Origin of the sequence: Streptomyces sp. NPDC046887 (assembly GCF_040644755.1) — a bacterium.
GTDB classification, from domain to species: domain Bacteria; phylum Actinomycetota; class Actinomycetes; order Streptomycetales; family Streptomycetaceae; genus Streptomyces; species Streptomyces lichenis.
This window is the reverse complement of sequence record NZ_JBEYXH010000045.1, coordinates 1-56,240: the sequence shown is the minus strand read 5'-3', so window position 1 is coordinate 56,240 and position 56,240 is coordinate 1. Positions and strand designations below refer to the sequence as shown.

51 protein-coding genes and 2 pseudogenes are annotated in these 56,240 nt (G+C 71.8%); 25 read left to right on the top strand and 28 right to left on the bottom strand.

Going from position 1 to position 56,240, the window contains the following annotated elements:
• Positions 1-817 (top strand): IS982 family transposase (locus ABZ945_RS29420; protein ID WP_361275613.1); only part of this gene is annotated, 817 nt, incomplete at its 5' end.
• Between the two features lie 18 nt (positions 818-835).
• Here the strand turns inward: ABZ945_RS29420 and ABZ945_RS29415 are convergent.
• Complete coding sequence (locus ABZ945_RS29415) at positions 836-1,384, bottom strand: ATP-binding protein (RefSeq protein ID WP_361275611.1); 549 nt, start codon at positions 1,382-1,384, stop codon at positions 836-838.
• A complete protein-coding gene (locus ABZ945_RS29410) occupies positions 1,381-1,695 on the bottom strand; it encodes a recombinase family protein (protein WP_361275609.1) in 315 nt (104 codons plus the stop codon). Before ABZ945_RS29410 ends, ABZ945_RS29415 begins: the two co-directional genes overlap by 4 nt.
• 220 nt (positions 1,696-1,915) lie before the next feature.
• Here ABZ945_RS29410 and ABZ945_RS29405 point away from each other — a divergent pair, with 220 nt between their 5' ends.
• Genes ABZ945_RS29405 through ABZ945_RS29395 form a run of 3 tightly spaced genes read left to right on the top strand, consistent with a single transcriptional unit; the run spans position 1,916 to position 3,266 of the window.
• Complete coding sequence (locus ABZ945_RS29405) at positions 1,916-2,776, top strand: helix-turn-helix transcriptional regulator (RefSeq protein WP_361275607.1); 861 nt, start codon at positions 1,916-1,918, stop codon at positions 2,774-2,776.
• A 17-nt stretch (positions 2,777-2,793) separates the two neighbouring features.
• Positions 2,794-3,003, top strand: coding sequence for a DUF397 domain-containing protein (locus ABZ945_RS29400; RefSeq protein WP_361275605.1), 210 nt, complete (start codon positions 2,794-2,796; stop codon positions 3,001-3,003).
• A gap of 59 nt (positions 3,004-3,062) precedes the next feature.
• On the top strand, positions 3,063-3,266 hold the full coding sequence (locus ABZ945_RS29395; RefSeq protein ID WP_361275603.1) for a DUF397 domain-containing protein: 204 nt from the start codon (positions 3,063-3,065) through the stop codon (positions 3,264-3,266).
• 87 nt (positions 3,267-3,353) lie between these two features.
• On the opposite strand, the gene ABZ945_RS29390 is transcribed toward ABZ945_RS29395, so the two are convergent.
• The 3 genes from ABZ945_RS29390 to ABZ945_RS29380 form a co-directional block, all read right to left on the bottom strand.
• Positions 3,354-4,256, bottom strand: a complete 903-nt coding sequence (locus tag ABZ945_RS29390) for a VCBS repeat-containing protein (RefSeq protein ID WP_361275601.1) — start codon at positions 4,254-4,256, stop codon at positions 3,354-3,356.
• A 243-nt stretch (positions 4,257-4,499) separates the two neighbouring features.
• Positions 4,500-5,753: a GNAT family N-acetyltransferase gene (locus tag ABZ945_RS29385; RefSeq protein ID WP_361275599.1), complete on the bottom strand. Its 1,254-nt coding sequence runs from the start codon at positions 5,751-5,753 to the stop codon at positions 4,500-4,502.
• A 47-nt stretch (positions 5,754-5,800) separates the two neighbouring features.
• Positions 5,801-6,352: a hypothetical protein gene (locus tag ABZ945_RS29380; RefSeq protein WP_361275597.1), complete on the bottom strand. Its 552-nt coding sequence runs from the start codon at positions 6,350-6,352 to the stop codon at positions 5,801-5,803.
• Positions 6,353-6,475: 123 nt separating this feature from the next.
• Between ABZ945_RS29380 and ABZ945_RS29375 the strand changes: the two genes are divergently transcribed.
• Positions 6,476-6,811, top strand: a complete 336-nt coding sequence (locus tag ABZ945_RS29375) for a CU044_2847 family protein (RefSeq protein WP_361275595.1) — start codon at positions 6,476-6,478, stop codon at positions 6,809-6,811.
• Positions 6,798-7,787 carry a serine protease gene (locus ABZ945_RS29370; RefSeq protein ID WP_361275592.1) on the top strand — a complete coding sequence of 330 codons (990 nt, stop codon included), beginning with the start codon at positions 6,798-6,800 and terminating at the stop codon, positions 7,785-7,787. Before ABZ945_RS29375 ends, ABZ945_RS29370 begins: the two co-directional genes overlap by 14 nt.
• A 212-nt stretch (positions 7,788-7,999) precedes the next feature.
• On the opposite strand, the gene ABZ945_RS29365 is transcribed toward ABZ945_RS29370, so the two are convergent.
• The 5 genes from ABZ945_RS29365 to ABZ945_RS29345 form a co-directional block, all read right to left on the bottom strand.
• On the bottom strand, positions 8,000-8,467 hold the full coding sequence (locus ABZ945_RS29365; RefSeq protein WP_361275590.1) for a hypothetical protein: 468 nt from the start codon (positions 8,465-8,467) through the stop codon (positions 8,000-8,002).
• 158 nt (positions 8,468-8,625) lie between these two features.
• A complete protein-coding gene (locus tag ABZ945_RS29360) occupies positions 8,626-9,075 on the bottom strand; it encodes a hypothetical protein (protein WP_361275588.1) in 450 nt (149 codons plus the stop codon).
• Positions 9,076-9,594: 519 nt separating this feature from the next.
• A complete protein-coding gene (locus ABZ945_RS29355) occupies positions 9,595-10,206 on the bottom strand; it encodes a TetR/AcrR family transcriptional regulator (protein WP_361275585.1) in 612 nt (203 codons plus the stop codon).
• 112 nt (positions 10,207-10,318) lie between these two features.
• Positions 10,319-10,489: a hypothetical protein gene (locus ABZ945_RS29350; protein WP_361275629.1), complete on the bottom strand. Its 171-nt coding sequence runs from the start codon at positions 10,487-10,489 to the stop codon at positions 10,319-10,321.
• Between the two features lie 9 nt (positions 10,490-10,498).
• Entirely contained in the window at positions 10,499-10,711 is a 213-nt protein-coding gene (locus ABZ945_RS29345) for a hypothetical protein (protein WP_361275582.1), read from the bottom strand.
• 504 nt (positions 10,712-11,215) lie between these two features.
• Between ABZ945_RS29345 and ABZ945_RS29340 the strand changes: the two are divergent.
• Positions 11,216-11,960 (top strand): annotated as a pseudogene (locus ABZ945_RS29340) (transposase family protein).
• A gap of 129 nt (positions 11,961-12,089) precedes the next feature.
• Here ABZ945_RS29340 and ABZ945_RS29335 read toward each other — a convergent pair.
• The gene (locus ABZ945_RS29335; protein ID WP_361275627.1) at positions 12,090-12,539 is read right to left on the bottom strand and encodes an Imm1 family immunity protein; all 450 of its coding nucleotides are present in this window, start codon (positions 12,537-12,539) and stop codon (positions 12,090-12,092) included.
• Positions 12,540-12,547: 8 nt separating this feature from the next.
• Entirely contained in the window at positions 12,548-16,600 is a 4,053-nt protein-coding gene (locus ABZ945_RS29330) for a DddA-like double-stranded DNA deaminase toxin (RefSeq protein WP_361275579.1), read from the bottom strand.
• A gap of 468 nt (positions 16,601-17,068) precedes the next feature.
• On the opposite strand from ABZ945_RS29330, the gene ABZ945_RS29325 reads away from it, so the two are divergent.
• On the top strand, positions 17,069-17,464 hold the full coding sequence (locus ABZ945_RS29325) for a hypothetical protein (RefSeq protein ID WP_361275576.1): 396 nt from the start codon (positions 17,069-17,071) through the stop codon (positions 17,462-17,464).
• A 77-nt stretch (positions 17,465-17,541) separates the two neighbouring features.
• Positions 17,542-19,449, top strand: a complete 1,908-nt coding sequence (locus ABZ945_RS29320; RefSeq protein ID WP_361275573.1) for an FG-GAP-like repeat-containing protein — start codon at positions 17,542-17,544, stop codon at positions 19,447-19,449.
• 575 nt (positions 19,450-20,024) lie between these two features.
• Here the strand turns inward: ABZ945_RS29320 and ABZ945_RS29315 are convergent.
• Positions 20,025-21,746: pseudogene (locus tag ABZ945_RS29315) on the bottom strand (NACHT domain-containing protein); the annotation flags it as partial.
• A 526-nt stretch (positions 21,747-22,272) separates the two neighbouring features.
• Between ABZ945_RS29315 and ABZ945_RS29310 the strand changes: the two are divergent.
• Positions 22,273-22,872, top strand: a complete 600-nt coding sequence (locus tag ABZ945_RS29310; protein WP_361275571.1) for a M23 family metallopeptidase — start codon at positions 22,273-22,275, stop codon at positions 22,870-22,872.
• 144 nt (positions 22,873-23,016) lie between these two features.
• Here the strand turns inward: ABZ945_RS29310 and ABZ945_RS29305 are convergent, their stop codons facing one another.
• Positions 23,017-23,580 (bottom strand): helix-turn-helix domain-containing protein, encoded by a 564-nt coding sequence (locus tag ABZ945_RS29305; protein WP_361275568.1) that lies wholly within the window; start codon positions 23,578-23,580, stop codon positions 23,017-23,019.
• Between the two features lie 131 nt (positions 23,581-23,711).
• Between ABZ945_RS29305 and ABZ945_RS29300 the strand changes: the two genes are divergently transcribed.
• Entirely contained in the window at positions 23,712-25,316 is a 1,605-nt protein-coding gene (locus ABZ945_RS29300; RefSeq protein ID WP_361275565.1) for an MDR family MFS transporter, read from the top strand.
• Positions 25,317-25,379: 63 nt separating this feature from the next.
• Here ABZ945_RS29300 and ABZ945_RS29295 read toward each other — a convergent pair whose 3' ends face one another.
• The 7 genes from ABZ945_RS29295 to ABZ945_RS29265 form a co-directional block, all read right to left on the bottom strand.
• Positions 25,380-26,762: a phytase gene (locus tag ABZ945_RS29295; RefSeq protein WP_361275563.1), complete on the bottom strand. Its 1,383-nt coding sequence runs from the start codon at positions 26,760-26,762 to the stop codon at positions 25,380-25,382.
• Between the two features lie 530 nt (positions 26,763-27,292).
• Positions 27,293-28,831: a two-component system sensor histidine kinase CseC gene (gene cseC, locus ABZ945_RS29290; RefSeq protein ID WP_361275624.1), complete on the bottom strand. Its 1,539-nt coding sequence runs from the start codon at positions 28,829-28,831 to the stop codon at positions 27,293-27,295.
• Between the two features lie 52 nt (positions 28,832-28,883).
• Complete coding sequence (gene cseB, locus ABZ945_RS29285) at positions 28,884-29,588, bottom strand: two-component system response regulator CseB (protein ID WP_361275560.1); 705 nt, start codon at positions 29,586-29,588, stop codon at positions 28,884-28,886.
• A gap of 265 nt (positions 29,589-29,853) precedes the next feature.
• Positions 29,854-30,486, bottom strand: a complete 633-nt coding sequence (locus ABZ945_RS29280) for a hypothetical protein (protein ID WP_361275621.1) — start codon at positions 30,484-30,486, stop codon at positions 29,854-29,856.
• A 92-nt stretch (positions 30,487-30,578) separates the two neighbouring features.
• A complete protein-coding gene (locus tag ABZ945_RS29275; RefSeq protein ID WP_361275557.1) occupies positions 30,579-31,190 on the bottom strand; it encodes a SigE family RNA polymerase sigma factor in 612 nt (203 codons plus the stop codon).
• Between the two features lie 236 nt (positions 31,191-31,426).
• Positions 31,427-32,458 (bottom strand): A/G-specific adenine glycosylase, encoded by a 1,032-nt coding sequence (locus tag ABZ945_RS29270; protein WP_361275554.1) that lies wholly within the window; start codon positions 32,456-32,458, stop codon positions 31,427-31,429.
• Positions 32,459-32,483: 25 nt separating this feature from the next.
• Positions 32,484-33,137 carry a phosphatase PAP2 family protein gene (locus tag ABZ945_RS29265; RefSeq protein ID WP_361275551.1) on the bottom strand — a complete coding sequence of 218 codons (654 nt, stop codon included), beginning with the start codon at positions 33,135-33,137 and terminating at the stop codon, positions 32,484-32,486.
• 254 nt (positions 33,138-33,391) lie between these two features.
• Between ABZ945_RS29265 and ABZ945_RS29260 the strand changes: the two genes are divergently transcribed.
• Complete coding sequence (locus tag ABZ945_RS29260; protein WP_361275548.1) at positions 33,392-34,255, top strand: hypothetical protein; 864 nt, start codon at positions 33,392-33,394, stop codon at positions 34,253-34,255.
• 82 nt (positions 34,256-34,337) lie between these two features.
• Here the strand turns inward: ABZ945_RS29260 and disA are convergent, their stop codons facing one another.
• The 4 genes from disA to ABZ945_RS29240 all read right to left on the bottom strand — a co-directional run bounded on the left by disA (position 34,338) and on the right by ABZ945_RS29240 (position 38,620).
• A complete protein-coding gene (gene disA / locus ABZ945_RS29255) occupies positions 34,338-35,462 on the bottom strand; it encodes a DNA integrity scanning diadenylate cyclase DisA (RefSeq protein ID WP_361275545.1) in 1,125 nt (374 codons plus the stop codon).
• Positions 35,463-35,799: 337 nt separating this feature from the next.
• The gene (gene radA, locus ABZ945_RS29250; protein WP_361275543.1) at positions 35,800-37,224 is read right to left on the bottom strand and encodes a DNA repair protein RadA; all 1,425 of its coding nucleotides are present in this window, start codon (positions 37,222-37,224) and stop codon (positions 35,800-35,802) included.
• A gap of 77 nt (positions 37,225-37,301) precedes the next feature.
• Positions 37,302-38,192 (bottom strand): RNA polymerase sigma factor SigJ, encoded by an 891-nt coding sequence (gene sigJ / locus ABZ945_RS29245; protein ID WP_361275540.1) that lies wholly within the window; start codon positions 38,190-38,192, stop codon positions 37,302-37,304.
• Between the two features lie 80 nt (positions 38,193-38,272).
• The gene (locus ABZ945_RS29240) at positions 38,273-38,620 is read right to left on the bottom strand and encodes a DoxX family protein (protein WP_361275537.1); all 348 of its coding nucleotides are present in this window, start codon (positions 38,618-38,620) and stop codon (positions 38,273-38,275) included.
• Between the two features lie 225 nt (positions 38,621-38,845).
• Between ABZ945_RS29240 and ABZ945_RS29235 the strand changes: the two genes are divergently transcribed.
• The 3 genes from ABZ945_RS29235 to ABZ945_RS29225 all read left to right on the top strand — a co-directional run bounded on the left by ABZ945_RS29235 (position 38,846) and on the right by ABZ945_RS29225 (position 42,176).
• Positions 38,846-39,412: a YciI family protein gene (locus ABZ945_RS29235; RefSeq protein WP_361275535.1), complete on the top strand. Its 567-nt coding sequence runs from the start codon at positions 38,846-38,848 to the stop codon at positions 39,410-39,412.
• 7 nt (positions 39,413-39,419) lie between these two features.
• Positions 39,420-40,226 carry a methyltransferase domain-containing protein gene (locus ABZ945_RS29230; RefSeq protein WP_361275619.1) on the top strand — a complete coding sequence of 269 codons (807 nt, stop codon included), beginning with the start codon at positions 39,420-39,422 and terminating at the stop codon, positions 40,224-40,226.
• A 159-nt stretch (positions 40,227-40,385) separates the two neighbouring features.
• Complete coding sequence (locus ABZ945_RS29225; RefSeq protein WP_361275532.1) at positions 40,386-42,176, top strand: hypothetical protein; 1,791 nt, start codon at positions 40,386-40,388, stop codon at positions 42,174-42,176.
• Positions 42,177-42,289: 113 nt separating this feature from the next.
• Here the strand turns inward: ABZ945_RS29225 and ABZ945_RS29220 are convergent, their stop codons facing one another.
• Positions 42,290-43,177, bottom strand: a complete 888-nt coding sequence (locus ABZ945_RS29220) for a hypothetical protein (protein ID WP_361275530.1) — start codon at positions 43,175-43,177, stop codon at positions 42,290-42,292.
• 39 nt (positions 43,178-43,216) lie between these two features.
• On the opposite strand from ABZ945_RS29220, the gene ABZ945_RS29215 reads away from it, so the two are divergent.
• From ABZ945_RS29215 to ilvD, 4 genes are all read left to right on the top strand, one after another.
• Complete coding sequence (locus ABZ945_RS29215; RefSeq protein WP_361275527.1) at positions 43,217-44,149, top strand: Ppx/GppA phosphatase family protein; 933 nt, start codon at positions 43,217-43,219, stop codon at positions 44,147-44,149.
• Between the two features lie 202 nt (positions 44,150-44,351).
• Entirely contained in the window at positions 44,352-45,179 is an 828-nt protein-coding gene (locus tag ABZ945_RS29210) for a sugar phosphate isomerase/epimerase (protein ID WP_361275526.1), read from the top strand.
• Positions 45,176-45,871 carry a TetR family transcriptional regulator gene (locus ABZ945_RS29205; protein ID WP_361275523.1) on the top strand — a complete coding sequence of 232 codons (696 nt, stop codon included), beginning with the start codon at positions 45,176-45,178 and terminating at the stop codon, positions 45,869-45,871. Before ABZ945_RS29210 ends, ABZ945_RS29205 begins: the two co-directional genes overlap by 4 nt.
• Before the next feature lie 204 nt (positions 45,872-46,075).
• The gene (ilvD, locus tag ABZ945_RS29200; RefSeq protein ID WP_361275520.1) at positions 46,076-47,929 is read left to right on the top strand and encodes a dihydroxy-acid dehydratase; all 1,854 of its coding nucleotides are present in this window, start codon (positions 46,076-46,078) and stop codon (positions 47,927-47,929) included.
• A 45-nt stretch (positions 47,930-47,974) separates the two neighbouring features.
• On the opposite strand, the gene ABZ945_RS29195 is transcribed toward ilvD, so the two are convergent.
• Positions 47,975-50,194: a serine/threonine-protein kinase gene (locus ABZ945_RS29195; RefSeq protein WP_361275517.1), complete on the bottom strand. Its 2,220-nt coding sequence runs from the start codon at positions 50,192-50,194 to the stop codon at positions 47,975-47,977.
• Positions 50,195-50,376: 182 nt separating this feature from the next.
• Here ABZ945_RS29195 and ABZ945_RS29190 point away from each other — a divergent pair, with 182 nt between their 5' ends.
• The 6 genes from ABZ945_RS29190 to proC all read left to right on the top strand — a co-directional run bounded on the left by ABZ945_RS29190 (position 50,377) and on the right by proC (position 54,593).
• On the top strand, positions 50,377-50,691 hold the full coding sequence (locus tag ABZ945_RS29190; RefSeq protein WP_361275515.1) for an SH3 domain-containing protein: 315 nt from the start codon (positions 50,377-50,379) through the stop codon (positions 50,689-50,691).
• Positions 50,692-50,769: 78 nt separating this feature from the next.
• Complete coding sequence (locus tag ABZ945_RS29185) at positions 50,770-51,312, top strand: hypothetical protein (RefSeq protein WP_361275512.1); 543 nt, start codon at positions 50,770-50,772, stop codon at positions 51,310-51,312.
• Between the two features lie 34 nt (positions 51,313-51,346).
• Positions 51,347-52,093 (top strand): class I SAM-dependent methyltransferase, encoded by a 747-nt coding sequence (locus ABZ945_RS29180; RefSeq protein WP_361275509.1) that lies wholly within the window; start codon positions 51,347-51,349, stop codon positions 52,091-52,093.
• A gap of 77 nt (positions 52,094-52,170) precedes the next feature.
• A complete protein-coding gene (locus ABZ945_RS29175) occupies positions 52,171-52,977 on the top strand; it encodes an ABC transporter ATP-binding protein (RefSeq protein ID WP_361275507.1) in 807 nt (268 codons plus the stop codon).
• Positions 52,974-53,711, top strand: coding sequence for an ABC transporter permease (locus tag ABZ945_RS29170; protein ID WP_361275504.1), 738 nt, complete (start codon positions 52,974-52,976; stop codon positions 53,709-53,711). Before ABZ945_RS29175 ends, ABZ945_RS29170 begins: the two co-directional genes overlap by 4 nt.
• Before the next feature lie 51 nt (positions 53,712-53,762).
• Entirely contained in the window at positions 53,763-54,593 is an 831-nt protein-coding gene (gene proC / locus ABZ945_RS29165) for a pyrroline-5-carboxylate reductase (protein WP_361275501.1), read from the top strand.
• Between the two features lie 74 nt (positions 54,594-54,667).
• On the opposite strand, the gene trpS is transcribed toward proC, so the two are convergent.
• A complete protein-coding gene (gene trpS, locus ABZ945_RS29160) occupies positions 54,668-55,723 on the bottom strand; it encodes a tryptophan--tRNA ligase (protein ID WP_361275616.1) in 1,056 nt (351 codons plus the stop codon).
• Positions 55,724-56,240 lie beyond the last annotated feature (517 nt).

The window sequence follows — 56,240 nt, the reverse complement described above, 5'->3', positions numbered from 1 at the left end:
GGGCAGGCCGCCACGGCTGACGGACTCTGAACTCATCTGTCTGGCGGTCGCACAGGCTCTGCTCGGCTTCAGCTCCGAGGCACGCTGGCTCCGCTATGCACAGGCACACCTGGCTTCGATGTTCCCGTATCTACCGCAGCAGTCCGGGTACAACAAGCGACTGCGGGCCGCATTGCCGATGGTCAAAAGGGTGATACGGATGCTGGCGGCGGACACGGACTTCTGGTTCGACAACCACTGGATCGTGGACTCCACCCCCGTGGAGTGCGGGCGTTCGCGGCCGACGGTGAAGCGTTCGGAGATGGCTGGCTGGGCCGGATACGGCTACTGCGCCTCCCACTCCCGGTTCTTCTGGGGCCTGCGTCTGTACCTGGTCTGCACGCCAACCGGGATGCCGATCCTGTGGGCGCTGGCGAATCCGAAGCTGGACGAGCGCGAGGTGCTCCAGGCCATGCTCGATGTCGAGGAGGGCCTGATAGACAGTCGGCCCGGCCTGCTGCTGATCGCCGACAAGGGCTTCGCCTCCAAGGAGTTCGAGAACGACCTGGCCATGCGCGGCATCGAACTGCTGCGGCCGTCGTTCAAGCGGGAAAAGAAGCGCAAGGGCGAGCCTCTTTTCAAGTCGGTGCGGCAACTGATCGAGTCTGTGAACGACACCCTCAAAGGGCAGCTGAACCTCGAACAGCACGGCGGACGCAGCTTCGAGGGCGTCGCCGTCCGCGTCGCTCAGAGAGTCCTCGCGATGGCCGCCGCGATCTGGCGAAACCACAAGATCGGCTCCCCGGTCATGCGGTCGCTGGTCACATTCGATCACTGACACATCGGACTTATTCGTCTAGAGGGTGGCCTGCAATCCGGCCAGTACGCGGTGGAGCAGGTCCAGGTCGTAGGGGGTGGCGGGACGTCGCCACGGCCTTGGCTGTGTGGTGCGATTGGTGGAGTGCGTTTGTACGAAAGGGAGTTCCGCCCAGACCGCCTTGCCGCCGCCCGCCCCGTACGAGCCCCAGCGGCTGGCGAGACCGCCGACGAGCAGCAGCCCGCGCCCGCCCTCGCTCTCCTCGTCCGGCTCCTTCGCGGCCGGCCGCGCGGTGGAGAGGTCCCACACCTCGATGACCACGCTGGCACGTAGCCCCAGCAGCCGCACGGTGACCAGGCTCAGCCCTTCCGGCTCGGCCAGGGCGCTCGTCGCCGTCACGGCGTTGGTCACCAGTTCCGAGACGACCAGCAGCGCGTCGTCGTGTACGGGCCCGGCTCCCCACTTGGCCAGCGCCAGTTCGGTGAACGCCCGGGCGCAGCCGGCAGCGGTGCGGGTGGCCACCAGGTCCAACTGGTCCCGTACGAGCAGCGGTTCGCCGTAGTAGAACGGCAGCCCGGGCCCGTTCACAGCTCGTCCAGGGAGACGACCTGGGCGTTGGCTTCGCACTCGATCTGGAGGACTAACGCGTCCTGGAGCCGGTCCGTCAGTGCGAGGTCGCGGAGGGACGGGACGACGACGTGGCGGGCCTCCGTCCGCTGGAGCGCCAGCAGCAGTTCCGCGAACGCCGAGCGCTGGACGGCCTCGAACTCGTGGAAGATCGTCGCCAGGGTGAGGCCCTCGGCTTGGGCGTAGGCATCCATCTCGCCTTCCCTGCGCCGGGCTTCCTCGTCGGGCATGTCCTTCGGCACTCGCATATACCCGAAGATCAACGGTTTCACGGTCGTTCTCCTTGGATGACCACCCGTAGGCGTGCCTGTTCAACGCTCCGCACCCAAGTGGTCGCTGAGCGCGCCATGCTTGCGCAGCAGTAGAGTGCTCCCAACCTCAAGAGAATGCAAGTCATGCATATGCAAGCATTGCATTATTGCGGGCTTGCTCGCGACAGGTGAAGTCGCGGAGACTCGTCTCTGCGAGCCGTGCAAACGAAGGGACGAACCAGTGCCCACCAAGCGGCAGTTGCCGACCGCTCGGCTTCGGAGGCTCGCGCGCGAGATGCGCCGTCTGCGCAGCGAGGCCGGTCTGACCCGGGAAGACATCGCGGCCAGCACGGCCATCAACCAGGCGACGCTGTACCGTCTGGAGTACGCAAAGGGACGCCCGCAGAGGCGCACGCTGCTGACCCTGCTCAAGGAGTACGGCGTCGAGGAGTCACAGCGCGAAGCGATCTTGGTCCTGGCGAGTCATGCCGAGGAGCAGGGCTGGCTGCGCCCGTACCACGCCGATCTGCCTGACGAGTTGGTCGGCTACATCAGCTTCGAGTCCGAGGCCCGGAGCGTGCGCAACTACGAATCGTCATGCGTTCCTGGACTGCTTCAGACAGAGGGCTACGCCCACGCCGTGATTCGCGGCATCCTGCCCACTGCCTCCTCCGAAGAGGTTGACCGCCGTGTCCGGGCACGCATGGAACGGCGGGCGGTGTTCGAGAAGGACCAGCCGCTGGAGCTGTGGGCCATCCTCGACGAGGCGGTCTTGCGTAGAACGGTCGGCGGAACCGACACCATGACGGTGCAGTTGAACCACCTGGCCAAGCTCGCGGGTGAACCTCATGTGACGCTGCAAGTCATCCCGTTTGGCGCCGGGGCTCACCCCGGGATGCCGGGTGGTTTCGTCCTGATGGACTTCCCGGACGCCGAGGATCCTGCTCTGGTCTACACGGAGACCATGAACGGTGATCTCTTTCTGGAGGCAGATGAGGACATCCGCCGGTGTGGGCAGATCTTCGACCATCTACGCGCTCTGGCTCTCAGCCCTGATGAGTCGGCGGCGCTCATCGCTTCCGTAGCACAGCAGAGCAAGTGAAAGGACGACAGCAGGCAATGGCAACGGCACACATCGACTTCACCCATGCTGGATGGCGCAAGAGCAGCTACTCGGGGGGCACCGGGCAGTGCGTAGAGGTGGCCCAGCTCACCAGTGTCGTAGCGCTGCGGGACAGTAAGGACCCGCAGGGCCCGGCGCTGGCGTTCGCGCCACAGGGCTTCGCGGCGTTCGTACGGGGCGTTGCTGACGGCGGACTCGACCGGTAGGGCAACACCGCAGCACTCAACAAGAAGGTGTCCCCCCCGACGGGTGAGGAGGCGAGCCGGTGCGCGACGACAGGTTGTCCACCGATTGGCGCAAGAGCAGCTACTCCGGCGGCACCGGCCAGTGCGTGGAGGTTGCCCGGTTCGCCGACGCCGTGGCCCTGCGGGACAGTAAGAACCCGCAGGGCCCGGCCCTGGCGTTCGCCCCGGCCGGGTTCAGTGCGTTCGTGCAGGGCGTCGCACGCGGCGGGTTCGAGCGGCGGTAGCCGGTGCTCGTACCGCCGCATCCGTGCGGCGCGCCCCGAGCGGCCATGCGGCGGCTCGGGGCGTCCGCGCGAGGTCACCCCAAGGGCTCAGAACAGGTCGCGGTACTGGTTGAAGCCGGTGCCGACCTTGACCTTGGCCTTGAAGGGGGCGGCCGCTTTGCCGGTGCCCTTGTACAGCCAGAGACCGCCCTTGAGGTCGCGGGCGAGCAGGTCGCTGCGGCCGTCGAGGTCTACGTCACCGGTGGCTACCAGCTTGTTGAACTGGTTCCAGCCGCCACCGATCCTGGCCCGGTTGGTGAACGGCTTCCGCAGGTCGCCGGTGCCCTTGTACAGCCACAGCACGCCCTGCTTGTCGCGGGCGACGATGTCGGGCTTGCGGTCGCCGCTGAGGTCGCCGAGGCCGGCGATCTGGGTGAACTGGCCCCAGCCGGAGCCGATCCGGGCGCGCGGGGCCAAGGTGCCGTTCGCCTTGGTCTGGAACCGCCACAGCACGCCCTGCTTGTCGCGGCCGAGCAGATCGGGGTGCTTGGCACCGCCCAGGGTGCCGGGCGAGAAGACGCTGTCGTACGGGCGCCAGCCTGTGGCGACCTTCTTGAGTTTCCCATGGCGCCACAGGTTCAGCGTGCCGTCGTCCATGACGTGGTAGGCGCCGTCCTGGGAGCCGGTCTGGTCGGGGTCGATCGACACCGCGTACCTCAGGTGCGGCCAGACATAGGCACCGGAGCGGGTGTCCAGGCCGCCCTTGCCGTCCGGCAGATACACGTACATCTGGCCCGATGGGAGGATGCCGGACAGGAAGTGGTGCGGCGCGGCGGGAGTCGGCTTGGGCTGCCCGGCCTTGGCGGCGGCCCGGGCCGTGGGCTCCGCCGCGCGGGGCGCCCCTGGGGTGTCGGCGGCGGCGGTGCCCGCGGTGGTGGTGGCGAGGGCGACGGCCGTCACCGCGGTGGCCAGGCGTATCAGCCCACGCCGACGCTGGGAGAAGTGCTGCAAGATCGCTCCGAACGGTGTACGGGTGAGGCGGAGCCGACCACGCGCATGGCCGGTCAGGCCGAGCGCGGGCGCGGGCATGCCGTGGCGCGGTGTCGCCCGAGGCCATGCGGTTCCCCCCCCCACAGGTCTGTGGACGAAGCGTATCGGGGCCTTTCACCGGACAGCGCTTGGTCGTCGCTTCGGGAGGCGCCCGTCCCGGCCGGCGTTCGATGCTCATGAGGAACGACAGCACCGCAGGACTGTTCAGTAGAGCGGGAAGGCCCAGCCGCCGGGGTACCAGGGTTCGCGTTCGCCGCGAAAGGCCGCCGAGGCGCAGGCGAGCGCGCCACTTCGTAGTTCCTCGACCAGGCCGGCGGCCGCGAGGGTGGTCAGCGAGGTGCCGCCGAGGAAGGCGGCGCCGAGTTCCGCCGCCGTCAGCCGCAGGTCGGCCGGTGCGGTCGTCGGCTCGCAGAGGGCGCTGCCTGCTTCCGCCTGGAGCCGGTGGCGCCCGCTGTTCCACGGGCAGAAGTCGTCCCGCACGTCCAGGACCAGGTCCAGGGGAAGGCCGTAGCCTCGGCCCATCAAGGCCCTGTCCACGTCGGCCAGCCGCAGCCACAGACGGTCCACCGGTGCGGCCTGAACCGCCCGTGGCTCGACCAGCAGGTGCGGCAGGGGCTCGTCCACGGCGCCCTCGTAGTCGAGCCAGGTCACCAGATCGATCCCGGCGAGGAAGCGCCACAGCGCCGTATACGACGGGCGCGAGCACGCCGCCAGCTCCACCACCTCCACCACCGCGGCACTGCCGCCGAGCCCGTCCGGCGCGGAGCTGTGCCGGTAGACCACGTAGCCGGTGGCACGTCCGTCGGGCTCCTGGTGCACGGCGAACCGGAGCGAGGTCGCCGTACCGCGCCGATGCGGATAGTCGGCGAGGCGCACCGCCCAGTGGGCCGTCTGCCGGTCGGGCCAGCCGACCGTGGTGGTGCGTACCTGGTCGTAGATCCTCTCCAGGACCGGGCGGGCCTGGGCGGCGTGCTGGAGCCGGACGGTCCCCTCACCGAAGTCGGTGTCCGAGCGAAACCGCATGGCGCGCCGGTCGCAGCGCATCCGGTTGCCGAGGGTCGCGAGGCCGTAGCCGTACCGTCCGTAGATGCCGGCCTCGGTGGGGCGCAGCGCGGCGATCGCCTCGCGTCGCTGCTCGTTCAGGTCGGTCAGCTGGGCGCGCATCATCGAGGTCAGAAGGCCGCGGCGGCGGTGCGTCGGGGCCACGCCCACCGAGGCGATCCCCGCCACGGCCAGGCTGCCACCGGGCACGGTCAGCGTCCGGCTGTAGACGGAGACCCCGGCGACCGGCTCGCCCTCGTCGAATACGGCCAGGGTGCGACCGAGATCCGTCGCGGCTCGCTGATCGGCCAGTTCCTCCTCCGATCGATCCACACCGTAGGTGTCGGCGATCATGCGTGCCCAGGGGGGAAACTCCTGCTCGGTGACGCGACGAGGCGGTAACTGAGAAGCGCTCATCGGACATGTGTACAGCACATTTGACGGAGCCGATGCCCTGACCTACCTCAGCCGCGGCGGCCGTGGCCGAGGAGGTTGGCCTGCTCGCTCTTGAGGCGGGCGAAGCGGTCGCGGATGTACTCGCGCAGCTCGCGGCCGGGGAAGTGTATGAGGGACAGGTGCTCCTCGTAGTCGTCCTCGGCCCAACGGGCGGCGGTGACCTCGTAGCCGGAGACATGCGCGCAGAGCTGGAGCAGGGCCTCGGGCATCTCCTCCTCGATCAGGAGGTCGGCCTTGGTGACGACCACGTCCCGCATGGCCCGGATGTTGGGGATGAAGACGGTCGCGGCCCAGGTGCGCCACTGCGCCAACTCCTGTTCGGTGGGCGGGGAGTCGTGGCGGAAGGGGTCGCGGCCGTCGGGGCGGGCGTACTTCTCCGAGAAGGTGTCGTACGTCCGGCTGTTGGCCTCCATCAGGGCGAACAGCGGCCCGTAGAAGTCGCTGAGCTGCTGGTTGACGCGGGTGAGCCGGGCCTGCCGCTGGGCGAGGCGCAGCCCGTTGAGGTACGTCACGAGGTAGCCGAGGAACGCCAGTCCGACGGTCACGATCACGGTTGCCATGGCAGGGGATGGTAGGGGCTTCTCCCTGCGTGACAGGCCTGGGAACTTCCACGATCAACTGACAGGGATGTCAGGCCGCGCTTACCGTGGGCTCACTCGATCAGGGGTCCGAGGGGGGATTCGGTGACGCGCGTTTTCGTCGAGATGCCGAGCGAGGACGGCCGGATTGTCGTCTTCGAAGCGGAGCAAGAAGCCCTCTCCGAGGAACTCCAACTCGCCTCGGAGACATCGACCGGGGTGACCGTACGGACGGCCGAGACCCTGCGGTCGGCGCTGTCCACCCTCCGCCCGGCGCTGAACGATATCCGGGACTCTCTGGCGGCCGTGTCACCGGACGCCGTGGAGGTCGAGTTCGGCATCAAGGTCGGCGGTGAGAGTGGCGTCATCTTCGCCAAGGGGACGGTGGAGGCCAACTTCGTGGTGCGCCTGTCCTGGGACCGCGACCGTGGCAACCAGTAGGAGGGAGCAGTTCACGGTCCGTATCGATCGCGGCATCGGCTCCGTACCGGCCGGGGTGGGCTTCCTGCTCGGCAAGCGGCAGATCCTGACCTGCGCGCATGTGGTCAACACGGCCCTGGGCCGACCCGCCCGGTCCCAGGAACGCCCCGCCGACGGCGACCTGGTGACCGTCCGCTTCTCGTTGCTGGACGGCCCGGCTGACCGGCCGCTGCGGGCCTGCGTCCTCTCCTGGGCGCCGCCGCTCGCGGACGGGCTGATCGGCGGCGACGTCGCGGCGCTGAACCTGCTGGACGAACCGCCGGAGGGAAGCGACCGGGCCAGGCTCTTCCGCGGCGAGGTACGCGAGCAGGGCGTCGAACTGTACGGGTTCCCGGGGAATCCGCCCCGGCGCGAGAACGGCGCATGGGCGTCGGGAACGCTGCGCGGGCGGGTGGGGCGCGGGGCGCTCCAGATCGACCGGGCCACGGAGTCCGCACTGCGCGCCCAGCCCGGCTACAGCGGGGGTCCGGTGATCGTCGCCGGCGGACCGGGGCAGGGTGACACCGTCGCCGGGATGATCGTCGTGGCGGGCAAGGACGACGGCTCCAACGACGCGTACGCCGTGGGCATCCACCATCTCTCGGAGTTCTGGTCGGACTGCTTCACGCTGGCCACCCATCCCGAGGCGAGTGCCTCGGCCCGGGCGGTGTCCACCGATAGGCTGCGTCGGCTGCTGGAAGCGAGTGCCCGGGAGTGCGAGTTGATCCTCGGCCCGCAGATCCAGCCGCATGCCAAGTACGCGGAGTACCTGGAGGCGTTCGACCAGCGCCATCCGCACGGGCTGCTCGGCATCTGGGGCAAATCCGGTATCTTCAGGGCGACTTATGTGTCTGCCTTGTCCTCGCCCACCTGCTGGTCCGGGGAGACGCGAAGACTTTGCGGAGGATTCCGTACGAGGCGCTGCCCGACTACGAGATCTTCGCGTGGACGCAGATGACCCGGAGGGGAGTGCACCTGGACCGCGGTGTGTACTTCCTCACCGATCCCCAGCAGCCGTCCCACCCGGAGAACCTCCGGGTCCTGGGCAGCGGCCTGTCGCGGTCCTCACGGCAGCCCATGGTGAAGGTGCTCACCACCCTGTCCGCTCTCGCACTGGGCGAGCCTGAGCCGACTGGGGAGGGACCTCCGGCCCGCGTTCGGTACTACCTCCTACCGGGTTTTCAGGTGCGGTGAGTCGCAACCGGGACCCGGCTCCACGGGAGTGTCCTGGTCAGCCCCCACCGCCGACCACCAGGACGGGGACAGGGAGATGGAGAGGACGTCTCCTCGCGCGCTCCGGGCGGGCTCGTCCGGGTCGGGCTCGCCGTATCCGTAGGGATCGGGGTCGGCGACGACGAAGATCCTCGCTCCCGACTGCGGTACCCGGTACCGGTGGACGTCCTCGCCCGTCCCGTCTTCGAGCTCGATCGAGAGTCCGCGGGCGGTGAGGGCGGCACTGAGCCGGTCGAACGTGAGCTTGGGCGCGAAGGGCCCGTATGCCTCCCGAAGCGGCTCCGGCACCGCGGAGGCGTCACCGGTCCTGAGGCGGTGCACCTGCACGCTGATGCCGAAGCAGGACCATGCGCCCTCGCCGCCCTCCGCGAAGGAGAGCTCCACCAGGCCGTAGTCCCGGCGCATGAGTCCGGGTGGTGTGGTGTCGTCCAGGTAGCCAGCCGGGCCCCAGCGACGCCTCCCAGCGGGCGGGCGGCGCGGAGATCCCGGCGCCCAGTATGTCGCCGTGGGTGGCTGCGTGGGTGTAGAAGTCCAGGTCAGTGGAGTGCATGTGATCCATTGTCCTAATCGGGGGGAGGGGGGTTCAGGAGTCGGAGCGTTGACTCGGTCACCGCCGACCCTGATCCCTCGTCCTCGTGGAGGAGGAGCCATTCCCGGACCGAAGGGGAACGGCCATGCAGCTCACTGACCCGCATGCCTTCTTCGCGCGACGTCAGCCTCGGCAGCGGGCCGAAGTCGTCGGGAAGTACGTCAAGCAGGCTCTGTACGTGGTCACCGGTGCGCAGCGCGATCAGCAGATAGCACCGCAACTGACGGGGAAGCGCGGGGCGATGGGACAGACTGTGCCACAGGGCGGGCCACAGGTAGTGGGTTCCGTCGGGCGCCGCGTTCGCTCGCACCCATGCCGGGTCCAGCCGCTGGCTCAGACGGAGGGTGCCTGCCCGCTCTTCCAACCTGACCAGCGAGGCCGAGTCGATGGCTTTCACCTGGCGAGGCAGCTGATCGAAGTGCATGCGACCCATACTGCCCGACGCCGAATCGCCTCCGGGGGCCTGGGCGGCCGCGTCGGGACCAGCGCAAGGGGTGGGCGATGACGGCGGATCCCGAGGTGGCACCCTGGAGGGATGCGACCTGGAGCCTCCGCCACCGAGAACGACTTGCGGCGTCTGCTCAACGAGTGGGATCCGATCGGCGTCGCCGACGAGGTGCCGGACGAGTGAGGCTGTACGGGTACTCCTCGGACTCGACATGACCGATGTCCCGTGAGGCCCGGGCCAGGATCCGCTCCCACTCACTCCGTTGTGTGTCGATGAGCCGGAGCGGTGTCAGGTCGGCGTCGTAGTCGAAGCCGGCGTTGAGGCGGTCAAGCGTCTCCTGGAGGGTCAGTCCCGGCTGTACCCGTACGAGCGTGATGACGTAGGTGACCGAGCCAATCTAGCCAGCAGAGGTCCGCGACCAGCCACACCAGGACGGGAGCCGGGGCGGTGGTCAGGACGCCCGGGGCCGCACTCCCACGCGCCGTCTCCGCGTGCTTACTTGGCGCTCCCGGAGAGCGCCCCGTGCAGGAAGACGTCCACCAGTTCCCGCGGGGTCAGGTCGGGCTCGCCGCCGGTGCGGGGTTGGGTGAAGAGCAGCCCGATGAAGAGGGCCGCGATCTGCTCCGGCGGCCGCCGCAGGGTGGCCTCTTCGGGCTCCAGCAACTCCGCGAGGGCCGCGCGGATACGGGCGGTCGACTCGTCGCGGCCTGCGCCGCGCACCGTGCCGGGGTGTTTGCCGCCGCCGTGTCCCAGTGAGCCGATGAGCGCGCCGAGCCGGTCCATGTGGGCCTGCATCGCCTCGGCCGCCTCGGCGAGCCGGTCGGGCAGCGGCTGGGACACGTCGATGGCGTCCAGCTCGCGGATCGCGTGCTCGGGGGATAGCGCCTCCGCGATGCAGGCTTGCAGCAGCTCGTCCTTGTCGGCGAAGACGCGGAAGATCGTGCCCTCGCCGATGCCCGCGGCGCGAGCGATCTTCGCGGTTGTCACGGCGGAGCCGTACTCGGTGATCAGCGGGATAGCGGTCCGGATGATCATTTCGCGGCGCTGCTCCGGCGACATTCCGGGGGCGCGGCGGCGGGTGGTCTGGTTCTCCTTGGGTGCCGTCATGACGGCAAGAGTACGGAGTGAGGACTCACTCCTTCAATGAGTGAGCCCTCACTCCGTGAAATCGGGCCAGGAGTCGGCGACTTCTCTGCCGTCGGCCACCAGGCACCAGGGTTCAGTGGCCGATGCCGTCCAGTTCGGCCATGCCCTCGTCGGAGAGGATGAGTCCGGCGCCGGCGATGTTCTCGCGCAGGTGCACGGTAGGCGCAGAGGCATATGAACCAGATCGTCGCCAACCGTGAGAAGTGCGACGCATGAGCTTCTCGGCGCGGACGGTGGCTGACACGAAGCACTACTAGGCGAGCCAGAGTGAGCCGCGCCGGTGCCGGGTCGGGGGGATGTCCACGGTCTCGGCGGCGTAGCGGGCCAGTCCGGTGGGGGAGTTGACCAGGTGGAGGGAAGCGCCCAGTCGGCTCCACAGCCGCTGCCGGGCGCGGCGTTCCTCCTGGGCCGACCACCGGGCGACGGAGGGGTCATGGGTGTGCCGGGGCAGGGAGCGGAAGTCCACCTGGCGGCGGATCGCGCGGGGGCGGGGTCGGCGGGACTCCCGTACGTCGTCGGCGAGTTCGCGGGCGCTGTAGCGGAGGTCCTGGACGACGACCGAGCGGAGGGGGCTGCCGGGTGGGCGGTCGGGGGCGGGGCCGCCCGGCGGGGTACGTCATACGTCTACTCGGACGTGCGGAGGGAGGATTTCTCGGCCGCGCAGTTCAAGGCCCAGCGCGGTGAGGTGCTCCAAGTGGGGCAGAGCGGCGAGCGGGGGACACGTCCACCACCGTCGAGGCGTGGCTCGTCACCGCACGAGGGAACATCATACGCCCCAGCCGTAGACGCGTCTCTAGACACGCATGGGCAAGGGGAGATGCTCCTCGCCGTCAACGGGGTCGGGTGTACTTCAGTGAGCTTCTTCGATGTGGCCACCGATCGGGTGACAGTCCGTGAAGCGCAACGAGCGAGGCCCCCGGGCTGTCGATCGAGATGTCCGACATCTCAATCACGTTGCTCAGGGGCCTCGTTGGTCGTCCATCCTGCCGCAATCGACCTGCCGCATGCACTCGTGGAGTGGGTCACCATGCTGAGCGTCATCCGTGAGGGCGACCGACGCTGCAAGCTCCGTCCGTCTCAGCGCGCGATGGTGGCACTGGTGTACCTGCGCGAGCACACCACTCTGGCGAAGATCGCCGCCGGGGATCAGCGAGTCCACCGCCCACGCCTACACCAGCGCGGTCGTCGACCTGCTCGCCGCCCGTGCACCGGGCCTGCTCAAGACGCTGCGCGAGCACGAACCCGACTTCGTCCTGCTCGACGGCACTCTCGCCGAGTGCGACCGGGTCGGCGACGGCCGGGCCGACTACTCCCACAAGCGCCGGCGCCACGGCGTGAACGTGCAGGTCGTCACCGATCCCGGTGGCCGGCTGCTGTGGCTCTCGCCCGCCCTGCCGGGCCGCACTCACGACCTGACCGCCGCCCGCACCCACCGAATCATCCGGATCTGCGAGCGCCAGGGCGTTCCCATCGTGGCCGATCTCGCCTATCAGGGCGCCGGTCCGTGGCTGACCACGGGCATCAAACGCAAGCCCCTGCAGGAACTGGACTCCGCCGACAAGACCCGCAACCGTGCCTTGGCCGCCACACGGGCACCTGTCGAACGCGGTGTCGCCCGCCTGAAGTCCTGGCGGATCTTCCGCAGGTCCCGCTGCAGCCCCAACCGCATGACGTCAATCGCCAAGGCCGTCCTCACACTGGAACTGCAACGCTGAAGAAGCTCAGTGGTTCAGCGGCCCACTGCGCCGCCCCAGTGCCGAACCGCGGTGAGGGGGTAGAGGCGCGCGCCTCTACCCCCTCACCGCTATGGGAATTTCCTTTTACTCGACCAGAGAGACCGGATCCTAATATTCTTCGTAGACACCAGGGTCATCCCACTCAACACACGTGGGCCGCTTCCCGCAAGAAGTCACGAACTCCTTCACGGCTTGGCGTACCTTCTCGATGGGGATTTCTGAGAAAAGTGGGAAGTCGCGGACCGAGTCGACACACGTGTAGTACACGGGCCCTCGGCCGAGTTCGGGATTGCCGATGGATACGACGTGACCGATCGGCTCGCAGCTAGCATCCATCGAAGAAAGAACTCCAGCCTCCCGATCCTTACGTACACCCGCGATGAGTTCGTGATCGGGCCATCCTTCAGGCGTGTCCGGACGGTCCAGCGAGAAAAATTGGACCGCATGGATGTCCTCTGCCAGAAGGACGTCGAACATGTCATCGACGTCTTCGGGGGTGGTGAGAATTCGCGGATTCTCGAAGTGGTCGGGCTGGTATATTGCTTTGATCCCGCGCATCGCCACGTCTAGCTCTTTCTCTTCGGGCGCCCATTGCCATAGGTGTGCGACTGGTAGCCGCCCTTTCCATCCGGCCAGTGTACCTTGAGCGTCTTATTTCCTAGCACCGCATTGAGAACGTCGTTACAGCCCAGTGGCAGCATGCACGGCCCCGTCGGATAATTGATGACGATCTCGGCACTGTCGATCCCCTGCTCCCACATGAGGGCGGCAAATTTCACCTCCACATGGTCGGCATTGCCGCTCTTCCCCCTGAGGCCCTTCTCCTGGAGTCTCTTATTGACAAGATCGATCAGCCTCAGGTCTTCTGCCGGCCGACCACTCACCAATTCGTGAGAGATGCCCTCGCCGTCAATGAAGCGCCCCAAGGTCGGATCACCCTTTTTCCAGTCGGGGAGACCGTGGCCTATGGCCTTCGGGTCGAACTCGAAACAATTGTGCACGAGGACCGGTGTGGAGCCGGCCAGTACGTAGTACGTATGGACCCCGAAGACCGACAGGTTGTACGTCGTCGCACTAAGGGAATACGGCCGGTTCTTCTCGACAGTGACATGCTCAGCACCATCTGGGGTGCGGAGCGTCATGCCCTCGCGGAGATCCGCGGCCTTGACCCAGGTGTTCTCAGACGGTGACCAGAAGAGGTGCTCGTAGGTCGGGTTCAGCCTCTCAGGTCCGCTGGGGGTGCTGACCGTAAGTTCACTGAACCATTTGTCATCCTTGGTGATGATCTGCCGGGCGACTGGTCGGGAAATGGTTGCGCCGGTGGTGGGGTCGGTGGCGACGACCCGGTCACCTGGCTGGATTTCCTCGATGTTCTTAGTGCTACCTCCCGCCATGAGCACCTTGGTGCCGGGGAGGAAGCAGGCGGGGCAGTTCGGCTTGCGGAGGCGGACCTTCTCCGCAAGTTTGCCGAGCTCTTCAAGCTTGCGGAATTTGAGGAGTTTCCCCGCGGGGATCACTTCGGCGAGCGCAAGTGTGCACTTCGAGAACTGCGGGTCATCGAGGCAGTCGAGGATGCCGTTGATGCCCGAAAGTTCCAGCGCCAGGTCCTTCAGGAAGCCCGGGACCTGGGGCAGCTCGATGATCGCCTTGTCACCATTCCTCTTGACGCACTGGAGGAAGGCGTAATCACCCCTTTCGGTAAAGGGTTGATAGCACGTGTGGCTCCGGCGGTCGTCCTCTTCCTTCTGCTGCTGCGCGAGTTCCGCTTCGGCCTTGCGCTTGGCCGCTTCGAGCTCTGCCTTCAGCAGCTGCTCGGTCTTGGTCCAGGCGGCCTTCTCGTCGGCTGCCGCAGCCTCCGAGCTCTTACCGGCCCGCTCGGCGCTTGCGCGGGCCTCGGCTGCGGCTTTGCGGGCCTTGGCTGCGGAATCTCGGGCGTAGTTGGCTGAGAACTGGGCCCTGAAGGCGGAGGCTTCGGCGTTGTTGGCGTCGCGGTTGGCGTCGGCCGCTGCCTTGCGGGCGGTGGCGGCGGACTTGGCTGCCTGGGCTGCTGAGGTCTCGGCGGTATCGGCGGACTTGTCGGCATCGGCAGCGTATATGGCCGCCTGCGCTTCTGACTTCTTGGCCTGCGCTGCGGCGTTCTTGGCCTCGGTGTCTGCTCTGGCAGCGTCGGCGGCAGCAGCGGCGGCCCGCCATGAGTCGGTGCGGGCGTTGGCGGCGGTGCGGGCGGCTTGGGCGATGAGCTGGGATGTCTGGGCGATGTGAGCGGTGGTCAGCTGGTCCTTGCTGTCGGCCTGGTACTGCCCGTACTCGATGAATTCGTGCAGTTCGTCGGCCGGGCCGGTCAAGGCGATGCGGGCGGCAGCCTTGGCTTCCGGGCCGCCGCTGGAAAGGAGCTGGCCGGCGCGGACGCGTTCGTCGGTGTTGCGCGCGGTGTACTGATCCGCCAACAGGAAGGTCGCGAGCTTCTTAGGGTCGTTCTCCTGGAGCAGCGCCTTGGAGGCTTCCTTCACTCCGGGCCCGCCAGTGCTGTGCACTTGGGCGACCTTGATCCGGTACTCCGTGACCGCGACCTGGTGCTGGCCCTGACGCAGGAAGTTGTCGACGTCTTTGTCGCTGCCCTTGAGTGCCTGGACGGCCGCGTCGCGTACGACTTGGTAGGGGCTGTCGGAGGCAAGCTGTTCCACCTGAAAACGCGTGTCACGTGCCGCCGCTTCGCCGCGCCCGGTGCGCAGGTAGACCAGAATGGCCGTGTCTTCGTCGGCGAGGGCGGCCGCCGCGGCTTCCTGAGTCCAGGGTCCGTGGTCGCCGTTCTTCATCGCCTTGACGGCCAAGGCGCGGCCCTTGGCGACGAGGTCCTTGGGGTCGGCGCCGGGCTTGGCGGCCTCGGCCGCGAGCTGCTTGGCCTCTCCATCCAGCGAGTAAGTCTGCTGGAGGGCTTCGGCGATCTTGGCGTTGAGCGCCTCGCGGTTCTTCCTGCGTGCCTCGGCCTCATCCAGGCCGGCGGCGGTACGGTCGGCGAGTTCCTCGGCCTCGGCGTCACGGGCCAATGCGAAGACGTGCTGGGCAGTAGCTACGGCCTTTTCGGCGGTGTCAGCGGCGTTCTTTGCTGCGGTGGCGTGTTTCGCGGACTCTGCTGCGGCCTTGCTGGCGTCGCCGGCATGGGCTGCGGCCTCATCTGCAGCATCTGCGGCGTTGCGGGCGTGCTGCGCGGCGGAGCGGGCATTGTCCCGTGCGGCATAGGCTGCGGCGGCTGATTTACGGGCCAGGTTGCTGGAGGCAGTGGCGGCACGGTCGGCCTCGTTGGCGTGCCGGCGAGCGCGGGCCGCCGCTTCCTTGGCCTCGTCGGCGTTGGCACCGGCCTGACTGGCCCATGTACCGGCTTCGGCCGCGGCATCAGCTGCGGCGTTGGCATTGCCAGCCGCGCTGCGGGCGGCAACAGCGGCGCCGTCGGCTGCCTCGGAGGCCTTCCCGGCCTGCTCAGCGGCGGCGGCTGACTGGGTGGCGAGATCGGCGGCCTTGCGAGCCTCGGCGGCCAGCTTGCGCGCGGCATCCGCCTTGCTTGCGTCCGTGGCGGCGTCGGCGGCGGCGCCGAGAGCGCGCGAGGCGGCATTAGCGGCCTTCGTCGCCGCGGACGCGGCTGCGGCTGCAGCACCGGCGGCTATGCGGGCGGCGGAGTTGGCAGCACGGGCCGAGCCGATGGCGTTACGGGCTTCCGCCGCAGCGCCACGGGCAGCCTCGGCGGCACGGGCGGCCGCGTTGGCGGCGCGGACGGAGTCCCTGCCTGCTGCCTTGGTCTCCGCCGCAGCGACTTCCGCAGCCTTCTTGGCCAGCTCGGAGGCCACCCTTGCCTGCTGGGCGGATTCGACGGCCCTGTCGGTCTCTTCCTTGGCCAGACGGCCGGCCTGTTCCGCTTGCTTGGCCAACTGCGTGATGGTGGCCTGCTCCCCGTCGCGGGCGCGGGCGGTCATCTGCCCCGTGGCGAGGAACTCGGCTACATCCTGCGGGGTGCCCTTCAGAGCGAGCTTGGCGGCGGCCTTGGTGGCTGGCCCGCCCACGCTCATGATCTGCCCGACCTCGACCCGCTGGTCGGTAACGCGTTCTTGGTACTGGCCCTCGTCCAGGAACTTCTGCACGTCTGCGGGGGAGCCCTGAAGGGCAGCCTTAGCCGCGTCCTTAACACCGTTGCCGCCGGTGCTCATGATCTGTCCGACACGGACTCGGTTGTCCTGCTCTTGCGGCTGCTGCCAGCCGTTGATCAGGAATTCCTCGAGGTCGTCCTGGGTGCCGGACAGAGCCTTTCTGGCTGCTTCACGCACACCTGTGCCGCCGACGCTGGCCATCCGGCCGGCGGCGACCCGCTCATCGTGGTACTGGGCCAAGCCTTCCTCGGTCTTGAGGAAGGTGAGGATGTCCTCGTCGGTCCCGGTCAAGGCGGCTTCCGCGGCCTCCTTGACCCCGGGGCCGCCTTCCCGCCACGCCTTGACTACGTAGCTGCGGTCCCACTGGTCCACCTGTTCGACGGCGACATCGTCGGCCGCGGCAGGATTGACACTTGCTCCGACCACCAGGACAGACGTCGCCAGAGCGATGGCCCCGAGTCGGCGGCTCCAGGAAGCCACTTGTATGTGGTTATTTGCACCTTTCGGCGCGAAGGGTGATCTACGGTCAGATCGTTGTTTCATGATTCCCCCTGCGTGACCCGCAAGGGGTTCGCGCTGCTCCTGGATGCAGACGTCAGCGTGCATGCAGGCCGAAGGAGCGAGAGACGCCTTTTGACGGGAAGTCACGCACTGGTTGTTGCGGTCAGGCACGCCTTCGGTCATAGAGGCGGCGCATCGATCCTACATGATCTCCTTACAGTTCCTTTACTGGTAGCTTGCTCTGACTTCGCATCATGTGGGCGAAGGACGACCATAGTGCAGAACGTGAAGGTTTAAACCTTGATATCTCGATCGATGAAGGCTGGGCTGGCCGGGGGGCTTGGTCTGCTTGCTCTGGGGGCGGCGGTTACTAGCTTGGCTGCGGCGAATGCCTCGGCGGCACCTGGGAACGCTCAGGCGGCCGCAGTAGACGACATTCCCTACGCGGTGGAGGACTTCACCCACCCCGGCGCGGAGAAGATCCTGCTGGACCGCAAGATCGTGCTGAAGCGGGGTGACGGCGGGATCATGCTCAAGCCGGGCGATGTCGTCGGCGGCCTTTCCGGCTGCAGTGAAGCCCGGGATATCTGGGTGGAATCCCGCGTTGACAAGGCGCGGGGATACTGCTTCGTCGCTACCGGAGCCTCCGGCTACCTGGCGATGGAGATCCCGGACTCCTTCATGCTGTGGACTCAGGACCGCGCGGTACGGGCCACGGTCACAGCCGACGGCAAGAAGACGACCTACGAGGCCGGCAAGGACCAGGTCACCGCGATCGGCGAGGCTGATGAGACGGGCGGCCTGAAGCGCTCGGTCCTCGTCGAGCTGCGCATCACTGGCTGACGTCCACCCCGTAGTCGCCTCCCGTCTCACAGCTAAGGAAGATCCGTACCGTGTCTCGCACACGCACTCGTCCCGCCGTGTTCGCCGTACTCTTGGCGGCTGCCGCCAGTTCCACCGTGCTGACCGGCACCCCAGCCACGGCCGCCACTGGTCCTGGCTCCCCAGCCAGCACCCAGGCATCCGCCGCCCGCCTCCACATCGGCGAGGGCGACACCACCCGTTCCTGCTCCGGTGCCCTGGTCGACGGCCAGTGGGTACTGACCGCCGCCGTCTGCTTCGCTGCCGACTCCGCCAACCCGACGCAGATCGCTCCGGGCAAGCCCGCTCTCAAGACCACCGCCACCATCGGCCGAAGTTCCCTGACCGGAACTGGTGGACACACTGCTGATGTTGTCGAGCTCGTCCCTTCTCCCAACCACAACCTCGTCATGGCTCGCCTGGCGACACCCGCCGCCGGTATGGCGCCCCTCGGACTGGCCGCGTCCCCCGCAGGCGAGGGCGAGACCCTGCAGGCCGTCGGATTCGGCCGCACCAAGACTGAATGGATACCGAGCAGGGCCCACACCGCGTCGATGAAGGTCGGCTCCCTTTCCGACACCGAGCTCACCTTGGCCGGTGCCACTGAAAACGACACCTTGTGCAAGGGTGACACCGGTGCCCCGCTGCTGCGGGAGGCCGAGGGGCGCCTTGAGTTGGTGGGTGTGGCCACCCGGTCGCGGCAGGGCGGCTGTCTGGGCGAGACCGAGACCCGCACCGACGCCGTTGCCACGCGTACGGACGACGTGGCCGACTGGGTCGCCACGACCGTGGGGCGGTCGTGGTCGCAGCTGATGACCGCCGCCGACTTCAATGGTGACGGTAGGGCCGACCTGTTGACGATCGACGCGGCCGACGACTACCTGTACGCCCAGCCCGGGGACGGCAAGGGCAAGTTCGGCAAGCGCGTCAAGGTCAGCGAGGGCAAGTGGGCCGGCATGCGTCTGCTGGCCGCGACAGACTTCACCGGTGATGGCAAGGCCGACATCCTCGCCGCCAACCGCAACGGCAGCATCTACCTCTACCCGGGTAACGGAAAGAACGGCGTCACCGGCTCTTCCGTCGCCGGAAGCGGCTGGGGCGGGATACGTCTGCTTGCAGCCGCCGACTTCAACGGCGACAACAAGGGCGACCTGATCGCCATCCACGCCAACGGCAACCTCTTCTTCTACGCGGGCAACGGCAAGAACTTCGCCTCAGGGGCCGTGTCCAGTTCCGGCTGGTCAAACATGCGTCTGCTCGTCGCCGGAGACTTCAACGGTGACGCCAAGAGCGACATCTACGCCGTCCACAACAGTGGCGCCCTCTATATGTACGCCGGCAAGGGAGACGGCACCTTCCACGGGGCAAAGAAGACTGGCGACGGCTGGCAGAACATGCGCCTGGTCTCTGGCGCTGACTTCAACGGCGACAAGAAGGGCGACCTGATCGCCATCCACACCAGCGGAGCCATCTACGCCTACCCCGGCAACGGCACCGGCGGCTTTGGCGCCCCTGTAGTCACTCCTGGCCCGGTCCACTACGTTGACCTGATCCGCAACGGCACCTTCACCACCAGCGTCGACGGCTGGTGGGTCACCGAGCGCGCCTCCATCACCCATGCCGAAGGGACACTGCTCGCTACTGTCGAAGCCGACGCTGCCTCCTCGTGGGAAGCCATCGCCGGACAGAGCGACTTCCTCCTCCGCAAGGGCGCCACGTACACCCTCACCTTTGATGCCAAGGCATCGGCCGCCGCGCAGATGCGGGCCATCGTCCAGCTCGGCGGGGAACCGTACACCTCCACCCTGGACCAGGTTGTGGACCTCGGAACCGGCTTGAAGCGTTACAGCTACACCTTCACCTCGACTGTCGACACCACGGCCGGCTCGCTGAACTTCGAGATTGGCGGCAACCCCATCAAAACCGCAATCACTCTCGACAACGTCTCCCTCACCACGACGAGCTAAGACCCATAACCTGACCACGAACGGTGCCCGCGCTCTCCTCGAGCGCGGCCATCAGGTCCACCTCCGACCAGGGCTCCGGAGGGAAGGCCAGGTCCCGTCGGATACCTTCGCGGAGACCAATTGCTCCAGGGCATGAGGGTGCTCGTCATGCAGGCCACCGACCTCGACCCCCGTGAGCTCGCGCACCCGCCTCAGCGAGCTGGAGCACCCGGTCCATGACCGGCGCGGAGGACGTGAGGTCTCCGGAGTTGCGCAGCTCGTCGGGCCCACCAGGGCCGGCCGTAGTGTGGCCCGAACACAGCGAGCCGCTCCCGGGAGCGAACCGCGATCTTGCACCCGCCCACGTGTCTGGTGCGGGCAAGTGCCTCCACCGGCAGTGCATATGGCCGATCCGCCGAGGGGCAATCGGTTGTTCCCCGCGTAACCGAGGCGGGCTGGCCCTACCGGCCGTCCCTCGTGAGGGCCCGGCCCGCCTCCTTAGGGGCGGACCGGCCCAGTGCCGCGAGGACGGTTTCACCCGATCGAAGCGTCAGTCGCTGCGCCTCCGGCTCCGGCAGCGCTCCGCGGTCGGCGGTGGGGGCGCGGAGCAGACCGCTGCGGTGGAGGAGGTGGCGGAAGACCGCCTCGGGGGCGCCGATCGCGGCCACGTCCGGGATGGCGGGGGCGGCCTCGGTGATGAGGGCGAGGGCGCGGGTGCGGTCCATGACATGGCGGCCGTTGACCGTCAGCCAGTAGGCGAGGCGCTGGAGGAGGCGGATCTGGGGAGCCTCCGCCAGATCCACTCCGCTCGGGGCGCCCATGTCCCGCTCGCGGTCGCGGCGGACCAGCAGCATGTCGAGGGCGGCGTCGTAGAGGGCCTTGCGGCCGCGCGGGAGGAAGCCCCTGCGGTCGCGGTGCAGGGCGCAGATCAGGCCGCACATCAGGGGGTTGGTGGCGAGCCGGGCCAGGTCCTGCTTGGTGCGGAGGGCGGAGAGCAGGGCTTGCTCGTGCGGGGCGGCGTCCTCGCCCGCCGCGGTGTGCCAGCGGTGGACGAAGGCGGTGGTCTCGGCGCGGCCCATGGGGGTGAGGGCGAGGTCGGTGAAGCCCTCGGGGCGCAGCCACTCGTCCCGTACCGCCGAAGGGCGGGAGGTGACCAGCCAGCGGTTGGAGCCCTCGTAGACGGCGAGCAGATCGCGGAGCCAGCGGCGGGCCCGTTCGCGCTCCGGCTCGGGCACCTCGTCGATGCCGTCGATGAGGACCAGGCCCCGGCCGCTGGAGAGCACCCGGTCCGCCCAGCCGTCGGGCGGGGTGAGCGGGCAGCCGGCGGCGGAGAGGAAGCGGTCGGGGGTGGGCAGGCGCTCACCGTGGCGGCTGAGGATGCGGAGAGGGAGGACCAGCGGGACACGGTCGCGGAGGTAGGACATCCGGGGGTCGGTGGCGTCCGGGGAGGCGGAGACCGCCAGCCACTGGACCAGGGTGCTCTTGCCGGAGCCCGCCACCCCGCGCAGCAGCACCCGGCCGTGCTGGGCGAGCGCCTGGTCGGCGGGGAGGGGGCCGGAAGGCAGCGCCTGGATCCAGGGCTTACCGGGGCGCGGCTCGGGGGAGGCCGTCTCCAGGGCCTCCAGGGAGAGGTACGCCCCGTCGAGCGGCCAGCGGTCGGGGGAGTTGTGCAGGTCGATGCCGTAGATCGTCAGCTGGCCGTGCTTGCGGGCGATGTACTCGTGGTAGCGGCGCTCGAAGGCCGCGTCCTCGGCGAGGGGGGTGGGGAGGCGGGAGAGGAGCAGGTCGGTGCGGGCGATCAGCTCGTCCTGGCCCCGGGCCTGCTCGACCAGGGCGCGGGCCGTGAAGGTGGAGCGCTGGGTGAAGAACTGGAGGATGTGCAGGCAGGCCCACTCAGTGAGGGTGTCGAGGAAGCGGGCGGCGTCGGAAGTGAACCCGTCCGCGGGGCCGGCGGCGGTACGGAGGCGGGTGGCGAGCTGCTGGTGGCCCAGGCGGACCGCCTGGACGTCGTCCATGTCGAGGTCGCCGAGGGCCAGCAGCCGGCGGGTCAGGGCCTCGGTGACGGGCTCGGACTCGGCGGGAGGGAAGGGGGGCTCGCCGGGGGTGGCGAGGGCGTCCCGGACCAGGGTGGCGGCGAGCTTGCGGACGTCCTTCTCGGTGAGGGTGCGCTGCTCGCCGCGGAAGGAGACCAGGGAGGAGAGGCGGATACGGCGGTGATGGGTGAGACCCGCGCCGGGGGCGTCCGGCGCGAACAGCTTCTTGACCAGCGGCCCCATCACGCTGGACGCCAGACGGGTGCCGATGAGTGCGGGCTCCATGCCTCAGTCCCCCCGGGTGCGTGGATAACCGATCCGAGCCTATCGGGGAGCGGGGCCGTCGGGAGGGGCGTATCCAAGAGCCCTCGCCGGTGACCGGGGCCACACCTGGAGAGGGTACGGCGGTGACCGGGGCCACAGGCTCCAGGGGGCGGGTGGTGACAAGCCGCACAGGCGGTTTGGGCGGTACTACGAGGAATAGTGCTGTGGGAGGGGCGCAAGGGGCCCGCCGGGGATGTCCTCTGCGGCCTGTTGGGACCCGCCCACCCCGAGATCCGGGTGAGCTGGGGGGAAAGCCGCAGATGGAGGCGTACTACGGCGCGCTAAACCTTGCTTTGTTAGGACATTTCGGGCATACGGCTTCGGGTTCCGCTCCTCGTCAAGAGTCCCGGTCACACCGCCTTCGCTACGACCGAATGTCGTAGATGGGGGGTTTGAGGCGGGATGGGGGGTCGGGTTACCAAGGATGAGCAACCAGCCCGGTGCACCGCTCGCACCGGGTCCGCTCTTGTCCGGAGGACTTCCCCGTATGTCGAAGCGCGTTTCGCACCCCGCCCGCAACACCGTCGTCGCCCTCGCCGCCGCCGGTCTGGGAGCGTCGATGGTGTTCGGAGGCGGTGCCGCCTTCGCCGCCGACGGTCAGGCCGCCCCTGCCAAGCCGGTCGCCGCCAAGGCCGCCGCCAAGAAGAAGCCGGCTGCCAAGAAGGCCCCCTCCTGGGTCAAGCCGGTCGCCCAGTACACCCTGAGCGCCAGCTACAACCAGGGCGGCGCCATGTGGGCCCACAAGCACTCGGGCCAGGACTTCGCCGTCCCGACCGGTACCACCGTCAAGGCCGCCGCCGCGGGCACCGTGGTCAAGGCCGGCCCCAACGGCGCCGGTGACGGCCCCGCCTACGGCAACGCCATCGTGATCAAGCATGCCAACGGCAAGTACTCGCAGTACGCCCACCTGTCCAAGGTCAACGTGAGCATCGGCGAGACGGTCAAGGCCAACGAGGCCATCGCCAAGTCGGGCAACACCGGTAACTCCTCGGGCCCGCACCTGCACTTCGAGATCCGTACCACCCCGAACTACGGCTCGGCCCTCAACCCGGCCGCCTTCCTGCGCACGGTCGGCGTCAGCATCTGACGACACCGGTGTGGCAGCGAGGCTGACGCGCGCTGTGATCCGCTGATATTCGCCGCTGATATTCGCGGGGAGGCGGGTGCCCTTCATGGGCGCCCGCCTCCCCGCGTTCAGCCTGTTCGGCGGGCTCGGCCCGCCTCGCCGCGTTCAGCCCGTCTCGGCGTGGTGCGCCTGGGTCACCAGGTCGATGGCCACGTCGAGAACGGCCTGGCGCTTCTCGGCCTCCTCGCCCTCGACCGCCTGCATCAGCCACAGCCCGGCGTGCATGGTGAACAGGGCGCTGACGCAGCGCACCCGGTCCACCATGGAGGCGTCCGGGTCCTGGATCATCCCGGCCAGCGTGGTCATCCGCGCCTTGAAGGTCTCGCCGATGCTCAGCTCGCGCACCGTCGCCTGGTTCTCGTGCATGAAGCGGAAGAGGGGGAGCGCCCCCATCAGGGCCACGTGGTAGCGGCGCAGGATCTCCTGCTTGGTCTGAAGGGTGCGCGGCTGCTGCTCCGCCCAGGCGATCAGCTCGTCCACCGGCCTGCCCAGGTCGGCGAAGAGGCTGATGACGATGTCCTCCTTGGTCTTGAAGTGGTAGTAGAGCGCCGCCTTGGTGACATCCAGCCGCTCGGCGATCTCACGCAGCGATGTCTTCTCATAGCCCTGTTCGGCGAAGAGTTCGAGGGCCACGTCCTGGATGCGCTGACGGGTGTTGCCTCTGCTCATGGTCGCCTCACGGGTGCGAATCGGTCCGAACGAACTGGTCCGAACAAACTTACTTGACGCCCGGCTAGTAGCCAGTCTACCTTCCAGTGTAGTAACTAGCCGGGCGGCAAGTAAGCAACGGGAGACGTTTCATGAGTACGCCAGCTTCACCAGATCGCAGTTCCGGGGCGGCGGCCCCGGCAGCGGCGGCCGACGAGGGCAAGCCCGCCCGGAGCGTACGGGTCGTCCTGCTCGCGCTCATGATCGCGATGCTGCTCGCCATGCTGGACAACATGATCATCGGCACCGCCATGCCGACGATCGTCGGTGAGCTGGGCGGTCTGGAGCACCTGTCCTGGGTGGTCACCGCCTACACCCTGGCCACCGCGGCCTCCACCCCGATCTGGGGCAAGCTCGGCGACCTCTACGGCCGCAAGGGCACCTTCCTCACCTCGATCGTCATCTTCCTGATCGGCTCCGCGCTCAGCGGCATGGCCCAGGACATGAGCCAGCTCATCGGCTTCCGCGCCGTGCAGGGCCTGGGCGCCGGCGGTCTGATGGTCGGCGTGATGGCGATCATCGGCGACCTGATACCGCCCCGGGAGCGCGGCAAGTACCAGGGCATGATGGCCGGCGTGATGGCCCTGGCCATGATCGGCGGCCCGCTGGTCGGCGGCACCATCACCGACCACTGGGGCTGGCGCTGGTCGTTCTACATCAACCTGCCGCTCGGTGCGGTGGCCCTCGCCATGGTCACCGCCGTGCTCCACCTGCCCCGCAAGGAGCGCACCGGCCGGGCCCGGATCGACTACCTGGGCGCCGGACTGCTGACCGTCGGCATCACCGCGATTGTGCTGGTCACCACCTGGGGCGGCACCGAGTACGCCTGGGGCTCCGCCACCATCGTCGGGCTGATCGCGCTCGGCGTCGCCGCCCTCGCCGCGTTCGTCTACGTGGAGACCAAGGCCGCCGAGCCGGTCGTCCCGCTGCACATCTTCCGCAGCCGCAACTTCACCCTGATGTCGGTGATCGGCTTCCTCACCGGCTTCGTGATGTTCGGCGCGGTGCTGTTCCTGCCGCTGTACCAGCAGTCGGTGCAGGGCGCCTCCGCGACCAACTCGGGGCTGCTGCTCCTGCCGATGCTGCTGTCGATGATGGCCGTCTCGCTGGTCGCGGGCCGGGTCACCACCAGCAGCGGCAAGTACAAGGTCTTCCCGATCGCGGGCGGCGCGCTGATGGTGGTCGGGCTGTTCCTGCTCGCGCAGATGGACACCGGCACCTCCCGGCTCACCTCGGGTCTCTACATGGCGGTGCTCGGCGCCGGTATGGGCTTCCTGATGCAGATCACCATGCTGGTCGCCCAGAACAGCGTGGAGATGAAGGACATGGGCGTCGCCTCCTCCTCCACCACCCTGTTCCGCACCCTCGGCTCCTCCTTCGGCGTCGCCATCATGGGCGCGCTGTTCAACAGCCGGGTGCAGGACGAGATGGCGTCCCGCGGCGGTGGCAGCCTGGCCTCCGCCCAGCTGGACGCGGCCAGCCTGGCCAAGCTGCCCGAGCAGGCCCGGGAGGCCTACCAGTTCGCGGTCTCCTCCGGCATCCACGGGGCCTTCCTGCTCGGTTCGGCCATCGCGGTGATCGGCTTCGTGGCGGCCTTCTTCGTCAAGGAGGTCCCGCTGAAGGGCGCCGGACCCCAGCCCACCCCGCCCGCGGGGGACGGGGCGAAGAACCCGCCGCTTGTGGACGCGGCCATCTGAGCAATAGCCGTACGAGGAGGGGGCCGGTCCGTGGTGCACGGGCCGGCCCCCTTCGGTGTGCGGTCAGCCCTCCAAGGCGCCCCGGACGTCCTCCAGGGCGACGAACTTGAAGCCGGTCGAGGCCCGTTCACCGTCCCCCGGGTCCCCGGCCCGGCCGTCCTGGACCACCAGCAGCCCGTGCGGGTAGCGCCGGCCCAGCGGGGCGTTCAGCACCGCCGCGCCGTCGCACTCCTCGGCGCCGTCCAGCGCCCCGCGCCCCGCCACGACCCGGAAGCCGCCCGCGTACGCCCCACCCCCGGGGACACGCGCCGCGGCTCGGCGGTCGTACGCGGCGAAGGTGTCGTCCCCCTGGCTGGAGGCCAGCAGCCGGCCGCCCCCACCGCGCCCGGGGAGCAGGGTCAGCCCCTCGACGTCCGCCGCGAGGTGCTTTCCGCCGAAGCCGGGATCGGCGCCGGGCGCGCACTCCTCGGTCTCCTCGTCGTAGGTGCCGGGCACGCCGAACTCCCGGACCTTGTCCAGCAGCACCGGGGCGCCGGTCAGATCGGCGCGGATCCGCCAGATGCCGATGTCCTCCTGGCCCGCGTAGAGCACCCGGTGCGCCGGATCCACCACCATGCCCTCGACCTGCGGCTGCTCGCCCGGCTCGGCGCACGGCGACCAAGAGCGGCCGTTCGGCAGCCGGAAGGAGGCCGGCAGGTCCAGGGTGCGCACGGTCCGGTAGGTGACCGTGCCGCGTGCGGTGGGCAGCAGCTCCAGCAGCGCGATCCGGGTCCGCTCACGGCGGCTGACCAGGGCGTACGAACGGCCGCTGGCCTCGTCGGTCCAGGTGGCGAGCCCATAGGCGGTGCGCTGCTCGTTGATCTCGCCCTGGCCGCCGGCCGAGAAGACGGGCGGCGCGGCCGGGTCGGTGACATCGGTGAGCGGGGCCGCCGCCCCGGAGCGGCCGGGCGCCGTGATCCGGTACACCCGCAGCCGGTCGCGGCCCCGGTCGGTGGTGACGGCAAGGTCGGCCGGGCGGGAACGGTGTCCGCCCCTGCCTCCGGTGCCCAGGCGCAGTCCGTGCACCAGGTCCACGTTGTTGAAGCGCCCCGGGGCGTCCCCGGGCCCGGGCGCCGGGGGCGCGGGGACACTCTGCACCACCCGGGCGTCCAGGTCGTAGACGCGCAGCCCGCCCTCCTTGGCGGTGGCGACGACCAGACTGCGGTCCGGGTCGGCCGGGTTGCGCCAGATCGCCGGGTCGTCGGCGTCCGCGTTGCCGCCCGCCTCGTCGTCGTGGAGCGTGGGCGTCTCGGCGCGCGGGACGACGCCGGGCAGGACGGGCAGATGGTGCCGTCGGCCAGGGTGCTCCGGGGCGGCGGCGGTGACCGGGGGCGCGGCGGTCGCCAGGACGGCGAGGGCCGAGCCGAGGAGGGCGAGAGCGGTCAGCCGAGTGGGGCGGTGCCTCATCGACGGGACTCCTGACGGAATCAACGGGGCTCCTGATGGAATCAACGGGACTCCTGACGGACGGGGACGGGACTCCTGCGGTCGGGCTCGTACGGACGAGTCGTACGGGACCGGTCGTACGGACGGTCTCGTACGGTCGGTGAGGAGCGTCCAGCCGCCGGGTGGCCGGGTCGGGTACGGCTGCCGAGCGGAGGGTGTGGTCCCGGTGAACGCGGGCGGGTGATCCCCGTACGCCGCCGGCCACCCAGCTCAGCCAGGACGGCGATCCACCCGTCCGGGACCTGGACTTCCTGCACATCGCGGCCCCGCCGCTGTACGAGGCGGGCTTCGACGCGTTCGCGGAGCAGGGCTACCGGGTGGACGGACCGCAGCTGCAGGGCGCTCGCCCAGCTGGAGCTGCTGAACAGCTGAGGGGGCTGAACAGCTGAGGGCTGAACAGCCAGGGCGGGAAGCGAGAGTCGCCGCCACGGTCGGGAGGCCGTACGGCCTCGGGCGGCCCGGCCAGAAGGAGGCCTCCCAGGTCACGGGCCCTACCGCTCCTCCCGGGCCCCCGGCAGCCGCAGGACCGGGAAGCTGCCGGTGGCCGTGGGGGCGTGCTCGGGCAGCCACAGCACCGCGATGGCGCCGCCGGAACGGACCGCCTGCTCCGCCCCCGGCTCCACAGGCGCAGCCCCTCCCGGCACCGCTGCCCGCTCCGGGCCCGGCGCCAGGCCGCCCAAGGCCGCACGGGCACCCGTCCCCGTACCGGATCCCGGCCCCGGCCTCGTACCGCCACCCGTCCCCGTCCCCGTCCCCGTCCCCGGCGTCAGGGTCCCCGTGCCCGGGAGTTCCGCCGGCTCGGTCGGCAGGTCGGTCGTCGGGGCGGCGTTGCGGAAGGTGAGCCGGGCGCCCAGCACCCGGGCCTGGCCCGCGGCGATGGTGAGGCCCAGCCCGTGGCCGTGTCCGGCCCGGTCGGAGGAGCCGGTGCGGAACCGGCTCGGGCCCTCCCGCAGCAGCTCCGCCGGGAACCCGGGGCCGTGGTCGCGTACCCGGACCACCCGGCCCTCGACCGTCACCTCCACCGGGCCCCGGCCGTGCTTGGCGGCGTTGGCCAGCAGATTGCCCAGGATCCGCTCCAGTCGGCGCGGGTCGGTGTTCACCCAGGACTCGTGCACCATCCGCAGCGTCACATCCGGGTGGAGGGTCCGCACCCGGCGGGCCACGAACTCGCCCAGCGCGATCTCCTGGAGCTCGGCCCGCTCGGAGGCCCCGTCCAGCCGGGCCACCTCCAGAACGTCCTCCACCAGGGTGCGCATCGCCTGCGCCCGGTCCCGTACCAGCTCGGTCGGTCGGCCCGGCGGCAGCAGCTCCGCCGCCGTGAGCAGCCCGGTCACCGGGGTGCGCAGCTCGTGCGCGATGTCCGCGGTCACCCGGCGCTCGGCCTCGATCCGCTCGTTGAGCGCGTCGGTCAGCGCGTCCACCGCCCGGGCGAGCTCGTCGGTCTCGTCCCGGACGACCCCGCCGACGGCGTCCCGTACCCGTACCTCGGTGTTGCCCTGGGCGACCTTCCCGGCTGCGGTGGCCGCCTTGCGCAGCCGCCGCGAGAGCTGGCCGCCGATCAGCACCCCCAGCGCGCAGCCGCCGAACACGGTGGAGACCGAGCCCACCACCAGGGCCTGGTCCAGATCGTTCATGATCGTCGCCGAACGGTCGGCGAACCGGGTGTGCAGCGACAGCACCTCGCCGTTGGCCAGCGGAACGGCCGCCCAGACGTCCGGCGCCCCGCCGTCCCGCTCGGCCACAAAGGTGGCCTTCCGCTGCTGCCCGATCAGGTCGTCCAACTGGGCGGGCAGCGCCGGGTCGTTGAGCTTGGCGCCGAACTTGGGGTCGCCCTTCGGCTTGGCCGACTCGTACATCCGCTGGGCGAACAGCAGCCGCTCCATCTGCACGTCCCGGGCGTTGTCCAGCATGGACACCCGGGCGGCGTTGTGGACGACCAGGCTGAGCGCGGCCGCCACCAGGGCGCCCACCCCCGCGATGGCGAGCGAGATCTTCCAGCGGACCCCGGTACGCGGGACGAACCGTCTCACCATGCCCTCACCACGGCGCCGCGCCGTCATCCCTCGCGCTCATCCCTGGAGCTCATCCCTTGAGTTTGTAGCCGAAACCGCGGACCGTCTCGATCCGGTCCTGGCCGATCTTGGTGCGCAGCCGCTGCACATGGACGTCCACCACCCGGGTGTCGCCGCCCCAGCCGTAGTCCCACACCCGCTCCAGCAGCTTGTCCCGGGAGAGCACGGTGCCCGGCGCCGAGGAGAACTCCAGCAGCAGCCGCATCTCGGTCGGGGTCAGCGCCACCGGCTCACCGCCCCGACGCACCTCCATGCCGTCGGTGTCCACCTCCAGGTCGCCGAAGACCAGGATGCCGCCCTGGCCGTCCTCGGCGTCCCGTTCGGCGGCCGCCGCCCCGCCGCCCGCGTGGCCGAAGCGGCGCAGCACCGCCCGGATGCGGGCCATCAGCACCGCCCCGTCGAACGGCTTGGTGACGTAGTCGTCGGCGCCGGCCTCCAGGCCCAGCACCACGTCGATGGAGTCGGCGCGGGCGGAGAGCATGATCACCGGGACGGTCGACTCGTCGCGGATGCGCCGGCAGAGGCTGACCCCGTCCATTCCGGGCAGCATCACATCCAGCAGCGCGATATCCGGCCGGTGGGCGCGGAAGGACTCCAGGCCGGACAGCCCGTCCGGCATCGCGGTCACCGCGAAGCCGTCCCGCTCCAGCGCGAGCTGGGTCGCCTCGCGGATGACATCGTCGTCCTCGACGAACAGCACATGGGTCTCGGCCATCCCGGAGGTCTCCCCGTTCGGTTCTCGGTCTCTGTCCCGGGCCCTGCCCGGGGGCTCGGCATCGGTCGCCGCCCGGGCCCTGGTCCAGGATCCCGTGCCGGTCGCCGCCGGTGCCTCTCTCAGGGCCCGTGCCGGTCGCCGCCCAGGCCCTTCCTCAGGGTCCCGCGTCGGTCGCCGCCCGGTCCCGGCGGCTCCGCCACGTTACCCACCGACGGCCGGGCGAGGCTCCCGGCTCAGCGCTGTCCCGCCCCGACGAGTCTCCGGCTCAGCTGACGTCCCGCTGCTCCGCCGTCTCCTCGTCGACCGGGCCGGGGTCCCCGACCGGGTTGTTGTAGTCGTTGTGCACCCGGTCCCGCTCCGAGAACCTGGCACCGGCCCACCGGTAGGTGATCACGTCCTCACCCGAGGGGTAGGTCACCGGGTCGTCGTCGGCGTACACCTGCTTGGTCACCACCAGGTCGCCGCGGTCGATCGTGGAGTAGACCGCCGGCTCCTCCAGTGCGAAGACGTTCCGGTAGGTGACGTCCGAGGCGTCCTCCACCCGCCCCCGGTACACATAGGTGCCGACGCCGATCGCGTCACCGCAGGTCAGCACGTTGACCACGACATCGGGCACGGTGCTGCCGGTGATGTTCCCGTACGAGGTGTCCACCGGGTACTCGTCCTCGGCGCACGGCTTCAGGTCGCTCTTGACCTGCTTGCTCACCTTGGGGTCGTCCAGCACCAGCCGGACCGGGTCCACCTTGGGCCGGCCCAACCCGCCGACCCCGGTGAACTGCGGGAACGTGGTGCTCGGCGGGGCGGCGTCGGCGCGGGCCGCCGAGCCCTCGTCACGGGTGCCGGTGCCGCCCGCGGAGCACCCGCCGGCGGCCAGACCGAGGGCGGCCACCACGACCAGTGTCGTGGGGGCCGCCGTCCGCAGCCCGCCGGGGCCGCGCCGCGTCCCCGGTCGTCCGGGTTCGCGTTCGCCGCCCCTGTGGTCTCTGGCGCTCAGGCCGCGCACCGCTCCCGCCCCCGTTCGTGGACACCTCCGGCCGTACGCTCCGCACGGCCCGCACGCCCCAGCGGGGTGACCCGGCCGGCGCCGCCGTGGCCGTGCTCCTCGCCGGCGGCGGCCCGGTTCTCCAGCTCCTGGCGGAGCCGGGCCAGCGCGCGGTGAAGCGTGGACTTCACGGTACCGGTCGACATGCCCAGCGCGGCAGCCGTCTCCTCGGTGCTCATCTGCTCCCAGTGCCGCAGCACGACCACGCTGCGCTGCTTGGGCGCCAGCACCTTCAGCACGTCCATCAGCAGGGCGCGGTCGGCGTGCTGCTCGGTGGCGTCGTCCACGGGCGCCTCGGGGAGCTGCTCGGTGGGCACCTCCTCCAGCTTGCGCGCCCGCCACCACTCCGTACGGGTGTTGATCATGACGCGGCGGAGGTAGGCGTCGGCCAGCGCCTTGTCCGCGATGCCGTCCCAGCGGCCGTAGGTGCGCACCAGCGCGGTCTGCAGCAGATCCTGGGCGTCGATCGGGTCGGGCACCAGCCGCCGGGCGCTCCTCAGCAGAGCGTCCTGCCGGGCGCGTACGTACTCCTCGAATCCGAGCACCTCGCCGTGCGACATCCCGAACCGCCTCCGTTCCCCGTGATCCCCGTTGGTCTTGCGTCAACTCGACGGGTCGACCCGTCGGTCTTACGTCGGGAGACGCTACGGAGGCGTTGTCACGGGGTTGTCCGCACAGCCCGTCGGCGGACGCACGGCTGTCCATCGGTTGTGTAACAGCGGTGGTGTCACAGAGGCGGAGGCCGCGGCTCCGGTGGCCGGCGCCCGGGGTACCGGCCATCGGAGCCCCGGGGATCTCAGCCCGGCAGGCGGTAGCGGCCGCCCTCCAGGGGCTCCACCAGTCCGTCCGCCACCAGCCCGTCCAGCGCCCGGGCGCGCTGCACCGGCTCGTGCCAGACCGCGTCCAGCGAGGCCTGCCCGACCGGTCCGGCCGACTCCCGCAGTACGGCGAGCAGCCGGCCGCGCACCTGGCGGTCGGTGCCGGCGTAGGTCTGGCCGCGCCGCGCCGGGCCCTCGTGGGCGGGCTTCCCGGCCAGCCGCCAGGCGCAGTGGCCGGAGACCGGGCAGCGGGAGCAGTCCTCGTTGCGGGCGGTGCAGACCAGCGCGCCCAGCTCCATGGAGGCGGCGGCCCAGTGCGCGGCGGTGGTGTCGTCGTCGGGCAGCAGTGCGCGGGCGAGCTTGCGCTCGGCGGCGGTGGTGGCGTTCGGCGGGTACTGCACCCCGGTCACCGTGCGGGCGAACACCCGGCGGACGTTGGTGTCCAGCACCGCGTGGCGCTGGCCGTACGCGAAGGAGGCGACGGCCGCGGCCGTGTACTCGCCGATCCCTGGCAGGGCGAGCAACTGGGCGTGCTCGCTGGGTACGTCACCGCCGTGCCGCTCCGTTATGGCGACGGCCGCCCCGTGCAGCCGCAGCGCGCGGCGCGGGTAGCCGAGCCGGCCCCAGGCGCGGACCGCCTCGCCGGAGGGTTCGGCGGCCAGGTCGGCGGGGCGCGGCCAGCGGGCCAGCCACTGCTCGTACACCGGCAGCACCCGGCTGACCGGGGTCTGCTGGAGCATGAACTCGCTGACCATCACCCCCCAGGCGCCGGCCTCCGGGCGGCGCCACGGCAGATCGCGGGCGTGCTGGTCGAACCAGGCGAGGACCGGGGTGTGGAGAGCGGAGGCCCGGGCGCCGGCCGTCTCGATACCGGCGGCGTCCGGCACCCCGGCCTCGCCCGGGGCGGAGCGGGAGCCGGGGCCGGGGACGGTACGGGGGCGGGTGCCGGCGGAAGGGTCGTTGACGGCGGCTTCCGGGGTGGACGCGGGGAGGGGAGGGATCGCAGTCATGGCACCCACGATCCTGGCACGGTTCTCAGCCGCGGCGGTGCATCGCCTGCCGACGGCGGCGTCGCACGGGGGGCTCCGGGACGGCCGGACCGGGGCCGGCCAGCCAGTTCGCCAGCGCGGAACCACTGCCGCGCATCGAGTCGGCCAGGGCCCGGGTGGGGCCGGTCAGCAGCCGGACGAAGAGCACCGCCATCAGCGCGCCGAGCACCAGGCCGGCCGCCACGTCATGCGGGTAGTGCACCCCGACGAAGACCCGGGAGAACGCCATCAGCAGCGCCATCGGCACGGTGAGCCAGACGATGGTGCGCCAGACCAGCACCAGCGCCGCCGCGGCCGCCCCGGCGATCGCCGAGTGGTTGCTGGGGAAGGACCAGTCACCGTACGGGGGGCAGCTGACCAGCGACGGGGCGGCGCCCGCCACCGCGCGGCACGGCCGCTCCTCGGTGATCACCGACTTGAGCAGTTCGCTCACCACATAGCCGAACGCGGTGCCCAGCGGGGCGAGGACGGCCACCGCCACCATCGTGGAGTCGGCACCCCGGCGCTGCCACCAGCCGATGAGGAACAGCACACCGAACAGCAGCAGCCCGGCCTCCGTCCACACCTCGGCGAGCAGCCGCACCCAGCCCGGTGTGCCGTGGGCGAAGTCGGTGATGTCGCGGTACAGGTCCTGGCTCATGGCCCATGACGGTACCCGCAGCCGCGCGCCCACTCCGCCCCGAGGTCGGCTCCGCCGGCCCCGGAGCGCCCGCGTCCACCGTCCTTGATCGACGCTCCGTCAGGGAAGGCTCACGCGCGGTCCCGGGTGCGGTCGCAGGCCGGTCCGCGGGTCCTCGCGAGGCGGTGCGGACGGGATGTGATCATCGGGAAAACTTCGCGCATGGGCGGCGGGTGGCGCGGGAGTTGGCGTCGATCTCTCGTACAGTTCGGTCCGTGGGATCTCTGCGCAATCCGGTCGGGCCGCTTCCCTCCTCCATCTACTGGCGGCGGAGGGCCGTCGCGGCGAGCCTGGGCCTGCTGGTGGCCGTGCTGGTCGTGTGGGCCGTCGCCTCCGGCGGCGGGAGCGGCGGCAAGGGCGACGACGCGCGCAACGGCGCCTCCCCCCGGCCCTCCGCGATCACGCCCGGCCCGTCCGGTTCGGGTCCCGCGATCAGCGAGGCGCCGGGCGGCCGCGAGGAGCCCGGTGGATCGGGCGGGGACTCCGGCAAGAACGGCGACAGCGCGGGCTCCGGCGCGGACGGCGGTCAGGGCGGGTCGGACGGCTCCGGTACCGGGTCGGGGAGTTCGGGCGGGGCTGGTGCGGACGGTGGGGCCGGTTCCGGCGGTGGTACGCAGGCGGGGGCCGGTTCCGGCGGTACGGCCGCCGGGGGCGGGCAGGTCCCGGCCGACTCACCGCTTCCCGGCTGCCCGGCGGGCGCGCTGCGGGTGACCCTGACCACCGAGAAGGTCCGCTACGCGCCGGACGAGAAGCCCACCTTCCGGCTGGTGGCCCGCAACACCTCGGCCACCACCTGCAAGACCGACCTCGGGCCGAAGAACGCGGTGCTCACCATCAGCGCCGAGGACGATGACGTGTGGTCCTCCAACCACTGCCCGCGCGGCGCGGCCACCCTGATGGTGCGCGTCCCGGCCGGCGGCAGCGTCACCCGGGTCGTGGAGTGGGACCGCCGCGGCTCCACCCCCAAGTGCGCCGAGGAGGGCCCCGGTTCGGCGGCCAAGCCGGGCACCTACCTGGTGGAGGCGGCCGTACCGGGGGTCAAGGTGCTCCCCGCCTCCTTCGCCCTGGCCAAGGACTGACACCGGCCAAGGGACTGACCGGCCAAGGGACTGACACCGGCCGAAGGGCTGACCGGCCGAAGCCGCCGAGCCCCTCGGAGTCTCAGACGTACCGCTCCAGGATCGAGGACTCCGCGAGCCGGGACAGCCCCTCTCGTACGCTGCGGGCGCGGGCCTCGCCGACGCCGTCCACCGTCTGGAGGTCGTCCACGCTCGCGGCGAGCAGCTTCTGCAGCCCGCCGAAGTGCTCGACCAGCCGCTCGATGATGGCGCCGGGCAGCCGGGGCACCTTCGCCAGCAGCCGGTAACCGCGCGGCGAGACCGCCGAGTCCAGCGTCTCGGGCGAACCGCTGTAGCCCAGCGCCCGCGCCACGATGGGAAGTTCCAGCAGCTCGGCGTGGGTGAGCGCGTCCAGCTCGGTGAGCGCCTCGGCGACCGTACGGGACCGCTTGGCGGTCGGCTCGGGCACGTAGTCCCGGACCACCAGCTCCCGCTCGGGCTCGACGCCCGCGATCAGCTCGTCCAGCTGGAGCGCGAGCAGCCGCCCGTCGGTGCCGAGTTCCACCACGTACTCGGCGATCTCGGTGGCGATCCGGCGCACCATCTCCAGCCGCTGGGCGACCGCGGTGACGTCCCGGACGGTGACCAGGTCCTCGATCTCCAGCGCGGAGAGCGTGCCGGCCACCTCGTCCAGGCGCAGCTTGTACCGCTCCAGGGTGGCCAGCGCCTGGTTGGCGCGGGACAGGATCGCGGCCGACTCCTCCAGGACCCGGCGCTCACCGTTCACGTAGATCGCGATCAGCCGCATCGACTGGGAGACGGAGACCACCGGGAAGCCGCACTGCTTGGAGACCCGGTCCGCGGTGCGGTGCCGGGTGCCGGTCTCCTCGGTGGGGATGGACGCGTCCGGCACCAGCTGCACACCGGCGCGCAGGATCTTGGTGATGTCCTTGTCGAGGATGAGCGCGCCGTCCAGCTTGCACAGCTCGCGCAGCCGGGTCGCGGTGAACTCCACGTCCAGGACGAAGCCGCCGGTGCACATCGACTCGACGGTCTTGTCCATGCCGAGCACGAGCAGACCGCCGGTGTTGCCGCGCAGGATGCGCTCCAGGCCGTCCCGCAGGGACGTACCCGGCGCGACCGCGCTCAGGGATGCGCGCATCAGCGCCTCGTTGCCGGAGCCTCCGCCGGACTTTCCGGGCGCTGATGCCCGGTCGTTGGCTGCCACTGCACTCCTCCGGCTCGTACGGATGGGCGAGACCGGGGCAAAGTCTAGCGACCCCGCCCGTGCCCGGGTCCGCCCCGAGCCCGACCGGCTCGCCCGCGCACACGGTCGTGTGCCCGACGGCCTTCCCCGCCGCCGGCCCTCCGAACCCGCCCACCACCTGCGGCCCAAGCGCCCGCGCCCGTCCGCGGCCCGCCGATCGGCACCCCCGGAGCCCCCCGGCCGACCCGTGACCCAGCCCACCCCACGAGCCCCGCCCCGGGTGACGCGGCCCCACCGACGATCCACCACCGAACGGACGTTGCGGATGAATCGGGCGCGGCCCCCCGCCCGTAGCGACTCAGCCCGTGGGGGCCTCCTGGCGGGCGCCCTCCTCCCGCCCGGCGGAGGGGCGGCGGCCGCGGGGGAGTACGCGCAGGGCGTCGGCCATGTCCGCCACCTCGACCACCTTCATCCCGGCCGGCACCCGGCCCGGGTCGCTCGGCACCAGGGCGTGGGTGAAGCCCAGCCGGTGTGCCTCGGCCAGCCGGCGCTGCACCCCGGTCACCCGGCGCACCTCCCCGGCCAGCCCCACCTCGCCGATGGCGACCAGGTTCTTCGGCAGCGGGGTGTCACTGGCCGCCGAGGCGAGCGCCAGCGCCACCGCCAGGTCGGCGGCCGGCTCCGACAGCTTCACCCCGCCCACCGTGGCGCTGTAGATGTCCCGCTTGCCGAGCGCGCTGATCCGGCCGCGCTGCTCCAGCACCGCCAGCATCATCGACACCCGGGAGGTCTCCAGACCGGAGGTGGTCCGCCGGGGCGAGGGGATCTGCGAGTCCACCGTGAGCGCCTGCACCTCGGCGACCAGCGGGCGCCGCCCCTCCAGGGTGACCGTGAGGCAGGTGCCCGGCACCGCCTCCGCGCGCCGGGTCAGGAACAGCCCGCTCGGGTCGGCGAGACCGGTGATCCCCTCGTCGTGCAGCTCGAAGCAGCCGACCTCGTCGGTCGCCCCGTACCGGTTCTTCACCCCGCGCACCAGGCGCAGCCGGGCGTGCCGGTCGCCCTCGAAGTGCAGCACCACGTCGACCAGGTGCTCCAGCAGCCGGGGCCCGGCGATGGCGCCGTCCTTGGTGACATGGCCGACGAGCAGGGTGGACATCCCGCGCTCCTTGGAGGCGCGGATCAGCGCGCCCGCCACCTCCCGCACCTGCGCCATACCGCCGGGCGCGCCGTCGATCTCCGGTGATGCGACCGTCTGCACGGAGTCCAGGACCAGCAGCGAGGGCTTCACCGCGTCGAGATGGCCCAGCACGGCGGAGAGATCGGTCTCGGCGGCCAGATAGAGGTGGTCGTCGATGGCGCCGATCCGGTCGGCCCGCAGCCGGACCTGGCTGGCCGACTCCTCGCCCGTCACATAGAGCGTGCGGTGCTCGTCGCTCGCCGCCTTGGCCGCGACGTCCAGCAGCAGCGTGGACTTGCCCACCCCGGGCTCGCCCGCCAGCAGCACCACCGCGCCCGGCACCAGCCCGCCGCCGAGCACCCGGTCCAGCTCGTCCACCCCGGTGGAGCGGGCGGTGGCCTGCCGGCCGTCCACCTGGCCGATGGGCAGCGCGGCGTTGGACACCCGCCCGGCGGCGGTGGTCCGGACGGCGGGCGCCCCGTACTCCTCGACCGTGCCCCAGGCCTGGCACTCGGGGCAGCGGCCGAGCCATTTGGCGGTCGTCCAGCCGCACTCGGTGCAGCGGTAGGACGGCCGGTCCTTCGCGGATTTCGTACGGGCAGCCATGAGCCACACCGTAGCGGGGCCCACTGACATCCCCGCCCGGCTGTGTGTCGTGAAGGCCGTCCGGGCCGGCCGGGGCCTCAGCCGTCCAGCACGGCCGGGTCCAGTCCGGTCAGCCGCTCCGGATCGGCCACCACGTCGATGGCCACGACCAGCCCGTCGACCACGGTGAAGCCCATCACCGACATCGGCCGTCCGCCCGCGGCGACGACCACCCCGGCCGCGCCGTTGACCAGTGCCGGGCGGACGAACGGGGAGAGCTTGCCGAAGGTGAGCGCCTGCGAGGCGACCGTCTCGGCGCCGGTGAGTACGGTGGTGTGCCGGGTCCGCGCGGCGCCGCCGTCGGAGCGCAGCACCACCTCGGGGTGCAGCACGGCGACCAGGCCGTCGAAGTCGCCGTCGCGCGCCGCGGCGAAGAAGGCGTCCACCACGGAGCGCTGCCGGGCGAGATCCGGGTCGGGCACGGGCGCCTGGCCCCGCACCCGGCGCCGCGCCCGGCTGGCGAGCTGCCGGGCCGCCGCCGGGGTCCGCTCGACCATCGGCGCGATCTCCTCGAACGGCACCGCGAACATGTCGTGCAGCACGAACGCCAGTCGCTCGGCGGGGGAGAGGGTGTCGAGCACCACCAGCAGCGCCAGCCCGACGGAGTCGGCGAGTTCGGCCTGCTGTTCGGGCCCGGCGGCCGGGTCCACCGGGCCCACGACCGGGTCGGGCACCCGCACGGCGTCGTCCGGCTCCTCCCGCCGGGCCCGCCGCGAACGCAGCATGTTGAGGCTGATCCGGGCGACCACGGTGGTCAGCCAGGCGTCGAGGTTCTCCACCTCGCGGGAGTCGGTGCGGTTCAGCCGCAGCCATGCCTCCTGCACCGCGTCCTCGGCCTCGCTGGTCGAGCCGAGCATCCGGTAGGCGACCGAGCGGAGCCGCGCACGCTGCTGTTCGAATCTCGCGGTCGTCGGGTCGGTTCCGGTCATCGCTTCTTCCCCCTGTGTTTCCGTGCTGCGGGTATGTGTGCGGGACGCCGTACGGTCATGCCGGTCACGCGTTCACGCGGTCACGCGGTCAGGGCGAGGACCAGCGAGCCCGCCGCCGGGGCCAGGTAGATCAGCGGGAACGGGATGTGCGCGAAGGCGCGGGCCCGGACCACGGTGATCACCGCACCCGCGAAGTAGAGCACCAGACCGATCGCGGCCGCCACGCCGATCGCCGGCACGACCAGTCCGATCAGCAGCCCCACCGCGCCGGCCGCCTTGGCCACCCCCAGCCACGGCCACCAGGCGCGCGGGACGCCGTAGTCGGCCAGCGGCTCGACGACCCAGCCGGCGCGCAGCAGCACCGCGCCGGCCGAGAAGCCCGCCAGCAGGGCGCCGAGCACGGTGACGACGGTGTAGGCGATCGACATCGGAGACCTCCTCCTCCGGCACCGGGACGGTCCCGGCGCCGAGCGGCGGACGGGTTCTCCGTCGCCGCACACCTCCTCGACCCCTGGCACGGCGAGGATGTGACAGCCCACCGCCCGGGACTTCATGGGCCGGGTCGGAACGGGGTTGAGCCGACACCGCCCCGCCCCCCTCGGCGCCGGAATCGCCGTTGAGATACCGCCGCGGTTCGGAGAGGGTCGGTGGTCATGGAGTTCTTCTGCTACCACCGGGACCGGCCCGGCTCGGCCGCCCTCCGCCGGAAACGGCTGGAGGAGCACTGGTCCTTCATGGACCGGTACGAGGCGGAGCTGATCGCCCGCGGCCCGACGTTCGCCGCCGACGGCGAGACCCCCAGCGGCAGCGTGCACATCGTCGAGCTGCCGGACCCGGCCGCCGCCCGGGCGTTCGCCTTCGAGGAACCGGGCTACCAGGCCGGGGTGTACCGGGATGTGCTGCTGCGCCGCTGGCACAACCTGCTGGGGCGCACCATGTGGGGCTTCCCCGGCGGACCGAGCGGCGGCGACCGGTTCCTGGTGCTCGGCCTCGGTGCGGAGCCGGTGAGCGTTGGTCGCCTCGATGTGCCGTCCGCCGGCCGGGAGGAGCTGATCGCGTACGGGCCGCTGCTGTCCGACGACGGCGCCACCTGGCTGGGGACGGCCATGCTGGTCCGGGCTCCGGACGCGGAGACGGCCCGCCGCCGGCTGACCGCCGACCACCACCCGTACGCGCATATCGAGGTGCACGACTGGGAGTTCGGTGGACGACGGACCTGAGACCCTGGTGACCGCCTTCGACCAGGCCGAGCGCCGGGCCTGGGCGGGGCGGGCCGCTGCCTACGCGGCCGGGTTCGCCAAGCTCTGCGCGTATCCGGTGCCCCGGCTGCTGGACGCCGCCGGGATCCGGCAGGGGACCGCCGTCCTCGATGTGGGCACGGGCACCGGGGCGGTCGCCGCGGCCGCGTGCGGGCGGGGAGCGGCGGTGACGGCGGTGGACACCGAGCCGAGCATGGTCGCGCTCGCCGCACGGGCGGCACCGGCGGCCGAGGTACGGATCGCCGGTCTGCCCGGACTGCCGTTCGCCGATGGGCAGTTCGACGCCGTGGTGGGCAACTTCGTCCTCAACCACGTCGGACGGCCCCGGGCGGCCCTGGCGGAGCTGCGCCGGGTGACGCGTCCGGGTGGGCGGATCGCGGTGACGGTCTGGGCGGTTCCGGCGGCCGCCGGGCAGGCGCTGCTCGGGCGGGCGGTCCAGGCGGCGGGGGTCACCCGTCCCGCCCACCTCCCCACCCTCGCCCCGGAGGACGACTTCCCGCGCACCGAGCAGGGCTTCGCCGCGCTGCTGGCCGGCGCGGGTCTGGAAGACGTCCGCTGCTCCACGCTGCGCTGGGAGCACCGAACGACCCCTGAGGAGTGGTGGAGCGGCCCGGCCGCCGGGGTAGCGACGATCGGGCAACTCATCACGGGCCGGTCGCCAGCGACCATCGAGAAGATCCGGACCCGCTTCGACGCGCTCTGCACGGAGTTCACCGGGCCGGACGGTGCGCTGGTCCTCCCGCACGCGGCGCTCCTGGCGTGCGGAAGGGCGTGAGGCCGCGGCGGTACGGGAGGGGGATGCGGAAGCCTCGGGGGGCGCACGGGCGCCGGGGCGCGAGCTTGCTGTCCCCTTTTGAGCGATAGGTTCACCCGTAAGGAGTAAAACCGCGCCAGGGGTGCCAGGGGCCCGCCCCCCGCTGCCTACGGTCACCAGGTGACGAGCAGCAGGCTGGATTCCCCGACGCACACCACCGGCGCGCACCGTGCGCCGCGCCGCGCGCCCCGGAGCGGGACGCGGACCCTGACGCAGCGTCCGCCCGCGCGGTACGAGCCGTATCTCGACGGGCTGTTCACGTACTGCCTCGCCGTACTGAGCGATCATGACGCCGCGACCGCGGTGCTCGGCGACGTACTGGCCGTCTCCGAGCGGCAGTTCGGCCGCTGCCCGACCGAGGAGCCGGAGCGCCGCGCCTGGCTGTACGCGATCGCCCGCTGGGCCTGTCTGCGCCGGCTGGCCGAGCGGCGGAGTGCGCGGCAGGGGGCGCACGCCGGGCGCACAGGAGCCCGTACGGCCCCGGTCGCTCCCGCCCCGGCGGCCACCACGGACCCCGCGCACCACTCGGGCACCCCTGGCACCACCCACCCCGCCTCCTCGGCCGCCGTCGCCGAGGAGCGCCGCCGCGAGCTGGCGCTGCTCGCCTGGCCGGAGGCGGCCGGGACCACCCCCGAGCAGCGTGAGGCGCTGGAGCTGGCCGTCCGCCACCAGCTCACCGCCCGCCAGGTGGCCACCGTCCTCGGGATCGAGCCGCCCGCCGCCCGGGAGCTGCTGGCCGCCGCGGCCTGCGAGGTGGAGCGCACCCGGGCCGCCCTCGCCGTGGTCCGCAGCGGTGCCTGCCCCTCGGTCTCCGCGCTCGCCGGGGACGACCGGGTCCTGCTCTCCGCCGCGCTCCGCAACGAGCTGGTCCGGCATGTGGACGACTGCCCGCGCTGCCGCCGCGCCGCCGAACGGGCGGGCGCCGGTGGGCCCTGGCCCGGCTCCTCGGTCACCCCGGACCGGTTGCCGCTGGTCGAGGCGGAACGCGCGGCGGCCTACGCGGCCATGCTCGACGTGCCCCGGGCCCGCGCCACCGGGCCGCGCTTTCGCCGGGACGGCTTCCCGCTCGACCCGAGGGACCAGGCGGCCCGCCGGGAGCGGCTGCGGGCCCGGGCGGTCACCACCACCGTGGTCGCCACCGTGGTGGCCGCGCCCGTGATCGCGCTCTGGGCCGCCTACCGCAGCGCCCCGCTGACCGGGGAGACCCGGGGCGGGCCACCGGTCAGCGCCGCCGACAACGAGGGGTCGGAGACCAGGGACGACGAGTCCGGAAGACCCGAGCGGTACGAGAACGCCGCCAGCGCCCGTGGCGAGTACGGCCCCGGGGGGCCCGCCACCGCGACCGAGGGGGTCGCCGTCCAGGTGCTCCAGCCCGGCACGCCCCCGCCGCCGGCCCGCCCGGGCAGCCCCGCCCCGGGCCGGGTCACCGTCGCGGCCCGCCCCCACAGCGGCGACACCACCGTGCTCACGCTCACCGCCTCCGGCGGCGCCCCGGTCGAGTGGTCGCTGTGGACGGACGCCCCCTGGCTCTACGCCGACCGCACCTCCGGCACCCTCGCCCCCGGGCAGAGCGTCACGGTGTACATCTCGGTCGACCACGAGCGCGAGCCGGCCGGCCCCTGGAGCGGGCGGGTCGGCGTGGACCCGGTGGGCGCGGTGGTCGCGATCGACGGCCACGGGGACACCGCCCCGCCCCGCCCGGGGCCGGTGCGACCGCCCCGCCCGACCCCGCCCGCGTCCACCCCGCCCCCGACGGACCCGGAGCCCACCACCCCCGCGCCGACCCCGACCCCGACCCAGCCGACCACTCCGCCGCCCTCGACGGACCCGACCCCGACCCCGACGCCCACGGACCCGTCCCCCACCCCCACCGGGACCACCCCCGGCGAGCCCCCGCCGGCCGGCGGCTGATCCGACGACCGACAACCAACGCCCGCCGCCCGCCGACAAGCCGGCAGAACCGGTTCAGCAGACCGGGGCCCGCTCTCGGCGGACCGAGGACGGGCCGATCCGGCTCGCCGGACTCAGCGGGCCGGGTCGGCCGGGTGGGGGGCCACCAAGGGCAGCTGGGAGGCGAGGCGCGCCTCGCACAGCTCCACCAGCACGTCGTAGGCCTCCTTGCCCATCAGTTCGGTCAGCTCGGGGCGGTAGGAGACGTACACCGGCTCGCCCGCGCCGTGCGCCGAGGTCGCCGAGGTGCACCACCAGTGCAGGTCATGGCCGCCGGGGCCCCAACCCCGCCGGTCGTACTCGCCGATCGACACCTGGAGGACCCGGGTGTCGTCGGGCCGGTCGATCCACTCGTAGGTACGCCGTACCGGCAGCTGCCAGCAGACGTCCGGCTTGGTCTCCAGCGGCTCCTTGCCCTCCCGCAGCGCCAGGATGTGCAGCGCGCACCCGGCGCCGGCCGCGAAGCCCGGACGGTTCTGGAAGATGCAGGAGCCCTCCCAGCGGCGGGTCTGCCGCTCGCCGTCCTCGTCCAGCTGGGTCCAGCCGCCACCGGACGTGCCCTCCTCGTGGAACTGCCACATCTCCGGTGTGAGTCGCGCCACATGACCGGCGACCCGCCGCTCGTCGTCCTCGTCGGAGAAGTGCGCGCCCAGCGTGCAGCAGCCGTCCGAGGCGCGGCCCGCCTGGATGCCCTGGCAGCCGCTGCCGAAGACGCAGTTCCAGCGGGAGGTCAGCCAGGTCAGGTCGCAGCGGAACACCTGCTCCTCGTCGGCCGGGTCGGGGAACTCCACCCAGGCGCGCGCGAAGTCGAGCCCTTGCTCGTCCTCGGCGGGCGGCACGGCCGCGGCGGGCTCGGGGACGACCACCGTCTCCCGCTTGCGCTCCCGCCCGCGCTTCGCGGCCTGGTCGGGGGTCTTCTCCGGCGCCGTCTTGTCGGACTTCGCCTTCTTCGTCTTTGGCACACATCAAGCGTATGCGCCCCGGGCAGTAGCGTTCCTGCCATGAGACTCGGAGTCCTCGACGTCGGATCGAACACCGTCCACCTGCTGGTGGTGGACGCCCACCCCGGCGCCCGCCCGCTGCCCGCGCACTCGCACAAGGCGGAACTGCGCCTGGCCGAACTGCTGGAGGCGGACGGCTCGATCGGCGCGCACGGCGTGGACCGGCTGGTGGACACCGTGCAGGACGCGGTGCGCACCGCCGAGGAGATGGGCTGCGAGCAGGTGCTGCCGTTCGCCACCTCGGCGATACGGGACGCGGCCAACGTCGACTCGGTGCTGAAGCGGGTCCGCGAGGAGACCGGCGTGGACCTCACCGTGCTGAGCGGCCCGGAGGAGGCCCGGCTGACCTTCCTCGCCGCCCGCCGCTGGTTCGGCTGGTCCTCGGGCCGGCTGCTGCTGCTCGACATCGGCGGCGGTTCGCTGGAGGTCGCCTACGGGATGGACGAGGAACCGGACGCCGCGGTGTCGCTGCCGCTGGGCGCCGGGAGGCTGACCGCAGGCTGGCTGCCGGGCGACCCGCCGGAGGCCGCCGACGTCAAGGCGCTGCGCCGCCACGTCCGGGCCGAGATCGCCCGCACGGTGGGCGAGATCACCCGCCTGGGCCGCCCCGACCATGTGGTGGCCACCTCCAAGACCTTCCGCCAGCTGGCCAGGATCGCCGGTGCCCCGGCCTCCTCGGAGGGGCTGTACGTACAGCGGGAGCTGAGCCGCGCGTCACTGAACGAGTGGGTGCCCAAGCTCACCGGGATGACCGCCGAGCAGCGCTGCACCCTGCCCGGGGTCTCCCCGCCCCGCGCCCCGCAGCTGCTGGCCGGGGCCCTGGTGGCGGAGGCGGCGATGGACCTGTACGGGGTGGAGGTGCTGGAGGTCTGCCCCTGGGCGCTGCGCGAGGGCGTCATCCTGCGCCGCCTGGACCACCTCCCGGGCGACTAGGCCCGCGGCCCCGCGCGCGTACGGACGGACCCCCGTGGTTCGGGTGGGGCGGGGCCGTCGGCGTCGCGGCCCCGCGCGCGTACGGACGGACCAGCTCGTACGCGTACGGCCCCGCCCGCCGGGCGGCGGGAACCGCATCCCCATGCCGAGGGCCGACCCGCCGCCTCCCGGCCCTCCGGCCGCGCCCCGTACGCTGTCCCTCGTGGCAGATCCTTCGGAACCCGTGGTCCGCGTCCCGGACGCGAAGGTCGCCCTGTCGACCGCCTCGGTCTACCCGGAGTCGACCGCGACCGCCTTCGAGGTGGCCGCGCGCCTCGGGTACGACGGGGTCGAGGTGATGGTGTGGACCGACCCCGTCAGCCAGGACATCGAGGCGCTGCGCCGGCTCTCCGACTACCACGGCGTCCCCGTGCTCGCCGTGCACGCCCCGTGCCTGCTGATCACCCAGCGGGTGTGGTCCACCGACCCGTGGACCAAGCTCCAGCGGGCGCAGGCCGCCGCCGAGAAGCTGGGCGCCGCCACGGTCGTGGTGCACCCGCCGTTCCGCTGGCAGCGGCAGTACGCCCGGGACTTCGTCAGCGGCATCTGGCGGATGGCGGACGAGACCGACGTCCGGTTCGCGGTCGAGAACATGTACCCCTGGCGGTACCGGGACCGCGAGATGCTGGCGTACGCGCCCGAGTGGGACGTCACCAAGGACGACTACCGCCACTTCACGGTGGACCTCTCGCACACCGCGACCGCCCGCACCGACGCCATGGAGATGGTGGCCCGGATGGGCGACCGGCTCGGCCATGTCCACCTCGCCGACGGGCGCGGCTCCGCCAAGGACGAGCACCTGGTGCCCGGGCGCGGCACCCAGCCCTGCGCCGAGCTGCTGGAGTACCTGGCCCGCTCCGGCTTCGACGGCCATGTGGTCATCGAGGTCAACACCCGGCGCGCGATGTCCGCCGCCGAGCGGGAGGCCGACCTCGCCGAGGCGCTCGCCTTCACCCGGCTCCATCTGGCCTCGGCCGCCCGCGTGCGGTGACCGACGCCCCCCGCCGGCGCGGCCGCCCCAGCAAGCGGGCGGAGGACGGCCCCGGGGCCCGGGAGCGCATCCTGGCCGCCGCCCGTGCCGAGTTCGCCGCCCGCGGCTACGACAAGACCTCGATGCGCGGGATCGCCAAGGAGGCCGGGGTGGACGCCGCCCTGGTCCACCACTACTTCGGCTCCAAGGACGAGGTCTTCGCGGCGGCGATCGAGGTCACCTTCGAGCCCGCTCTCGTCGTCTCCGCCGTGGTCGGCGCCGGTCCGGAGGGGGTGGGGGAGCGGCTGGCCCGCTTCTTCCTGGCCCTCTGGGAGGACCCGGCCGCCCGCGCCCCGCTGCTGGCGGTGCTCCGCTCGGCGATGACCAACGAGGCCGCGGCCAAGGTGCTCCGCGGCTTCCTGCTGCGCCGGCTGCTGGAGCGGGTGGCCGGCGAACTGGACGTCCCCGACCCCCGCTTCCGGGCCGAGCTGGCCGCCTCGCACATGGTCGGGATCGCGGTGCTGCGGTATGTGATCCAGGTCGAGCCGATGGCTTCCGCGGACCCGGAGCGGATCATCGCCTTGGTCGCCCCGACCCTCCAGCGCTATCTGACCGCCCCCGACCCCTCGGACCCGAAGACGGATCCCTCGGACCCGGAGACGGGGCCGGGACGGCGGACCGGGACGGAGCCGGTACGCCCGGAGGGGCCGTAGCCGTACGAGCCGGGACCCCGCCCTCGTACGAGGAAGGCGTCCTCGTACACCCGCCCCATCCCCGTACAGGCACCCGCCGTCCCCGTACCGCTCAGCGAGCACTCCGTCCCGCCATCCGGACGAGGTGTCCAGATCTTGGAGCCGGGGCGTACGCTCGAAGGAGGCTCGAAGCGAGCCGGACTCATCCACGAGGAGCGAGCGACAATGCCCGAGCTGAGGTCCCGCACTGTCACCCACGGCCGCAACATGGCGGGCGCCCGCGCCCTTATGCGCGCCTCCGGTGTACCGGGCGCGGACATCGGCCGGAAGCCCATCATCGCGGTGGCGAACAGCTTCACCGAGTTCGTCCCCGGCCACACCCACCTCCAGCCGGTCGGCCGGATCGTCTCCCAGGCGATCACCGAGGCCGGCGGCATCCCGCGTGAGTTCAACACCATCGCGGTGGACGACGGCATCGCCATGGGCCACGGCGGGATGCTCTACTCCCTGCCCTCCCGCGACCTGATCGCGGACAGCGTGGAGTACATGGTCGAGGCGCACTGCGCCGACGCCCTGATCTGCATCTCCAACTGTGACAAGATCACCCCGGGCATGCTGAACGCCGCGCTGCGCCTCAACATCCCGACCGTCTTCGTCTCCGGCGGCCCGATGGAGTCCGGCCGGGCCACCCTGGTCGACGGCACCGTCCGCACGCTCGACCTGGTCGACGCCATCTCCGACGCGGTCAACGACAAGATCTCGGACGCCGACATCCTCCGTATCGAGGAGAACGCCTGTCCGACCTGCGGTTCCTGTTCGGGCATGTTCACCGCCAACTCGATGAACTGCCTGACCGAGGCGATCGGCCTGTCCCTCCCGGGCAACGGCTCGGTGCTGGCCACCCACACCGCCCGCCGCGCGCTCTACGAGAACGCGGCCCGGACCGTGGTCGAGCTGACCGAGCGCTACTACACCGGCGGTGACGAGTCCGTGCTGCCACGGAACATCGCCACCTTCGCCGCGTTCGAGAACGCCATGGCGCTGGACATCGCGATGGGCGGCTCCACCAACACGATCCTGCACCTGCTGGCCGCTGCCCAGGAGGCCGGCGTCCCGTTCGGGCTGAACGAGATCGACGCCGTCTCCCGCCGGGTGCCCTGCCTGGCCAAGGTCGCGCCGAACGTCGCCAAGGACCGCACGTACTACATGGAGGACGTGCACCGGGCCGGCGGCATCCCCGCACTCCTCGGCGAGCTGCACCGGGCCGGGCTGCTCAACGAGGACGTGCACGCGGTGCACAGCCCCTCGCTCGCCGACTGGCTCAAGACCTGGGACGTGCGCGGGGGTTCGCCCTCCGAGGACGCCGTCGAGCTCTGGTACGCGGCCCCCGGCTGCCGCCGCTCCGCCGAGGCCTTCTCCCAGTCCGAGCGGTGGGACGACCTGGACACCGACGCCGCCGGGGGCTGCATCCGCTCCGCCGAGCACGCCTACTCCAAGGACGGCGGCCTCGCGGTGCTCAAGGGCAACCTGGCGGTCGACGGCTGCGTGGTGAAGACCGCGGGCGTGGACGAGTCGATCTGGACCTTCGAGGGCCCGGCCGTGGTCTGCGAGTCCCAGGAGGAGGCCGTGGAGAAGATCCTCAACAAGCAGATCACCCACGGCGATGTGGTGGTCATCCGCTACGAGGGCCCCAAGGGCGGCCCGGGCATGCAGGAGATGCTCTACCCGACCTCCTTCCTGAAGGGCCGGGGCCTGGGCAAGAGCTGCGCGCTGATCACCGACGGCCGGTTCTCCGGCGGCACCTCGGGCCTCTCCATCGGCCACGCCTCCCCGGAGGCGGCCGGCGGCGGCACCATCGCCCTGGTCGAGGACGGCGACCGGATCCGCATCGACATCCCGGGCCGCACGATCGAGCTGCTGGTGGACGAGGCCACCCTCGCCGCCCGCCGGGAGGCGCTGGGCGGGGTGTACGCGCCCAAGGACCGCGAGCGGAAGGTCTCGGCGGCCCTGCGCGCCTACGCGGCGATGGCCACCAGCGCCGACAAGGGCGCCGTCCGGGACGTCAGCCTGCTCGGCTGAGCCCCGTACCACCGCTGGAGCCCCGGACGTATGGCGTACCGGGGCTCACCAGCGCGCCGGATCCTTGTCGCTCTCCGCGAAGACCGAGCCGTCCGGCGCCGTCGCGTACACCGCGCCCGGGCCGATCGCCGGGGCGGGCAGCAGTGCGTTGAAGGTCCCCCGGCCGCCCTCCATCCGGGCCCCGGTCGCCCCCAGCAGCACACCCCGCCCGGCGTCCACCGCCAGCAGCCGGCCGTCCGACGCCGTCAGATAGACCCGGCCGCCCGCGACCAGCGGCCGGGACGCCCGGCTCACCCCCGTCTGCAACCGCCAGCGCTCGCCGCCGTCACCTTCCCAGGTGACCGCGACCAGGGCGCCGCCGCTCCCGATCACATACGCGCCGCCGCCCGCCGGAACCGCCTGCGCCTGGTCCACCGGCGCGGTCAGCTCCACCCGCCGCGCCCGGTGCGTCCCGGTGTCCAGCCGCACCACCGCGTCCGTGAACTGCTCGGTGTCCGTGGACAGCAGCAGCACCGCCGACCCGGAGGCCTGCGCCAGCGCCAGGTTCCCGGTCAGCCGGACGCTCCAGGCCACCGAGCCGTCCGCCGCGCCGACCGCGTACACCCGGGTGGAACGGCCGTCCGGCGCGGCCACCGCCGCGTAGACCCCGCCGCCCGGCTCCGCCGCCCACTGCGCCTCGCCCACCGGCAGCCGCTTCGACCAGCGCTGCTCGCCGGTCCGCCCGTCCAGCGCCCGCACCCGGCCGTCCGGCGCGGCCAGCAGCACCATCGCGTCGGTGTGCACCACCTTCGGATACGCCGAGGCGTCCGCGTGCCACACCTCGGTCCCGTCGTCCGGGTCCAGCGCGGCCAGCCGCCCCGTGCCCGGCTCGACCACCCGGACCAGCCCGCCGGCGAACACCGGAGCCGATTCCGGCTCGGCCGCCCCGGACGGCACCGACCAGGTGATACGCCCATCGGCCGCCTCCAGCCGGGCCGCCCGCACACCGGGGGCGGCGCAGTACAGGGCCCGGTCGGCGGCGGTGCACAGCGGCGCCCGGGTCTCCCCGCCGCCCGCGCCGAGGGAGGTCACCCAGGGCCGTACGGTCTGCCCGGCGGACCGGACCACGGCCGTGCCGGGCCGCTCCCGGCCCCCGTCATCCTCCTGGTGCGAGGCGAACGCCACCACCCCGGCGGCGGCCACCGCGAGCGCGGCCAGCGCGGCCAGGGCGGTCACCGCCCGAGCCCGGCCGCCTCCGCGTTTCGGGGCTTCGGTCGCCGGGGCGGCCACCGGGGTCCCGGTGGCCGGGCCCGTACCCGCCGCGTCCGGGGCCGTACCCGGCGGGCGCCGGACGGCCCGGGCACCCAGGTCCATGGTCCGGCCATCCAGAGGGCCGTCCACCGGGCCGCCCTCGGCAGCGTCATCACCCGTGGGGCCGGGCACCGCCTCACCCGCGCCGATCGCCCGGAACGCGTCCAGCAGCTCGTCCGGGGACGGCCGCGGCCCGGGCTCCTTCTCCAGGCACCGGCGCAGCACCGGCGCCAGCTCCTCCGGCACCCCGGCCAGCTCCGGCTCGTTGTGCACCACCTGGTAGGCGACCACATAGGGGCTGTCCGAGTCGAAGGGGCCGCGTCCGGTCGCCGCGTGCACCAGGACCGCGCCCAGGGCGAAGACATCCGCCGCCGGGCCGACCTCGCGGGGCCGCTGGAACTGCTCGGGCGCCATGAACGGCGGCGTCCCGATCAGCTTGCCGGTCTCGGTGCGCAGCTCCCCGTCGGCCTCGGCGGGCCGCGAGATCCCGAAGTCGATCACCTTCGGCCCGTCGGCGGCGAGCAGGACGTTGCTCGGCTTGAGGTCCCGGTGCACCACCCCGGCCCGATGGATGTCCCGCAGCGCCTCGGCGAGCCCTGAGCCGAGCAGCAGCAGCTCCGCCACGCCCAGCGGCCCGTTCCGCTTCACCCGTTCGGAGAGGGTCGGGCCGTCGATGAAGAGGGTGGCCATCCACGGCCGCTCGGCGTCCGGGTCGGCGTCCACGACGGACGCGGTGAACGCCCCGCTGACCCGCCGGGCGGCCGCCACCTCCTGCCGGAACCGCGCCCTGAACTCGGCCACCGCGGCGTGCTCGGCATGTACGGTCTTCACCGCGAGGCGCCGCCCCGAGCCGGTGATGGCCAGATGGACCACACCCATGCCGCCCGAGCCCAGGCAGCGCTGAAGCCGGTACTGCCCGGCGTACTGCGGATGCTCCGCTTCCGGAACAGCCCCGGTGCTGCGCAGCGGCGGCATCGCCCACCCCCGTGTGTTCGTCCGCGAGCGCGCCTCCCGGGTCCCGATCACACGTGCTCCCGACCGGACGCGCAGGCGCGACGCTCGGAGCCTAGTCGATCCTTCGTACGAAGCCGCCAGGGGTTGCTAGCCTGCGCGCACCGCGCGTGCACGGGGCACGCGCACCACGGGGGGAGGCCGTCATGGCCTTGGAAGAGATCATCGAACCGGCGCCGATCGAGCCCAGAGCGGCGGCCACGTCGTCCGGAGCTCGCCGCTACCCGGTGGCCCCGAACTGCCGGCTGAACGTCCGCAGCGGCCCGGGTACCCAGTACAGCCTGGTGCGGGTGCTGCCGGAGGGCTCCTCGGTGCCCATCAACTGCCAGCAGCCGGGGCAGACCGTCACCGGCCCGTACGGCACCTCGAACCTCTGGGACAACATCGCCAACGGCCAGTGGGTCGCCGACGCCTACGTACGGACAGGCAGCGACGGCTACGTGGCCGAGCGCTGCACCTGACGCACCGCGCCCCGGACCCGTACCACCGCCGTGTACGGGCCCGGGGCCGTTCGCCCCGCCCCGGGGATAATCGACACCGTGAGCGAGCAGACCCCCCACCGCGACCAGGCGGCCACCGAGCCCACCAACCCGGAGGGGCCCCAGCCCGAACCCCTCCGCTTCTTCGGCACCACCTGGGTCGAACACGACGGCGGCTACGGGCTGCGCCGGGCCGCGGTCGCCGTCGGCTCGCTCGCCGCGGCCGCCGCCGGGGGGTTCCTGCTCCGCTTCGCCTACCAGGGGCTCACCCTCGCCGAGGTCGGCGGCTTCGTCGGCATCCTGGTCGTCGTCATGTTCGCGGTGTGCAGCGCGATCGCGTTCCGCAAGACCTGGGAGGGCTTCACCCGGCGCCCGGCCGACCCGGCCCGCGAGGACGCCCTGCGCAGTCTGAAGCTGATCGGCTTCGTCGGCTCCCTGCTGGCCTACTTCCTGCGGTCCCTGACCGAGGCCCCCGGCGAGAAGCTGCTGCGCTCCGAGTACGAGGCCGCCCGCGCCGCCTACGAGAAGCGCCGCGCCACCCGCACCGGCAACCCGGCCGCCCGCGGCACCAAGGCCAACCGGCCCCGGAAGGGCCGCCGTTGAAGGCACCTCCGCGCATCCGGGGAGGACTCGGCAGATGACCATCTCCCGCGCCCTCTCCTTCGACACCGCCGCCGCCCGGTACGACGCGGCCCGCCCCGGCTATCCGCCTGCCCTGTTCGACGCGGTCGAGGAGCTCGCCGGCCGCCCCCTTGACCGGGCCCGGGTGCTCGACGTGGGCGCCGGGACCGGTATCGCCACCCGGCTGCTGCGCGCCCGCGGGGCCAGGGTCACCGCCGTGGAGCCGGGGCCGGGCATGGCCGGGCAGTTCCGCCGCGCCACCCCCGGTGTGCGGCTGGTCCGCGCCACCGGGGACGCCCTGCCGTTCGCCGCCGCCACCGCCGACCTGGTGACCTACGCCCAGTCCTGGCACTGGACCGACCCGGCCCGCTCGCTCCCGGAGGCCCTGCGGGTGCTCCGCCCGGGCGGCACCCTCGCCCTCTGGTGGAACACCGCCGACGCCGCCGTGGACTGGGTCGCCGCCCAGGAGGAGCGGCTCCGCCGGGACCTCGGCGGCGCGGCCCACGGCGCCCACGACCGCGAGCGCTCGCTGCCCGCCGGCATCCCGCGGACCGACCGCCGCGTCCGCTGGTCCCGCCGGGTCCCGCTGGACACCCATCTCGCCCACCTGGGCAGCCACTCCCTGCTGCTCACCGCCGAACCCGGGGCCACCCGGGCCTTCCTGGAGCGCGAGCGCGCCGAACTGCTCGCCGCCTTCCCCGACGGCACGGTCATCGAGCCGTACACCGTCCACCTCACCACCACCCGCCGCCCCACCGCCTGACGGCCCACCGCCTGACGGCCTCCCCACCCCGGCCCGGTCCCTTGACGGCGCCCTGCCCTCCGCCCCATATTCATCACATGATGAATAAACCAGGGTCGGCCACCGTCCAGCCCCCCGCCCCGGCCATCCAGGCCAAGGCCCTCACCGCCGTACGAGGCACCCGCACCGTCCTGCGCGGCCTCGGCTTCTCCGTACCGCGCGGCCGCATCACCGGGCTGCTCGGGCCCTCCGGCTGCGGCAAGTCCACCCTGCTCCGCGCCATCGTGGGCACCCAGGCCCGCACCACCGGCACCCTCACCGTCCTCGGCCGCCCGGCCGGACACCCGGCCCTGCGCGACCGCATCGGCTACGTCACCCAGGCCCCGTCCGTCTACGACGACCTCACCGTCCGCCAGAACCTGGACTACTTCGCCGCCGTCCTCCACCCCGGCCGCGCCCACCGGGCCACCCGCGCCACGGCGGTGGACCGCGCCCTGGCCGACGTGGACCTGAGCGACCGCGCCGACGCCCTGGCCGGCAACCTCTCCGGCGGCCAGCGCAGCCGGGTCTCCCTCGCCGTCGCCCTGCTCGGCACCCCCGAACTGCTGGTCCTGGACGAACCCACCGTCGGCCTGGACCCCGTGCTCCGCCGCGACCTATGGGACCTCTTCCACCGCCTCGCCGCCGACCGAGGCACCACGATCCTGGTCTCCTCCCATGTCATGGACGAGGCCGAACGCTGCCACCGCCTCCTCCTCATGCGCGACGGGCGGCTCCTCGCCGACGACACCCCCGACAACCTGCGCGGCGACCACGGCGCCCCCACCGTCGAGGCCGCCTTCCTCCACCTGGTCGACACCGCGAACACGGAGGCAGCCGCCGCCCGTACCCAGGAGCTTCGATGAACACCGCCCGCACCCTCGCCACCGCCGCCCGCGTACTGCGCCAGCTCACCCACGACCCGCGCACCATCGCCCTGATGCTGCTGGTCCCGGTCGTGCTGATCACCCTGCTCCGCTATGTCTTCGACGGCAGCCCGGCCGTGTTCGACGCCACCGGAGCCTCCCTCCTCGGCATCTTCCCCCTGGTCACCATGTTCCTGGTGACTTCCATCGCCACCCTCCGCGAACGCACCTCCGGCACTCTGGAACGCCTCTTCACCATGCCGCTCGGCAAGGGCGACCTCATCGCCGGCTACGCGCTCGCCTTCGCCGCCCTCGCCGCCGTCCAGGCCGCCCTCGCCACCGCGACCGCCCTCTGGCTCCTCGACCTCACCGTCACCGGCTCGCCCTGGCTGCTGCTCCTGGTCGCCCTGCTCGACGCCCTGCTCGGCACCGCCCTCGGACTGTTCGTCTCCGCCTTCGCGGCCTCTGAGTTCCAGGCCGTCCAGTTCATGCCGGCCGTGATCTTCCCCCAACTGCTCCTCTGCGGCCTGTTCACCCCGCGCGACCGGATGCATCCCGCCCTGGAGGCCGTCTCGAATGTGCTCCCCATGTCGTACGCCGTCGACGGCATGAACGAGGTGCTGCGCCACACCGACGCCACCGCTGACTTCCTCCGGGACGTCCTGATCGTCGCCGGCTGCGCCCTGCTCGTCCTCGCCCTCGGGGCCGCCACCCTCCGCCGCCGCACCCCCTGATGCGAGGATGACGGCGGCAAGAATCCCCACGTCGTTGAGGTGCACCCAGCCATGACCCAGACAGTCGCAGCCGCAGCCCAGACGGTGGCCGTCCTCGGCACCGGAAAGATCGGCGAGGCCCTGCTCAGCGGGATGATCCGGGCCGGCTGGCCGACCGCCCGGCTGCTGGTCACCACCCGGCGCTCCGACCGCGCCGAGGAGCTGCGCGCCCGCTACGGCGTGGAGACCGTCACCAATGACGAGGCTGCCAAGCGCGCCGACACCCTCATCCTGGCCGTCAAGCCCCAGGACATGGGCCGCCTCCTGGACGAGCTGGGCCCGCATGTGGCCGCCGACCGCCTGGTGGTCAGCGCCGCCGCCGGCATCACCACCGCCTTCATCGAGGAACGCCTCGCCGCCGGCACCCCCGTGGTCCGGGTCATGCCCAACACCCCCGTCCTGGTGGACGAGGGCATGTCCGTCATCTCCGCCGGCAGCCACGCCACCGCCGGACACCTCGCCCACACCGAGGAGATCTTCGGCGGCGTCGGCAAGACCCTGCGCGTCCCCGAGTCCCAGCAGGACGCCGCCACCGCCCTCTCCGGCTCCGGCCCCGCCTACTTCTACTTCCTGGTCGAGGCGATGACCGACGCCGGCATCCTGCTCGGCCTGCCCCGCGCCCAGGCCCACGACCTGATCGTGCAGGCCGCCATCGGCGCCGCCGTGATGCTCCGGGACAGCGGCGAGCACCCGGTCAAGCTCCGCGAGGCCGTCACCTCACCCGCCGGCACCACCATCAGCGCCATCCGCGAACTGGAGAACCACGGCGTACGAGCAGCCCTGATCGCCGCCCTGGAAGCCGCCCGCGACCGCAGCCGCGAACTCGCCGGCGGCAACGGCTGACGCGTCCCCCGCTCCCACCGCAGCGGTCCGCAGGCCAACAGAGAGCCCCCCGCGGACCGCTCCCGGCGGCCCCCTCACTCCCTCGGCAACAGGCCCACCGCCCGATACGCCCGGTCCACCACCGGCCGAGCCACCGCCCGCGCCCGCTCGGCGCCCTCCCTCAGCACCCCGTCCACATAACCGGGATCGGCCGCCAGCTCTGCGTGCCGCGCCCGCAACGGCCGCAGCAGCTCCACCACCGCCTCCGCCACATCCCGCTTCAACGCGCCATAGGACGAGTACGCCGAGGCCAGCTCCGCCGGATCCCCGCCCGCACAGGCCGCCAGCACCTCCAGCAGGTTCGCCACCCCCGGACCGGCCGCCCGGTCATAGCGGACCTCCGTCCCGCTGTCCGTCACCGCCCGCATCACCTTGCGCCGCACCACATCCGGCTCATCCAGCACGAACACCACCCCGGGCCCGGCCTCCGACCCCGACTTGCCCATCTTCGACACCGGGTCCTGCAAGTCCATCACCCGCGCCGCCACCGGCGGCCTGGTCGCCCTCGGCACCGTGAAGGTGTGCCCGTACCGCTGGTTGAACCGCACCGCCAGGTCCCGGGTCAGCTCCACATGCTGGGTCTGGTCCTCACCTACCGGCACCTCGTCCGTCTCGTACGCCAGGATGTCCGCCGCCATCAGCACCGGATACGTCAGCAGAGACAGCCGTACGCTCTCCCCGGCCGCCCGCTCCCCGGCTGCCTTCTCCTTGTACTGGACCATCCGCCGCAGCTCCCCGTCGGTGGCGGTGCACTCCAGCAGATACGAGAGCCGGGTGTGCTCGTCCACCTGGCTCTGTACGAAGAGGGTGCACCGCTCCGGGTCCAGCCCCGCCGCCAGCAGCACCGTGGCCGCCTGCCGGCTGAGCCTGCGCACCCGGGCGGGGTCGTGCTCGACGGTCAGCGCGTGCAGATCCACCACACAGAACAGCGCCTCCGTCCGGTACTGGTCCCTCTCGACCCACCCCCGCACCGCCCCCAGGTGGTTGCCCAGCGTCAGATGCCCCGTCGGCTTCACCCCGCTGAACGTGCGCCCGCCCCTGCGCCCCGAGCCCGGCGCCACCCCTGCCCCTGACTCCACCACTCGCTCCATCGCTCGCGTCATCCCGCTCCCACTCCGTTCCGGTCGGAGCCGCCGCACCCGGCGGGCCCGGCCCCGAGGTGGGGATACGCGAACGGCCGCCGAGGCGGCGGCCGTTGTGTGCGTACATGTGCAGGCGGCCGCCGTCAGGCGGCCCACCACAGCTGGATACACGTACGCGAGGTCATACGCCCCAGCGTATGGCGGCAGGCCCGGGGTTGACAGCTGTTTTTCCGGTCCGTAGTGTGCTCCGAGTTGTCCGACGTGAGCGCCGACCCAGGTTGGTCCCCGGACGACCATCCCGCAGGAACCACACCAGCTGAACGACTTCTGTCGTGCCGCTTTTCGTGCGCCTTTGCGGAATGAGGAATCCGCGTTCGAAAGGACGCAGCCCCGATTAGCGTCGGAGCCACGGAATCCGCTAAAGTCTCACTCGCCGGAAGGGCCGCAGGGCCCGGATGGCAATCCCACTCCGACTGGGAATCAGGCCCGAAAGGATCTGATAGAGTCGGAACCGCCGGAAAGGGAA

Excerpts from the sequence above, each read along its gene's own strand:
- ABZ945_RS29400 (WP_361275605.1), top strand. The coding sequence starts at position 2,794 with ATGGCAACGGCACACATCGACTTCACCCATGCTGGATGGCGCAAGAGC.
- ABZ945_RS29385 (WP_361275599.1), bottom strand. The coding sequence starts at position 5,753 with ATGAGCGCTTCTCAGTTACCGCCTCGTCGCGTCACCGAGCAGGAGTTT.
- ABZ945_RS29380 (WP_361275597.1), bottom strand. The coding sequence starts at position 6,352 with ATGGCAACCGTGATCGTGACCGTCGGACTGGCGTTCCTCGGCTACCTC.
- ABZ945_RS29365 (WP_361275590.1), bottom strand. The coding sequence starts at position 8,467 with ATGCGCCGGGACTACGGCCTGGTGGAGCTCTCCTTCGCGGAGGGCGGC.
- ABZ945_RS29360 (WP_361275588.1), bottom strand. The coding sequence starts at position 9,075 with ATGCACTTCGATCAGCTGCCTCGCCAGGTGAAAGCCATCGACTCGGCC.
- ABZ945_RS29355 (WP_361275585.1), bottom strand. The coding sequence starts at position 10,206 with ATGACGGCACCCAAGGAGAACCAGACCACCCGCCGCCGCGCCCCCGGA.
- ABZ945_RS29335 (WP_361275627.1), bottom strand. The coding sequence starts at position 12,539 with ATGCGCGGGATCAAAGCAATATACCAGCCCGACCACTTCGAGAATCCG.
- ABZ945_RS29310 (WP_361275571.1), top strand. The coding sequence starts at position 22,273 with ATGTCGAAGCGCGTTTCGCACCCCGCCCGCAACACCGTCGTCGCCCTC.
- ABZ945_RS29305 (WP_361275568.1), bottom strand. The coding sequence starts at position 23,580 with ATGAGCAGAGGCAACACCCGTCAGCGCATCCAGGACGTGGCCCTCGAA.
- ABZ945_RS29300 (WP_361275565.1), top strand. The coding sequence starts at position 23,712 with ATGAGTACGCCAGCTTCACCAGATCGCAGTTCCGGGGCGGCGGCCCCG.
- ABZ945_RS29295 (WP_361275563.1), bottom strand. The coding sequence starts at position 26,762 with ATGAGGCACCGCCCCACTCGGCTGACCGCTCTCGCCCTCCTCGGCTCG.
- cseB (WP_361275560.1), bottom strand. The coding sequence starts at position 29,588 with ATGGCCGAGACCCATGTGCTGTTCGTCGAGGACGACGATGTCATCCGC.
- ABZ945_RS29275 (WP_361275557.1), bottom strand. The coding sequence starts at position 31,190 with ATGTCGCACGGCGAGGTGCTCGGATTCGAGGAGTACGTACGCGCCCGG.
- ABZ945_RS29270 (WP_361275554.1), bottom strand. The coding sequence starts at position 32,458 with ATGACTGCGATCCCTCCCCTCCCCGCGTCCACCCCGGAAGCCGCCGTC.
- ABZ945_RS29265 (WP_361275551.1), bottom strand. The coding sequence starts at position 33,137 with ATGAGCCAGGACCTGTACCGCGACATCACCGACTTCGCCCACGGCACA.
- radA (WP_361275543.1), bottom strand. The coding sequence starts at position 37,224 with ATGGCTGCCCGTACGAAATCCGCGAAGGACCGGCCGTCCTACCGCTGC.
- sigJ (WP_361275540.1), bottom strand. The coding sequence starts at position 38,192 with ATGACCGGAACCGACCCGACGACCGCGAGATTCGAACAGCAGCGTGCG.
- ABZ945_RS29240 (WP_361275537.1), bottom strand. The coding sequence starts at position 38,620 with ATGTCGATCGCCTACACCGTCGTCACCGTGCTCGGCGCCCTGCTGGCG.
- ABZ945_RS29235 (WP_361275535.1), top strand. The coding sequence starts at position 38,846 with ATGGAGTTCTTCTGCTACCACCGGGACCGGCCCGGCTCGGCCGCCCTC.
- ABZ945_RS29215 (WP_361275527.1), top strand. The coding sequence starts at position 43,217 with ATGAGACTCGGAGTCCTCGACGTCGGATCGAACACCGTCCACCTGCTG.
- ilvD (WP_361275520.1), top strand. The coding sequence starts at position 46,076 with ATGCCCGAGCTGAGGTCCCGCACTGTCACCCACGGCCGCAACATGGCG.
- ABZ945_RS29195 (WP_361275517.1), bottom strand. The coding sequence starts at position 50,194 with ATGCCGCCGCTGCGCAGCACCGGGGCTGTTCCGGAAGCGGAGCATCCG.
- ABZ945_RS29190 (WP_361275515.1), top strand. The coding sequence starts at position 50,377 with ATGGCCTTGGAAGAGATCATCGAACCGGCGCCGATCGAGCCCAGAGCG.
- ABZ945_RS29180 (WP_361275509.1), top strand. The coding sequence starts at position 51,347 with ATGACCATCTCCCGCGCCCTCTCCTTCGACACCGCCGCCGCCCGGTAC.
- ABZ945_RS29175 (WP_361275507.1), top strand. The coding sequence starts at position 52,171 with ATGATGAATAAACCAGGGTCGGCCACCGTCCAGCCCCCCGCCCCGGCC.
- ABZ945_RS29170 (WP_361275504.1), top strand. The coding sequence starts at position 52,974 with ATGAACACCGCCCGCACCCTCGCCACCGCCGCCCGCGTACTGCGCCAG.
- proC (WP_361275501.1), top strand. The coding sequence starts at position 53,763 with ATGACCCAGACAGTCGCAGCCGCAGCCCAGACGGTGGCCGTCCTCGGC.
- trpS (WP_361275616.1), bottom strand. The coding sequence starts at position 55,723 with ATGGAGCGAGTGGTGGAGTCAGGGGCAGGGGTGGCGCCGGGCTCGGGG.